The organism is Pseudoroseomonas ludipueritiae, assembly GCF_014490445.1.
Lineage (GTDB): Bacteria > Pseudomonadota > Alphaproteobacteria > Acetobacterales > Acetobacteraceae > Pseudoroseomonas > Pseudoroseomonas ludipueritiae.
In genome coordinates this window covers 56857-112165 of the sequence record NZ_JACTUZ010000002.1, presented here as the reverse complement: position 1 = coordinate 112165, position 55309 = coordinate 56857, and the positions used below count along the sequence as shown (strand labels likewise).

Annotated in this window: 57 protein-coding genes (2 of these 57 running past the window's edge); 34 read left to right on the top strand and 23 right to left on the bottom strand. The window is 68.2% G+C overall.

The features are described 5' to 3' along the window. A protein-coding gene (locus IBL25_RS01675; protein WP_238940137.1) for a DUF1835 domain-containing protein crosses the window boundary here: on the top strand, positions 1-18 show its final stretch. 1299 nt of this gene lie to the left of the window's left edge; 18 of the gene's 1317 nt are visible here — the last part of the coding sequence; its start codon lies off the left edge, out of view; the stop codon is at positions 16-18. Between the two features lie 117 nt (positions 19-135). Next, a complete protein-coding gene (locus IBL25_RS01670; RefSeq protein ID WP_187776815.1) occupies positions 136-417 on the top strand; it encodes a hypothetical protein in 282 nt (93 codons plus the stop codon). Here the strand turns inward: IBL25_RS01670 and IBL25_RS01665 are convergent. From IBL25_RS01665 to IBL25_RS26625, 10 genes are all read right to left on the bottom strand, one after another. Beyond that, positions 414-653 carry a hypothetical protein gene (locus IBL25_RS01665; protein ID WP_187776814.1) on the bottom strand — a complete coding sequence of 80 codons (240 nt, stop codon included), beginning with the start codon at positions 651-653 and terminating at the stop codon, positions 414-416. The genes IBL25_RS01670 and IBL25_RS01665 overlap by 4 nt on opposite strands. 26 nt (positions 654-679) lie before the next feature. After that, positions 680-1075: a response regulator gene (locus IBL25_RS01660; RefSeq protein ID WP_187776813.1), complete on the bottom strand. Its 396-nt coding sequence runs from the start codon at positions 1073-1075 to the stop codon at positions 680-682. Between the two features lie 65 nt (positions 1076-1140). Further along, positions 1141-1683 (bottom strand): Chromate resistance protein ChrB, encoded by a 543-nt coding sequence (locus IBL25_RS01655; protein WP_187776812.1) that lies wholly within the window; start codon positions 1681-1683, stop codon positions 1141-1143. 313 nt (positions 1684-1996) lie between these two features. Beyond that, positions 1997-2995, bottom strand: a complete 999-nt coding sequence (locus IBL25_RS01650; RefSeq protein WP_187776811.1) for a Bug family tripartite tricarboxylate transporter substrate binding protein — start codon at positions 2993-2995, stop codon at positions 1997-1999. A gap of 397 nt (positions 2996-3392) precedes the next feature. Continuing rightward, positions 3393-4538: an extracellular catalytic domain type 1 short-chain-length polyhydroxyalkanoate depolymerase gene (locus tag IBL25_RS01645; protein ID WP_187776810.1), complete on the bottom strand. Its 1146-nt coding sequence runs from the start codon at positions 4536-4538 to the stop codon at positions 3393-3395. Positions 4539-4848: 310 nt separating this feature from the next. Then, a complete protein-coding gene (locus IBL25_RS01640) occupies positions 4849-5649 on the bottom strand; it encodes an SDR family NAD(P)-dependent oxidoreductase (protein ID WP_187776809.1) in 801 nt (266 codons plus the stop codon). A 189-nt stretch (positions 5650-5838) separates the two neighbouring features. Next, positions 5839-6243: a cupin domain-containing protein gene (locus tag IBL25_RS01635; RefSeq protein ID WP_367615525.1), complete on the bottom strand. Its 405-nt coding sequence runs from the start codon at positions 6241-6243 to the stop codon at positions 5839-5841. A 683-nt stretch (positions 6244-6926) separates the two neighbouring features. Further along, positions 6927-7820 carry a phytanoyl-CoA dioxygenase family protein gene (locus tag IBL25_RS01630; protein WP_187776807.1) on the bottom strand — a complete coding sequence of 298 codons (894 nt, stop codon included), beginning with the start codon at positions 7818-7820 and terminating at the stop codon, positions 6927-6929. 128 nt (positions 7821-7948) lie between these two features. Then, on the bottom strand, positions 7949-8890 hold the full coding sequence (locus IBL25_RS01625; protein ID WP_187776806.1) for an acyltransferase family protein: 942 nt from the start codon (positions 8888-8890) through the stop codon (positions 7949-7951). A gap of 212 nt (positions 8891-9102) precedes the next feature. Then, positions 9103-9348 (bottom strand): sulfite exporter TauE/SafE family protein, encoded by a 246-nt coding sequence (locus IBL25_RS26625; RefSeq protein WP_202986635.1) that lies wholly within the window; start codon positions 9346-9348, stop codon positions 9103-9105. A 169-nt stretch (positions 9349-9517) separates the two neighbouring features. Between IBL25_RS26625 and IBL25_RS01615 the strand changes: the two genes are divergently transcribed. Together IBL25_RS01615 and IBL25_RS01610 are read left to right on the top strand one after the other, a co-directional pair. Next, positions 9518-9937: a hypothetical protein gene (locus IBL25_RS01615; protein ID WP_202986634.1), complete on the top strand. Its 420-nt coding sequence runs from the start codon at positions 9518-9520 to the stop codon at positions 9935-9937. Further along, the gene (locus IBL25_RS01610; protein WP_187776804.1) at positions 9938-11191 is read left to right on the top strand and encodes an MFS transporter; all 1254 of its coding nucleotides are present in this window, start codon (positions 9938-9940) and stop codon (positions 11189-11191) included. Between the two features lie 72 nt (positions 11192-11263). On the opposite strand, the gene IBL25_RS01605 is transcribed toward IBL25_RS01610, so the two are convergent. Next, complete coding sequence (locus IBL25_RS01605; protein ID WP_187776803.1) at positions 11264-11827, bottom strand: hypothetical protein; 564 nt, start codon at positions 11825-11827, stop codon at positions 11264-11266. 153 nt (positions 11828-11980) lie between these two features. Continuing rightward, positions 11981-12856 carry a glutathione-dependent disulfide-bond oxidoreductase gene (yghU, locus tag IBL25_RS01600; protein ID WP_187776802.1) on the bottom strand — a complete coding sequence of 292 codons (876 nt, stop codon included), beginning with the start codon at positions 12854-12856 and terminating at the stop codon, positions 11981-11983. Positions 12857-13016: 160 nt separating this feature from the next. Between yghU and IBL25_RS01595 the strand changes: the two genes are divergently transcribed. The 3 genes from IBL25_RS01595 to IBL25_RS01585 all read left to right on the top strand — a co-directional run bounded on the left by IBL25_RS01595 (position 13017) and on the right by IBL25_RS01585 (position 17189). Beyond that, on the top strand, positions 13017-13952 hold the full coding sequence (locus IBL25_RS01595; protein ID WP_187776801.1) for a glycine/sarcosine/betaine reductase selenoprotein B family protein: 936 nt from the start codon (positions 13017-13019) through the stop codon (positions 13950-13952). A gap of 114 nt (positions 13953-14066) precedes the next feature. Next, positions 14067-15674, top strand: a complete 1608-nt coding sequence (ggt, locus tag IBL25_RS01590) for a gamma-glutamyltransferase (protein ID WP_187776800.1) — start codon at positions 14067-14069, stop codon at positions 15672-15674. 300 nt (positions 15675-15974) lie between these two features. Beyond that, positions 15975-17189 (top strand): MFS transporter, encoded by a 1215-nt coding sequence (locus IBL25_RS01585; protein ID WP_187776799.1) that lies wholly within the window; start codon positions 15975-15977, stop codon positions 17187-17189. Positions 17190-17334: 145 nt separating this feature from the next. Here the strand turns inward: IBL25_RS01585 and IBL25_RS01580 are convergent, their stop codons facing one another. Both IBL25_RS01580 and IBL25_RS01575 read right to left on the bottom strand, forming a co-directional pair. Beyond that, positions 17335-18081, bottom strand: a complete 747-nt coding sequence (locus IBL25_RS01580; protein ID WP_187776798.1) for an SDR family NAD(P)-dependent oxidoreductase — start codon at positions 18079-18081, stop codon at positions 17335-17337. A 387-nt stretch (positions 18082-18468) separates the two neighbouring features. Next, positions 18469-19182, bottom strand: a complete 714-nt coding sequence (locus IBL25_RS01575) for a GntR family transcriptional regulator (RefSeq protein ID WP_187776797.1) — start codon at positions 19180-19182, stop codon at positions 18469-18471. Between the two features lie 249 nt (positions 19183-19431). On the opposite strand from IBL25_RS01575, the gene IBL25_RS01570 reads away from it, so the two are divergent. The 4 genes from IBL25_RS01570 to leuB all read left to right on the top strand — a co-directional run bounded on the left by IBL25_RS01570 (position 19432) and on the right by leuB (position 23587). Then, the gene (locus IBL25_RS01570; protein WP_187776796.1) at positions 19432-19941 is read left to right on the top strand and encodes a tripartite tricarboxylate transporter TctB family protein; all 510 of its coding nucleotides are present in this window, start codon (positions 19432-19434) and stop codon (positions 19939-19941) included. A 3-nt stretch (positions 19942-19944) separates the two neighbouring features. Next, on the top strand, positions 19945-21450 hold the full coding sequence (locus IBL25_RS01565) for a tripartite tricarboxylate transporter permease (protein WP_187776795.1): 1506 nt from the start codon (positions 19945-19947) through the stop codon (positions 21448-21450). Positions 21451-21590: 140 nt separating this feature from the next. Next, positions 21591-22517, top strand: a complete 927-nt coding sequence (locus tag IBL25_RS01560) for a tripartite tricarboxylate transporter substrate binding protein (protein WP_187776794.1) — start codon at positions 21591-21593, stop codon at positions 22515-22517. Beyond that, positions 22514-23587, top strand: coding sequence for a 3-isopropylmalate dehydrogenase (gene leuB, locus IBL25_RS01555; RefSeq protein ID WP_187776793.1), 1074 nt, complete (start codon positions 22514-22516; stop codon positions 23585-23587). Before IBL25_RS01560 ends, leuB begins: the two co-directional genes overlap by 4 nt. A gap of 69 nt (positions 23588-23656) precedes the next feature. Here leuB and IBL25_RS01550 read toward each other — a convergent pair whose 3' ends face one another. Further along, positions 23657-24580, bottom strand: a complete 924-nt coding sequence (locus IBL25_RS01550) for a LysR family transcriptional regulator (protein ID WP_187776792.1) — start codon at positions 24578-24580, stop codon at positions 23657-23659. A 160-nt stretch (positions 24581-24740) separates the two neighbouring features. On the opposite strand from IBL25_RS01550, the gene IBL25_RS01545 reads away from it, so the two are divergent. From IBL25_RS01545 to IBL25_RS01515, 8 genes are all read left to right on the top strand, one after another. Next, positions 24741-26321: an ABC transporter substrate-binding protein gene (locus IBL25_RS01545; protein WP_187776791.1), complete on the top strand. Its 1581-nt coding sequence runs from the start codon at positions 24741-24743 to the stop codon at positions 26319-26321. Between the two features lie 92 nt (positions 26322-26413). After that, a complete protein-coding gene (locus IBL25_RS01540; protein ID WP_187776790.1) occupies positions 26414-27871 on the top strand; it encodes a M81 family metallopeptidase in 1458 nt (485 codons plus the stop codon). 204 nt (positions 27872-28075) lie between these two features. Then, entirely contained in the window at positions 28076-28291 is a 216-nt protein-coding gene (locus tag IBL25_RS01535; RefSeq protein WP_187776789.1) for a hypothetical protein, read from the top strand. Positions 28292-28764: 473 nt separating this feature from the next. Continuing rightward, positions 28765-28890 (top strand): hypothetical protein, encoded by a 126-nt coding sequence (locus IBL25_RS27200; RefSeq protein ID WP_275295933.1) that lies wholly within the window; start codon positions 28765-28767, stop codon positions 28888-28890. Further along, a complete protein-coding gene (locus IBL25_RS01530) occupies positions 28883-29896 on the top strand; it encodes an aldo/keto reductase (protein ID WP_187776788.1) in 1014 nt (337 codons plus the stop codon). The genes IBL25_RS27200 and IBL25_RS01530 overlap by 8 nt, the downstream gene beginning before the upstream one ends. Then, entirely contained in the window at positions 29893-30768 is an 876-nt protein-coding gene (locus IBL25_RS01525) for an amidohydrolase family protein (RefSeq protein ID WP_187776787.1), read from the top strand. Before IBL25_RS01530 ends, IBL25_RS01525 begins: the two co-directional genes overlap by 4 nt. After that, complete coding sequence (locus IBL25_RS01520; protein ID WP_187776786.1) at positions 30762-31205, top strand: RbsD/FucU family protein; 444 nt, start codon at positions 30762-30764, stop codon at positions 31203-31205. The genes IBL25_RS01525 and IBL25_RS01520 overlap by 7 nt, the downstream gene beginning before the upstream one ends. Before the next feature lie 352 nt (positions 31206-31557). Next, positions 31558-32088, top strand: a complete 531-nt coding sequence (locus IBL25_RS01515; RefSeq protein WP_187776785.1) for a gamma carbonic anhydrase family protein — start codon at positions 31558-31560, stop codon at positions 32086-32088. Positions 32089-32141: 53 nt separating this feature from the next. Here IBL25_RS01515 and IBL25_RS01510 read toward each other — a convergent pair whose 3' ends face one another. Genes IBL25_RS01510 through hmgA form a run of 3 tightly spaced genes read right to left on the bottom strand, consistent with a single transcriptional unit; the run spans position 32142 to position 35877 of the window. Continuing rightward, positions 32142-33131: a Bug family tripartite tricarboxylate transporter substrate binding protein gene (locus IBL25_RS01510; RefSeq protein WP_187776784.1), complete on the bottom strand. Its 990-nt coding sequence runs from the start codon at positions 33129-33131 to the stop codon at positions 32142-32144. 43 nt (positions 33132-33174) lie between these two features. After that, positions 33175-34509, bottom strand: coding sequence for a fumarylacetoacetase (gene fahA, locus IBL25_RS01505; RefSeq protein ID WP_238940135.1), 1335 nt, complete (start codon positions 34507-34509; stop codon positions 33175-33177). 12 nt (positions 34510-34521) lie between these two features. Further along, the gene (hmgA, locus tag IBL25_RS01500; RefSeq protein WP_187776782.1) at positions 34522-35877 is read right to left on the bottom strand and encodes a homogentisate 1,2-dioxygenase; all 1356 of its coding nucleotides are present in this window, start codon (positions 35875-35877) and stop codon (positions 34522-34524) included. An 88-nt stretch (positions 35878-35965) separates the two neighbouring features. Here hmgA and IBL25_RS01495 point away from each other — a divergent pair, with 88 nt between their 5' ends. Further along, positions 35966-36439: a MarR family winged helix-turn-helix transcriptional regulator gene (locus IBL25_RS01495; protein ID WP_187776781.1), complete on the top strand. Its 474-nt coding sequence runs from the start codon at positions 35966-35968 to the stop codon at positions 36437-36439. A gap of 3 nt (positions 36440-36442) precedes the next feature. Here IBL25_RS01495 and hppD read toward each other — a convergent pair whose 3' ends face one another. Then, positions 36443-37573, bottom strand: a complete 1131-nt coding sequence (gene hppD / locus IBL25_RS01490) for a 4-hydroxyphenylpyruvate dioxygenase (RefSeq protein WP_187776780.1) — start codon at positions 37571-37573, stop codon at positions 36443-36445. 117 nt (positions 37574-37690) lie between these two features. On the opposite strand from hppD, the gene IBL25_RS01485 reads away from it, so the two are divergent. Further along, positions 37691-38173, top strand: coding sequence for an Lrp/AsnC family transcriptional regulator (locus IBL25_RS01485; RefSeq protein ID WP_202986633.1), 483 nt, complete (start codon positions 37691-37693; stop codon positions 38171-38173). A 13-nt stretch (positions 38174-38186) separates the two neighbouring features. Here IBL25_RS01485 and IBL25_RS27195 read toward each other — a convergent pair whose 3' ends face one another. Then, positions 38187-38510, bottom strand: a complete 324-nt coding sequence (locus tag IBL25_RS27195) for an SDR family NAD(P)-dependent oxidoreductase (protein WP_202986632.1) — start codon at positions 38508-38510, stop codon at positions 38187-38189. Positions 38511-38680: 170 nt separating this feature from the next. Between IBL25_RS27195 and IBL25_RS01475 the strand changes: the two genes are divergently transcribed. From IBL25_RS01475 to IBL25_RS01455, 5 genes are read left to right on the top strand one after another with little or no spacing between them, the layout of a single operon-like run. Continuing rightward, positions 38681-39448, top strand: a complete 768-nt coding sequence (locus IBL25_RS01475; protein ID WP_187776778.1) for an IclR family transcriptional regulator — start codon at positions 38681-38683, stop codon at positions 39446-39448. Between the two features lie 32 nt (positions 39449-39480). Next, positions 39481-40791 (top strand): MFS transporter, encoded by a 1311-nt coding sequence (locus tag IBL25_RS01470; protein WP_187776777.1) that lies wholly within the window; start codon positions 39481-39483, stop codon positions 40789-40791. Between the two features lie 13 nt (positions 40792-40804). Beyond that, positions 40805-41812: a ketopantoate reductase family protein gene (locus IBL25_RS01465; RefSeq protein WP_187776776.1), complete on the top strand. Its 1008-nt coding sequence runs from the start codon at positions 40805-40807 to the stop codon at positions 41810-41812. Further along, complete coding sequence (locus IBL25_RS01460; protein ID WP_367615523.1) at positions 41809-42564, top strand: SDR family NAD(P)-dependent oxidoreductase; 756 nt, start codon at positions 41809-41811, stop codon at positions 42562-42564. The genes IBL25_RS01465 and IBL25_RS01460 overlap by 4 nt, the downstream gene beginning before the upstream one ends. 32 nt (positions 42565-42596) lie before the next feature. Further along, positions 42597-43499: a polysaccharide deacetylase family protein gene (locus IBL25_RS01455; protein ID WP_187776775.1), complete on the top strand. Its 903-nt coding sequence runs from the start codon at positions 42597-42599 to the stop codon at positions 43497-43499. A gap of 160 nt (positions 43500-43659) precedes the next feature. On the opposite strand, the gene IBL25_RS01450 is transcribed toward IBL25_RS01455, so the two are convergent. Then, on the bottom strand, positions 43660-45279 hold the full coding sequence (locus IBL25_RS01450) for an ABC transporter substrate-binding protein (RefSeq protein ID WP_238940134.1): 1620 nt from the start codon (positions 45277-45279) through the stop codon (positions 43660-43662). Positions 45280-45624: 345 nt separating this feature from the next. Between IBL25_RS01450 and IBL25_RS01445 the strand changes: the two genes are divergently transcribed. The 6 genes from IBL25_RS01445 to IBL25_RS01425 all read left to right on the top strand — a co-directional run bounded on the left by IBL25_RS01445 (position 45625) and on the right by IBL25_RS01425 (position 51101). Next, positions 45625-46713 (top strand): ABC transporter substrate-binding protein, encoded by a 1089-nt coding sequence (locus IBL25_RS01445; RefSeq protein ID WP_187776774.1) that lies wholly within the window; start codon positions 45625-45627, stop codon positions 46711-46713. Continuing rightward, positions 46713-47711: an ABC transporter permease gene (locus IBL25_RS01440; protein WP_187776773.1), complete on the top strand. Its 999-nt coding sequence runs from the start codon at positions 46713-46715 to the stop codon at positions 47709-47711. Before IBL25_RS01445 ends, IBL25_RS01440 begins: the two co-directional genes overlap by 1 nt. Positions 47712-47746: 35 nt before the next feature. Continuing rightward, positions 47747-48490 carry an ABC transporter ATP-binding protein gene (locus IBL25_RS01435; RefSeq protein WP_187776824.1) on the top strand — a complete coding sequence of 248 codons (744 nt, stop codon included), beginning with the start codon at positions 47747-47749 and terminating at the stop codon, positions 48488-48490. After that, a complete protein-coding gene (locus IBL25_RS27190) occupies positions 48487-48615 on the top strand; it encodes a hypothetical protein (RefSeq protein WP_275295932.1) in 129 nt (42 codons plus the stop codon). Before IBL25_RS01435 ends, IBL25_RS27190 begins: the two co-directional genes overlap by 4 nt. 101 nt (positions 48616-48716) lie before the next feature. Then, the gene (locus IBL25_RS01430) at positions 48717-50030 is read left to right on the top strand and encodes an O-acetylhomoserine aminocarboxypropyltransferase/cysteine synthase family protein (protein ID WP_187776772.1); all 1314 of its coding nucleotides are present in this window, start codon (positions 48717-48719) and stop codon (positions 50028-50030) included. 42 nt (positions 50031-50072) lie between these two features. Continuing rightward, the gene (locus tag IBL25_RS01425; protein ID WP_187776771.1) at positions 50073-51101 is read left to right on the top strand and encodes an isopenicillin N synthase family dioxygenase; all 1029 of its coding nucleotides are present in this window, start codon (positions 50073-50075) and stop codon (positions 51099-51101) included. Positions 51102-51189: 88 nt separating this feature from the next. Here IBL25_RS01425 and IBL25_RS01420 read toward each other — a convergent pair whose 3' ends face one another. Continuing rightward, a complete protein-coding gene (locus tag IBL25_RS01420; RefSeq protein ID WP_187776770.1) occupies positions 51190-51648 on the bottom strand; it encodes a MarR family winged helix-turn-helix transcriptional regulator in 459 nt (152 codons plus the stop codon). A 71-nt stretch (positions 51649-51719) separates the two neighbouring features. Then, entirely contained in the window at positions 51720-53057 is a 1338-nt protein-coding gene (locus IBL25_RS01415; protein WP_187776769.1) for a Rieske 2Fe-2S domain-containing protein, read from the bottom strand. A gap of 270 nt (positions 53058-53327) precedes the next feature. Between IBL25_RS01415 and IBL25_RS01410 the strand changes: the two genes are divergently transcribed. Then, complete coding sequence (locus IBL25_RS01410) at positions 53328-54308, top strand: PDR/VanB family oxidoreductase (RefSeq protein WP_187776768.1); 981 nt, start codon at positions 53328-53330, stop codon at positions 54306-54308. Between the two features lie 2 nt (positions 54309-54310). Further along, on the top strand, positions 54311-55309 hold the 5' portion of the coding sequence (locus IBL25_RS01405) for a Gfo/Idh/MocA family protein (RefSeq protein WP_187776767.1). The gene runs 249 nt beyond the window's last position; only the first 999 of its 1248 coding nucleotides appear in the window; it begins with the start codon at positions 54311-54313; the stop codon falls past the right edge of the window.

Here is a 55309-nt window from a genome sequence, read left to right as displayed (position 1 = left end):
GCGGTGGCGCGCTGCTGATCCAAAGCAGCGGGCGGGAAGCTGCAACCGCTTTCCATCGATGATGCTGAAAAAATGGGTTGAGGCTTCAGAGCGGCGCTGATCCTGTCTTTCCAGACAGCGGAGAGCACAGCGGTGATGGCCGAACGGCAGGTCCGGCGAGAGGCATTGTTCTACGGCTTCAATCTGGAGGAGCATGTGTCCGCCGATGGCCTGCTGCGCCACTCGGCGCCGCTCTGCTGCCGCCGGAGAATGGCTGGGATGCCCGGCGCAGATCCGGCCTTTGATCTGGCGCTGGCGTTCGATGACCGCCTTCGCTTCCGGAGCCTTTCCTGCTTGGGCCAGAGCATGAGCAGATTGCCCGCTGGATGCAGCCATGATTTCCGGCATAGTCATCTTAGCGCCATCGGCCCGATCTAGCGCCGTCCTGCTCCTTTAGAGTTCGGGCCGAAGGCCTGCCACCAGGGCATGGGCGCAATCTTAGAGCCGAGCATGTCGGCCAGCCGATCTGCCTCATCGAGCGCAGCCTCGATGTGGTTCAGAAGCAGGATGGTGGGGCCGGCATCGGGGTGGCGGATCAGTGCTGCTGCCTGCAACCTGAGATTTTCAAGTTCTTCGCGCGCCACCAAGAGCGTGAATGTGTTGATCTGCTCCATGCCCACACCCTGAGATGGGTCCACCTCTACAATGGCTTCAAGCAGGCTTCTACCATCCGTAATAGATCTTCGAGACGGAAGGGCTTGACCAACACCCCATCGCCGGGGCCTGGATGCTTGGAAATCCTCGAAGCCGTCACGCAATCCCCTGTCATGAAGATGACCTTCAAGGCAGGAATGATGCTATAGGCTTTCGTCGCCAGCTGTTGCCCATTGAAGCTGCCCAGCAGATGCATATCGGTGATCAGAACATCGATGCCCGGGTCTGCATGCAGTAGATCCATCGCCACATCGGCATTCTCGGCCTCGATGGCAAAATGCCCCGCACCGTCCAAGGCTTCCGCGATCACTATGCGGATGAATGGCTCATCATCAACGACCAGAACGGTTGCTGCCGGTGGCTTAGAGAATAATGCAGACATGGCGTCCGTAAACTTTCAGGAACACCGCACGACAACCGCGGCCGCGTCATCCATGGTGGCAGCCTCTACCGGTTCTCGTCATGCGCATCGAAGACCTGCCGGGCATAGGCATCGAGCAGCGCCTCGCAGGCGCGCAGGCGCTCCGTCGCCTCGGCAGCGAGGGGAGCGCCGTAGAAGTCGAGCCTGGTGATCTTGGCAAGCCAGCCGCGAAGCTTCTTGAGGTCAACTTCGTTCTCCTCCAGCTCGGCGTAGCTGAACTTGTTCGCCGCCCTCTCCTTGGCGATCTCGGCTTCCATATCGCCGCACTTTTCGAGGAACTCGCGGTATGCCTCATTCCGATCGGCCCGGAAGCGGGCGAGCACCTTTTCCTCCTGCGTCCGGTCCAACGCGGTTGTTTCCAGGATCACTGCCTCGCCGCCTGCCTCGGAGACGTCGTTCTCCAGCATCTTCAGGCGCCGCACATGCTCCTCGGTCCTGGGCAACAGGCAAAGGCCGCTTTGCAGATAGACGGCGCCCATGCCCTTGAGCTTTCGCCATACCGCGATGCGCGGTGGGGCAGGCTCAGAGGGCACCTTGTAGGTGAAGAGCAGCCAGCCAGAAGCAACCATGGAACGTGTCTAGATGATACAGCCGTATCATATCAAGAGTTCATCCACGTTGAACCGTGCTGCACAGGAGCTGAGGAGGAGGTCCCTGGGGAGTTCGGCAGCAGCGCCAGCCATCCATCATTGGGACGAGGGGCGTGGCGACAGGGTGTGATCGCGCCAGTTGCTGGCCCGGGCCGCTGAGGCGGCTGGCTTGGCCGGAAAGAGGGCGTCTTCCGGGTGCCCGCCCCGTCCGGAGGCAGGCATGAAGGCGGTCCGCTTGGCTCATTCCCTGGGAGCGGTCTGGCCGGAAGCGGCCAGACCGCTTCGGGCCGTCCTAGTCCAGCTTGAGACCGATGCGCTGGACGATGTTCCGGTAGAGCGCGAATTCGCGGTCCAGGAAGGCGCTGGTGGAGGCGGGGGTGCTGTCCAGCACGGGGGTGGTGCCGGTGCTTTCCAGCCGCTCGCGCACGCGGGGCTCGGCAAGTGCCGCATTGGCGGCCTTGCTTAGCGCGCCGGCGATGTCGTCCGGCATGCCCTTAGGGCCGACCATCACCGTCCAGGTGGTCAGCTCGTAATCCGGCAGCACCGCTTCCGCGACGGTCGGCACGTCCGGGAAGTTGGGGTCGCGCTGGCGGGTGGTGACGGCCAGCAACCGCAGCGCGCCGTCGCGCACTTGGCCGACAACGGAGCCGAGCTGGTCCACGGCGTAGAGCGTCTCTCCCTTGATCAGGGACTCCGCGGTCTGTGAGCCGCCGCGATAAGGGATGTGCTGCGCGCTGGTGCCGGCAAGATTCGCCAGGTAGTCGGCGCCGAGATGAGCCACGCCCCCGACGCCGGAGCTGGCATAGGCGATCCGCCCCGGCTGGGCGCGCAGCCGGTCGACCAGCTGTTGCAGCGTGGTGATGCCGGAGTGAGCCGGCACCACGACGCCGAGCGGACTGGTGCCGACGACCGTGATCGGCGTGAAGTCCTCCGTGGGGTGGTAGCGCGCGGCGCTGGCGCCGGAGGCAGGCGCGACGGCAAGGGTGGAAGCGGAGCCCACCAGCAGCGTATAGCCGTCCGGACGGGAGCGGCGGACGTAATCCGCCCCGATCGCACTGCCGCCGCCCGGGCGGTTCTCCACCAGGGCACGCCCCTCGGCGGTGAGAAGCGGGCCGATGCGATCCGCCAGGAGGCGGCCGGCGAGGTCGTTCGCACCGCCGGGGGCGAAGGGAACAATGACGGTGATAGGCCGGTCCGGAAACGCGGCCAGCGCCGGGCGGGCAAGGGCAAGCCCGGTGGCGGTGAGGGCAAGGGTGGCGGTTCGGCTGCCAAAATGGCGTCGAGTCAGCATGGATACGTCTCCTCCCCGGCCTCTCGCGGGCCGATCCGGGAGACAGTCTGCCCAAACCAGGGCGCAGCGTCACCGCCGCAGTTCCCCTGTCCTCGCCCTACCGCGGTGATCGGCCCGGTGTCTGCGCGTTCTGGCCAGGGTCGGCGGTGCCAGAGCAGCCGCAGGAAGGGCGGGTGCTTTATGCAGTTTACGAAGCACCCGGCGTTCCCGATGCGGCGGGGTCGGAGAGGGGCCGTCCGGCATCGGGGTTCCTCCCCTGGCGCCGGAACTCTACATCACTGCGGCGGGCGGCTCTCCTTGTCAGAGCTGTTGGGGCGTGACGTGATCCTTGGCTTCCCGCGAAAGGTGCCGATGTTCGTGCAACATCATCAGGACTTGGCCACAGCGCCCGAAAGCATCAGCCTTTCATCAGCCCTGCCGCACGCAAAGCTTTTGTGATCACGGCTCCCGGGCCTTCGGCAGACACGAGGTCCGACCAATCCCGCGTCCCCGCCGGCGTGGCCTGCCTGGGAGGCTCTGGCGCGCCAGGCGGAATCACTTCCATGTCGGGCAAAGCAGGGCCCTCTGCTTCCAGCCCCCAGAACTCCAGGATGGCATGGGTGGACGACAGTCCTACATCCAGCAGATAGGGTCCGGCCCGTCCACAACATCCCGCTTCCCGTCCCGGGGCAAGCGGAACTCCATGGCCAAGGCCAGGCACACGGTGCAAAGCGACCTGTACCTGCCCATCATTCCTGGCCCAGCGCGTGATGGAATGTCCTGCCGCGCCCCGGCTCTGCTGAGGTGCCACTCCTGCCAGCCCGTGGAGGTCGAGCCACTGCTTCACACTTTCCTGTGCATTGTCAGGGTGGACCGTGCTGTCCGCATCTCCATGCCACACCGCGACGCGAGGCCAGGGCCCGGAATGCCGGCTCGCCGCGCGCACCGCGTCACCCCGTAGCTTCCCGGTCAGGTTGCCCGGCCGCGACATCGCCTTCAGCGCCTCGCCCACACCGTGTGCCACGCCGTAGGGCAGCCCCGCCACCAAAGCGCCTCCTGCGAAGACCTCGGGATAGGTCGCAAGCATGACTGCCGTCATGGCACCGCCGGCCGAAAGCCCGCTGATGAAGACGCGGGCCGGGTCCAGCCCGTCATCTTGCACCATTCGCGCGACCATCTGCTGGATGGAAAGCGCCTCACCCGCACCACGCCTGGTGTCGCCGGGCTCGAACCAGTTGAAGCAGAGATGCGCATTATTGGACCGGCGCTGCTCTGGCATCAGCAGGGCGAACCCGCAGCGATCCGCCATGTCGGACCAGCCACACCCGAGGTCATAGCCACCCGCGGTCTGCGTGCATCCGTGCAGGGCGACCACCAGAGGCGCGCCCTGCGGCAGACCCGGCGGCACATAGGCCAACATCCGCAACTCGCCTGGATTCGACCCGAAGCCGGTGATCTCAACCAGCCGGCCATCGCCGGAAGGCGCTGTGCCGGCCCTGCTTGACGCGCGCTGCCGCAGACGCTGGAAGCGGATGAGCGCGCTAAGGTCTAGCTTGGAAGTCATGGTTGCCCCTTTGGCAGCGCAGGCTGTGGGCCGTTGCGTTATGCCGCAATGCAACATGGTGTGGGGCAGAAGCTATTGCAGGGGCAGAGCACGATAATAACGCCGCGCCCGGCACGATGGGCGACGAGCTGCCACCAGGGGTGGTTCTGCGGCTGGAAAGACGCACCTCCTGGACGCCGCTCCATATCGGGAGCGGACATGACGGCTGTTTGCTTGACCGAAGAGCCAAGGTGCGGTCCAGCCGAAGGCTGCCAGTCCTTTCCAGGGCCCGTGGACAACAGGCGCCGGCTCTCCACCCGGAGTGCGGAACTCAGTAGTTGATGGCCCCGCGCAGGCCGCCACCCACATCGATCGCGACACCGTTGACCGTGACAGAGCGGGGAGAAGCCAGGAAGGCAATCACCTGGGCCACATCCTCCGCAGTGGGGAGGCGGCCCATCAGCACATTCGCTGCCAGGGAGGCTTCCACTTCGCCCAAGCTGCGGCCTTCCACCTGGGCGCGGGACTTGAGCATGGCGTCCACTTTCTCCGTACGGGTCAGGCCCGGGTGTACCGTGGTGACCGCGATGCCGGTGCCCGCCAGCTCATCGGCCAGGTTCTTCGCCAAGGCAACCACGGCGACGTTGCGGATGGCACCCACCACATCGCCGGTCCGGCGCGCGCCCAGCCCGCTGACATTGATGATGCGGCCCCATCCGGCCCGGCGCATCAAAGGCAGCAGGGCGCGGGCACACCGCAGGTAGCCCATGACCTTGGTGTCCATGTGCGACGCCAGGGAGGCCCATTCCGCCTCGGAGGGCGCGGGCACCGCTTTCTGCCCGGCTGGCTCGGCGGCGCAATTGACCAGGATGTGGGCGCCGCCCATTTCACGCTCCACGGCGACCGCCATGATAGCCACTGCCGCATCATCCGTGGTGTCCGCTGCCAAGCCCAGGGTGCGGCGGCCTGTCATGCGGGCGATGTCATCGGCCACCCGGGCGGCTTCGTCGGCATGGCGCGACACCAGGGCCACGTCGGCCCCCTCCCGCGCGAGCAGCCGCGCGGCCGCCAGCCCGATGCCGCGCGTCCCTCCGGTGATCACCGCCACCTTGCCCTCGAGTTCCAGATCCATGCATCGGGTTCCAACTGTTGGCGCGGGGAAGCTCACCGCCATGACGATGAGCCCTGGCGCGACAGGTTCGAAGATGCGGCAAGGGCCGGCGGCGGCGCTGGTGACCGGTTGCGGCACCTTCAGATCGGCAGACCAGCCACAGGCCTAGGATGAACAAGCCGATCTGAGTGCCTGGGCCCGCCTCGCCAACTATGGCACGGGATGCACATCGCCACTCTGCTGAGGCGGCAGCTTGATGGCCAGAGATCGGAAGCGGCCGGCCGAGGCCCTGGAACCAGCATGCGGAGTACCCTTGGGGATCACGATCAGATCCCCTGCCTTCACCTGTTGCTCCTTGTCGCCCAGCCAGAATGACCCCGCGCCAGCCAGGATGAGCTGGATCTCGTTGGCATCTGCGTGGAAGTGCTTCACCACATTGCCGCTCTGGACCGCGACTGTGCCCTCCGGCAGCGCCACCAGGGTCCGGGAGCGCAGATCGGCATTGGGAGCCAGCGGCCCTATCTCATCCTCGCTGAGCGTCAGAAGGTTCACGATCTGGGCGGTCAGTTGCGGTGGGGAGGACTGAGCCTCGGCCGAAGGGATGATGCGGGTCACCAGAACTCCAGCGGCGAAGGCTGCGGCAAGGCTGCCACACAGAACCGGAAGGCGCATGGGTTGTCCCCCAAGGATTATGCCGGAAGGATGAAGCTATGGACGAGGCAAGTGCAAGCAGGACATGAGTGCAAGTGCCCACACATCTGGTGCTCTGACTTTGTGCGGCGCACACCTAGCCTCGCCGAGATAAGCCAGCACCAGCGGATCGACGCCTGTTACCTTCGTCCGGCCGGTCTGGGTCTGCTTGTTCCCGCCCATGTCAGCCTTGGTCCGATCGGGTGTTGCCGCCGCCGTCGCGAGGACATGAGCGGAGCCTCCTTGAGCCCTAGATGAAGATCTGCTGGGTTATCTGGTTGTTTGGGCGAAGCTGCCTCAGCTCGGCAATGGTCACCTTGCGATGGACACGCCAGCGGCCGCGAAGATCCTCGCCAGAATTGTTGGCGAAGCCACACCAAGGGTCAGATCGATGGCCGGCATCTGCCGCACAGGCGTCGGGCACGAATGTAGCGCCCATTCAGCAGACCACCGAGCGCAATGGCCAAGACTTGTTGTGTGGACCGGGTGGCTCTGGATGCCTGCCTGGTATGTTGAACGCCCAGTTGCGGCTCTAACGGCCGGCCGAGCGTTAACAGGATCTGAGACGGGAAAGGAGTGAAGCGCGCTGCCACCGCTACAACGCGCGCTCAGGCAACAACCAAGCGGTTAACATACTTATCCAACTGTAGTCGGCCTGTGGGTTTGACGGGTTCGTACCGAAAGGCGAAGATCGGCAGCAGCGAATACTGCACCTGCAGAATCAGGCGCGGAGTTGCGCTGGGGGGCACGCCCATGTGGATGCCGTGCGTGTCCGCCATGAAGGTCGTGCCGGCTGGCCCGGTAACCATCTGGATCTTGTCCGCGCCATATGCCTGGACCAGGGCGTCTCGCTGGAACGGCTTGGCCCGCAAGGTCGCCGCCGTCCGATGAGAGCCGAGAACATAGGCGTGGGGACCTGATTCCGCGTCAACATCCGTGAGATAAACAAAAAGCTTCAGGAAACGCCAGTCATCGGGGTCACGATGGAAGAGCTGGGTTTCCGCAGGGCGTGCCGGAGAAGGGAAGGACCAGCGGACGCCGAGGCTCGAAAGTGTCGGCTTGCAACCGAGATACTCGGAAGCGATCTGCAGGACTGCCGGGTCGTTGATGGCGGCCATCAGCCCTGGGCAGGCGACGACCGAGGCAAGGGGATAGGAAGCCATCCGCGTGCCGGGTGGCAGATCTTCCAGCCGCACAAGGCGGCCGTCCGGTCCCACCACATTCTCGCCGCGCAGAAACTCCGTGATGCCTTTCACTCCGCCTGGAATGGCGAAGCGAGGCATCATCGCCAGTCCGTCGCGTTCCAGATCCTGGGCTGATCGGTGGGCGGCCGATGTGACCGGACCTTCGCTCCGCCCGTGCCGGAGCCTGATTGCGGCCGCGAGGCTGCGGCACACCAAGCGCCGGGGGCCACGCCAAGTCACAAGGCGCTGAGTGTAGTACATGGCCGCATTGCGGATGTTGAAGCCTGATCCGGGGCGGAGCTGGGCATATCCGATCATGATGGATCTCGCCTTCTCATTGAACGAACGGTGGATCGGTTGGGGGGATCTGGGTGAGGCACACTCGCTGAGAGGTAATGTGACGCATGAGATTACTGGGCCGGAGCAGCACTGATTCTGGGGTGCGATCAGTCGACATGGCGTTGTGCTCGCTTCCATCTGGGTGCCGGAGCCGGTGCTTCCAGAAACCGGTACATCAGCGCAGACACCACCAAGATCATCGTCATCACGAGAGGCAGCGCAATCAATGGTGCGCCGGCACCGAGGGCCACGATGAGGATGGGTAGGTGACCGAGATACAGGCTATAGGAGATCCGTCCCAGCCATCGCGGCAGCCGTGAATTGAGCGTGCGGGTGACCAGGTTGGACGAAAGGCAGAGGGAAACGACGAGGCATGCGCCGAGACCAACAGGGAAGTCGGCCCTCACTCGATCGAAGCTTGCAAGAAGAAATGCCGTGGCCTCGATGGCACCTGCCGCCTGACAAAGGACGAACAGGGCAGGAATGAACAATGCGACCCGCATCTCGTGAATCAATGTCCAAACCGCCAGATTCAGCGTCATGCCTTCAGGCTCGCCAGTCATCAGAAGGTGCGCTGGGAACGAGTAGGTCCCTGGCGTCAACAGCAGGCCGTTGAGCCAGTCGCTACTGACGGTTGACGGGACTGGATCTGCAGACTGGTAGGCCAATGCAGCCGCGCTGATGACCGCCGCGAAGGGCACATAGATGCGGTTGAAGCGCCTGAACAGGAAAGAGGTCCAGGAGATGCCGCCCCGGCCGTGCAAGCTCGCGAACAGCACAAAGCCGCTCAGCACGAAGAACATCATGACAGCTGCTTGGCCGCTGATCATCAGCCTGAGCGGCGTATAGCGCAGCCATTTCCATCGGCTGGTCCAGCCCTCCACATTGCCCAGGCCGGATACGCTCACGGCTTGCCGTATGGTTTCCGGAACCATCTGAACATAGTGGTTCAGCACCACGCAAAGTGCGGCCATTCCATGCGACGCATCCAGTTGCTCGGTTCGGAATGAAACGGAACGATTGCGATTTCTTTCACCGATGGTGGTCACATCAGTCCCCTCCGGAGAACTTACACCAGCCGCAATTTTCTTAATTATATGTTAAAGTATCTTTTTTGATCATAGCACCGTAGCGCGATATCTCGTTTTGTCAATGCAACGCATAGGTTTCTGGCTCTTGATCGGGGACTGGGGCCGGGAGGTTGCCAGGCGAATGGCGGGGCGGTGAAGCGTCCGTAAAGGTCAAGGGCAGACCAGCCGCTTCAGCCGATGTAGAGGCCGATCACCAGGATCGGCGCGGCCGAGACAGAGGGCGCCCGCCGCGCGACACGGTTGAACAGGCCGGACCAGCGGCGCTCTGCATGGCGGATGCCGATAGTCTCCGCGACGCCGATCGAGACCATCACCACAGCGAGGCCGACAACGATCACAGCTGAAGCGAGCTGGAAGTACGGCTCGGATGTCTCGACATCGGAGCTGTTGGCGTAGTGCAGGCCGGGAAGGGCCACCGCCCCCGCGACCAGCGCATGGCAACGCCGCCGAAAGGCCGAGCAAGATGGCCCTGGGGCACGCTGCCCCAAATGGCGACGATGAAGGCGGTCGTCATGGACCTGGAATGGTCCGGCTCCAGCCCCTGCACGGCGCCGAGCGGGGTGGCGGAGGGAATGAAGAGCAGGCATGGTCCGCCCCTGCTGGAGCAGCTCAGAGAAGGCCACGGGCCGGCCTTCACTTCAGGGAAGCGCGGACGAGGTCGGGCAGTTGTTCGGCCGCGTCTTGGTTGAGAACGCCACAGTGCTTCTCTGGGTCGACCAGGTGACGGAGGGCGTGGTCCTCGACCGCCTTGGCCATCAGCCGGCTGTGGCGCCGCGCGCGGCGGCGATGCGTCGCATCACCCGTTTGCAGCCTGCCTCGCTCTCCATGGCGCGCTCGATCGCCTCCTGGCGCATGGCCCGCCCGCGCTTGGCAAGCCTGGGACTGCCGCGTCGCCGGCCCCGGTTGCTGAGGGGCGGCATCGGGGGGATGCTGGCGGGCGAGGGAGATCGTCATGACCGGAACAACAGCACTCACATGCGGCCGCGCTCGGGCGGGGGCCGCTGAATGACCGCTGCGCGTTGCGCCCGGACGCGCTCACCTTTTGCGATCCGCAGCTATCGCTTCCAGTGGTCGGCCGACCTGATGACCTCTTGGGCCTTCGAGATGGAGACCCTGATCCTCGGCTGGTACATTGTGGTGCAGACCAATTCCGTGCTGCTGGTGACGCTGTTCGGCTCGCTGCAGTTCCTGGGGACGCTGATCGCGCCCTTCTTCGGCTTGGCGGGTGACGCCCTCGGGCACCGCAACGTGATGTGCCTGATGCGTGCGGCCTACGCGCTGCTGGCGGCCATCCTGGCGGCGCTGGTGCTGACGGACATGCTGACACCGGTGCTGGCACTGGTCATCGCCGGAATCGCGGGGCTGATCCGCCCTTCCGATATGGGAATCCGCAACGTGCTGATCGGCGAGACCATGCCGGAGGACCGGCTGACCAGCGCCATCGGGCTGTCACGCATCACGTCGGATCTGGCGCGTGTCTGCGGCGCCCTAGCCGGGGCGAGCATCGTGGCCCTGCTTGGCATGGGGCAGGCTTATATCATGGTGGTGATCTTCTATGTGCTGGGCATGCTGCTGACGCTGGGCGTCACGGCGACGCGGGCGGCAGAGCGGGGGCCCGGGGCGGCGGCATCGCCCTCGCCGCTGCGTGGCCTGTGGGAGGCGGCGCAGACGGTGTGGCAGGCGCCGCCGCAACTCGCTGCGATGCTGATGGCCTTCCTGATCAACCTCACCGCCTATCCCTTCACGCTGGGCCTGCTGCCCTATGTGGCACGGGACGTATACGGCACCACCCAGGCGGGGCTGGGCTACCTGGTCGCGGCCGTCGCGGGGGGCGGCATCCTGGGCTCGCTCATGCTCAGCCGGATGGGGAGGGCGGCGCAGCCCGCGCGCATGATGCTGGTCTTCAGCGTGGTCTGGCACGGGCTGGTGATCCTGTTCGGCCAGATCGACAGCCTGGCCGGCGGGCTGCTGCTCTTGCCGCTGATCGGCGTCATGCAGATGCTGTGCCTGCTCCCCATGGCGGTGCTGCTGCTGCGCGGTGCGCCTCCGGCCTTGCGCGGCCGGATCATGGGCATGCGCACGCTGGCGGTCTATGGGCTGCCGATCGGGCTGCTCTGCTCCGGGCCTCTGATCGACCATCTGGGCTTTCCGGCGACCACGGCCATCTACGGCACGGTGGGCATCCTTGCCACGCTGCTGGTGCTGGGCGCCTGGCGCAGCCACCTCTGGCCGAGGCATGCGTCGGGGAACATCGGGTGAGAGGCATGCGGGCGTGGCCGCCGCAGAGGATGGCCACGCCGCACGCGGCAGCCCCGCCGTGACGAGGCAGGCTCAGGTCGGCACCGAATCCGGCGATACCGCCACGGACAACCTGAAGCCGCGCAGGAAGCTGGCCTCCTGCCCGGATGCATCGGCGGGCATCAGCACGACGGGAGAACTCTCCCCCATCTGCCCCAGCATCTCCGGCAGGCTGATGGCGGTGACCAGCCCTCTCACGGAGCGGATCTCCTCGTCCTCCTCCTGCGCGCCCGGGCCGAATGGCACCGTCGCGGTCCCCTGCGTCTCAGGTATGGCCGTGGGGCCGGGAGCAAGGCTGAAGAACCGGACGGTGAGCCCGCCCCGCTTCTTCTCGATGACCCATCCGCTGGCCCCGCGCGCACCGGATTCCCCCTGCCGTGGCGCTTCGAGCCAGAACAGCGGCGGCAGGGCCTCCAGCACGGCGGGCGAGCGCGATACCTCGGACAAGGCCAGCCCGCGTGCCAGGGCAGCGATGTCGTCATCGACCGCCAGGGCGGGCGCGCCCTCCGCGCGCAGGCGCCGCGCGGCGCGCCGGATGTCCACCGGGGCCTGCTCGCCCAGCATGGCGGCCAGCAGGCTGCCCCCAGGGAAGCTCAACCTTGGAATCTCCTGCATCCTGCGCCTCCTCCATCAGGCCCAGTGATGCCCGAAAGCGCGGGGCGGCGCCAACTGGCTGCTGCGATCGGCGGCGGCTGGCCCGCCGTGAAGGAGCCTCACGCCAGCATGCCAGGAGCCCGCCGCCCCGCTCCTCTACTTCGGCGGCGCGCCGGCCGGGCCGGGGACTGCCGCGAAGTCGCTGGCATAGTGCCTTTCGCGGAGCTGGCGCGACGGGTCGCCGCTGACCCGGTTCACCATGGCGCCGCGTTGCACCGCGGGCCTGGACCCGACCTGCGCCGTCCAGCGCTGGAGGTTGCGGTAATCCTGCACCTGGAGGAACTCACCGGCGCCATAAAGTTCGCCGCGGGCGAGCAGGCCATACCAGGGCCAGATCGCCATGTCCGCGACGGTGAATTCCGGGCCCGCGACATATTCGCTGACCGCCAGGCGCTGGTCGAGAACATCGAGCTGCCGCTTGGCTTCCATGGCGAAGCGGTCGATCGGATATTCCAGCTTCTCGGGCGCATAGGCATAGAAATGCCCGAAGCCGCCGCCGAGAAACGGGCCGCTCCCCACCTGCCAGAACAACCAGGACAGGCATTCCGCCCGGGCCGCGCCCTCCCGCGGCAGAAAGGCGCCGAATTTCTCCGCGAGATAGACCAAGATGGCACCGGATTCGAAGACGCGCACCGGCTCCGGGCCGCTGCGGTCCATGAGGGCAGGGATCTTGGAATTGGGGTTCACCTCCACGAAGCCGCTGCCGAACTGGTCGCCCTTGCCGATCTCGATCAGCCAGGCGTCGTACTCCGCGCCGCTGTGGCCTGCCGCCAGCAGCTCTTCCAGCATGATGGTGACCTTCACACCGTTCGGGGTGCCCAGCGAGTAGAGCTGCAGCGGATGCCGCCCGACCGGCAGGACCTTCTCATGCCTCGCACCGGCCGTGGGGCGGTTGATGCTGGCGAAGGCCCCGCCGTTCTTTCCATCCCAGGTCCAGACCTTGGGTGGGGAGTAGCTGGAGGCGTTGTCCATCGTGTTTCTCCGATTGCCCTGCCGACCTATGTCAGATGCCAGGCCGGCTGGCACAACCCACCCGGCGGCGCGGCGGCCGCCGAATAAGCGACATCTCACCTGTGCAGCCTGGCCTCACCGGGTCATCCTGACCCTGGCGAGCCAGAAGGAGGAGGGAGGAATGTCCATGGAGATCGACGCGGTGCTGGGCTTCGCGCCTGACCATGACAGCCCGGTGCCCTATATGAAGCGCACGCGGGACTACTACCAGGCATTGGGCCATGCACCCTACCGCTGGGCGCATTATGCCGAGGTGCCGTTCCAGCCCCTCCGCAAGCCTCTGGCCCAGAGCCGCGTCGCGCTGATCACCACTGCCGCGCCCTACGATCCCTCCAGGGGAGAGCAGGGGCCGGGCGCGGCCTACAATGCTTCAGCCAAGTTCTACCAGGTGTATTCTGGCGCCAGCGCGGCGGACCATGACCTGCGGATCTCGCACATCGCCTACGACCGCAAGCACAGCCCCGCGACCGACCCGAATGCCTGGTTCCCGCTGCCCGCGCTCCGCCGCGCCGTCGCCGCAGGGCGGATCGGTGCCTTGACGCCGCGCTTCCATGGCGCGCCCACCAACCGCAGCCAGCGCCACACGGTGGAGGCCGATGCCCCGGAACTGCTGCGCCGGCTACAGGAGGATGCGGCGGAGGCGGCGATCCTCGTGCCCAACTGTCCCGTCTGTCATCAGACCTGCAGCCTCCTCGCACGGCATCTGGAGGCGCATGGCATCCCGACCGTGGTGATGGGCTGCGCCAAGGACATCGTCGAACATTGCGGCGTGCCGCGCTTCCTGTTCAGCGACTTTCCGCTCGGCAACGGCGCGGGCCTGCCACACGATGCCGCGAGCCAGGACGCCACGCTGGAACTGGCCCTGCGCGTGCTGGAGATGGCGCCCGCGCCGCGCACCACCGTGCAGTCGCCCCAACGCTGGCCGGCGGACCCGGATTGGAAGCTCGACTACTCCAATATCGAGCGCATCCCGCCCGCGGAGATAGCGCGGCTGCGGCAGGAATTCCTGCGTCAGAAGGAGATCGCCAAGAGCCTGCGCACTCAGACACCGGCCTGAGCATGGAAAGGACGAGTGGCGTCAGGAATGATGTGCACCGCCGGCGGCTGGAGGCCCGTGATCGAGGCATCTGGTATCGCACTGGCGTGATGACAGCAGCAGGGGAGCAAGCGGATGCGAGGCATCGTGGTGGCAGCCCAGCCGGAAGCGGCGGAAGCAGGCGTCGAAGTTCTTCGGCGGGGCGGCAATGCGGTGGATGCCGCCATCGCCTGTGCTTTCAGCCAGGGCGTGGTGGACCCGCAGATGTGTGGCCTCGGCGGCTTCGGCGCCATGCAGATCTGCATGCCCAGGCGGGGCGTTCACACGGTGCTGGAATTCTTCGCGCGCGCGCCGCTTTCCGCGAAGGCGGAGATGTGGGCGGACAGGTTCATCGGCCAGTCGCGCGACGGATTCGTCTTCCTGCTCAAGGACCAGTGCAACGATATCGGCTACGGTTCCATCGGCACGCCCGGCAATGTGGCGGGCTATGCCGAGGCACTCTCGCGCTTCGGCACCATGCCGCTGCGCGATGTGGTGGCGCCCGCCATCGCGCAATCCCGCCGCGGCGTCTTGGTGCGCCCTTATGTCCATTACTACTGGACTATCGACCATGGGAATGACGGGCAGGTCAATGTCGAGGACAAGCTGCGCTTCAGCGAAACCGGCCGTCAGGTGTACTTCCGCCCCGATGGCAGGTTGAAGCGCCCCGGCGACATCCTGCACAACCCGGAGATGACGCGCACGCTGGAGCGCATCGCCGAAGGCGGGGCCGAGGCTTTCTACCGGGGCGACATCGCGCGGGAGATGGCGGCCGACATGGAAGCGCGGGGCGGGGGCATCACCCTGGAGGATCTGGCCGCCTATCGCGTGCGGGAGAAGGCGCCGTGCTGGGGGCAGTATCGCGGGCTGCGCGTCGCATCCAACCCGCCGCCGGCGGGCGGAGGCTCGTTGATCGAGCTGTTGCATATCATGGAGCAGTTCGACCTTGGCACGCTGGAGCACAACGGCGTCGGGCATCTGCGCATCCTGGCGGAAGCCATGAAATGGATGACCATCGACAAGGACGCTCATATGGGCGACCCGGATTTCGTGGATGTGCCGCTGGATCGGCTGATCTCGGCCGCGCACGCCGCCAACCTGGCCGACCGCATCCGCGCCGGCGAGAAGGCTGCCGTGCCGCGCGCCGGGGAACCCAGGGACCCGCCCGACACCACCGTGGTCTGCGTCGTGGATGCCGAGGGCAACGCGGTTTCCATGACGCATACGCTGGGTATTCCCTCCGGCGTCATCACGCCGGGGTTGGGCTTCATGTATAATGGATGCATGAGCGGCTTCGATCCGCGCCCAGGCCGTGCCGCCTCCATTGCCCCCGGCAAGAGCCGGGGCAGCGCCATGGCACCAACCATCCTCTTCCGGGGCGAAGAGCCCTGCATGGTGCTGGCCGCGCCCGGCGGCACCTACATCGTCCCGGCTCTGGCGCAGGCCATCAGCAATGTGGTCGATTTCGGCATGAGCGTGGCAGAGGCTGTGGCCGCGCCGCGCATCGTCGCGCTCAGCGACACCATCGATGTCTCCAACCGCATTCCGCATGGCGTGACCGAGGCACTGGCGGCGCAGGGCTATCCGATCGCGCGCTCCTACCAGAGCTTCGCCTTCGGCGCGCCGCATGGCCTCGCCATCGGGAACGGCACCTGGCACGGCGGCGCCGATCCGCAACGGGATGGCATGGCGCTCCGGGCCTGAAGGCACGGCCGAGAGTGCCAGCGGTGGCTCCTTCGGCGGCACGAAGGCGCCTGTCCCCATACTGGTGCTGTGCGCTTCCTTACGCCAGACTGCCGCCTGCCTGTGAACGGGCGCTCATCTCTGCAGGGAGGCAGGCATGAAGATCCTCGGAACAAGAGCCAGAAGCGGCGGCCTGAAAGGCTTGCCTTCCGCAGCCTTGCCACGCCTCGCCGGGACGGTCCGGACCATTGCGGCGCCTGCATCGCCGGGCCGCGGAATTCCAGCCGGGAAGCTGCGGAGCCAGCGAAGCGTGATAACCGCATGACAGGCGAGCAGTTGCTGGATTCACGAACCGCCTGGATCCGCCTTTGCGCCATCGTCGCGCTCTCGACGCTGGGCGGGGCCGGCATGTGGTCCGTGGTCGTGGCGCTCCCCGATGTGCAGGCGGAGTTCGGCGCGACGCGCGGCGCGGCATCCTTGCCTTATACGCTGACCATGCTCGGCTTCGGGGCGGGCGGAATCCTGATGGGGCGGCTCACGGACCGGTTCGGCGCCATGAAGCCACTCCTGGGCGCTACGGTGGCCCTGTCCAGCGGCTATGTCCTCGCCGGGCTGGCGCCGAGCCTGACCTTCTATGCCCTGGCGCAGGGCGTGCTGATCGGCATGTTCGGCGCCTCCGCCGCCTTCGCGCCATTGATGGCCGATGCCTCCCTCTGGTTCCGCCGGCGGCGCGGCATCGCGGTGGCGCTCGCGGCCTCCGGCAATTACCTGGCGGGGGTCGTCTGGCCGCCTTTGCTGACCTGGCTGGTCGGGGCCTATGGGTGGCGCATGGCCCATGTGGCGGTCGGCCTCATCTGCCTGTCGACGATGCTGCCTCTTGCCCTGATGTTGCGCGCCCGGGCACCGGGATCGCAGGATGGCAGCTTCGCGAGGGGCGAGGGGCAGGCCAGGCCGCTCGGCTTATCGCGCAACGGGCTGACGGCGGTACTCTCCTGCGCCGGTGTCGCCTGCTGCGTCGCCATGGCCATGCCGCAGGTCCATATCGTCGCCTATTGCGGCGATCTCGGTTACGGCGTGGCGCGGGGGGCGGAGATGCTTTCCGTGATGCTGGCCTGCGGCATCGTCTCCCGGCTGGGGTCGGGCCTGCTGGCCGACCGGATCGGCGGGCTCCGCACGCTGATGCTGGGATCAGTGCTGCAGGGGGTGGCGCTGTCGTTGTTCCTGTTCTTTGACGGACTTGGCTCGCTCTTCATGCTGTCGGCGCTGTTCGGACTGTTCCAGGGCGGCATCGTGCCCTCCTACGCGGTGATTGTGCGGGAGAATTTTCCGGCTTCCGAGGTGGGCATGCGGGTAGGCATCGTGCTGATGTCCACCCTGGTCGGCATGGCGTTGGGCGGCTGGCTTTCCGGCGTCATCTTCGATCTGACGGGCAGCTATGCCGCCGCGTTCCTGAACGGCGTCGCCTGGAACGCGGTCAATGTGCTGATCGTGGCCACGCTGTTGCTGCGCGGCCGGGCGCGCCTTGCAACGGCATAGGCGCGCGGGGAAAGCCCGGCTCCGGCAGGGAGAAGGGAAAGAAGGGAGGCATGGCGCCTCCCTTTTTCTTTTCCGTCTGGCGCAGGAGAAACCTGCCGGTGATGGAGCAGGCCGGATGAGCCGCCAGACCCGAAGGCGCCCTGGTTCAGTAGGTCGCGCGACCGCCCGAGACGTCGAAGACCGCGCCAGTGCTGAAGGAGGCTTCCTCGCTCGCCAGCCAGCAGATCAGCGCCGCGACTTCGTCGATCGTGCCAAAGCGGCCCAGCGGAATCTTGGACAGCATGAAGTCAATATGCTGTTGCGTCATCTGCTCGAAGATGGCGGTGCGCACCGCGGCGGGCGTCACGCAGTTGACGCGGATCTCCGTGCCTGCCAGCTCCTTGCCCAGCGACTTGGTGAGCCCGATCACCCCCGCCTTGGAAGCACTATAGGCCGAAGCATTGGGATTGCCTTCCTTGCCGGCAATGGAAGCGACATTGACGATCCGGCCATAGCCGCCGCGCTGCATCACCGGAACGGCGGCACGGTTGCAGTAGAACAAGCCATTGAGGTTGACATCCATCACGCGCCGCCAGGCTTCGACCGGATAGTCGCTGACGGTGGTATTGGGACCGGTGATGCCGGCACTGCATACCAGGATATCCAGCCCGCCCATCGCGGCGGCGCTGCTGGCCATCGCGGCATCAACGGCTTCCGGGTCCGCGACATCGACCTGGCAGGTCTCCTTCGCGCCCATCTCGGCTGCGGCGGCCGTCAGGGCGGCCTTATCCATGTCCCAGAGGCACACGGTGGCGCCCTCGGCGGCGAGGCGCGCCGCGACCGCGCGGCCGATGCCCGCGCCTCCGCCAGTGACAACGGCCCTGCGGCCCGCGAAGCGGTTCGAGGCGGACATCCTCAGGCCAATCCCATCCAGCCGCAGCATGCGGGGACAGCTTGCCCGGGCCTCCTCGACTGGACCTGATCTTGGGCCATGATTGATCTCCTCCTTGGGCAGCGCCACGCGCGCCAATCCCGTTCACCGGGATTCCGTTTCCTCGCGGCAAGCATGGCTGAGCCCCGAAAGGGGGTCAACACAGGCGGGAAGCCGGAGCCCCCCTGTTCTGGCGTGCCCCCCGCTGGGGCCATCCGCCGGCGGCGGAGCATCGCATCGCTTGGCTGCTGCAGGTGCCCGATGAAGTCGCCCGGGCCGGCGCCTGATGCTTTGGCCGGCAACTGAGCAAGGAGGCCAAGGCGCGGCATCCGATGACCGTCAGGGGCAGAAGCCGGCCGGCGGGTCGCATCAGCCGCCGCGGCCGGAGCGCCCCGACCAAGGAGCCTCGGCCTCGGGCGTGGCGAGCAGGCGGTCCAGCACGGCGCCAAGGTGCTGGCGCATGGCCCGCTCCGCCGCCTCAGGATCGGCGGCCAGTATGGCATCCACGATGCGGGCATGCTCGGCGGCGGATTCCCGCCAATAGGCGGCGTGTTCGGGGCCGCGCAACTCCGCCCCCCAGAGCTGCGTGATCAGCTCCAGCAGCTGCGGATTCCCCGCTCCTTCGGCGATGGCCCGGTGAAGGCGGAAATTGGCGGCCCTGGGCGCTTCTGCCTCGGCCTTGCCGTCCGGAAGCTCCAGGGCCGCGCGGAAGCGCTCGCGCTGGTCCGTTCCCGTCATGCGGGAGGCGGTCAGCGACGCCGCCAGGCCTTCCAGCGACTGGCGGATGCGGAAGCGGTCGATGATGTCCTGGCGCGACAGGCGCCGCACCAGCGCGCCACGGTTCGGCACAAGCTCCACCACGCCCTCGGCGGCCAGACGGCGCATCGCTTCGCGCCAGGGGCCCCGGCTGATGCCGAATTCCTGTGTCATATCGGCTTCGATCAGGCGCTGGCCAAGCGCCAGGCGGCCTGACAGCAAAGCCTCGCGGATGCGTTCCACAACATAGTCGACCGTGCCTCCACGCCGCCGGCCGGCGGGGCGGGGCTTCTCGGCCAGATCAGGAGGGTGGCTCTGAGACGGCATGAGGGCGCAGCTTCCATCGCTTGACCAACAAGATTGTAGGACAATAATGTCGGAAAAACACCCTCCCCGCTGCGGCGGCGGCGGGAAAGCGCCCTGGCCGCTCGGGAGGCGGCCTCCGCTGCTTCCGCAGCGGGCTCCAGGAAGGAAGCGTCGCCTTGCACCGACACATTGCCCCATCACGGCACCTGCCGACGGACTCGGGCCCGATGGCCGCATTGATGTGGAACGGGCCTGTGGCGGAGGCGCGCCATGCCGGGACCTGAGGCGGCGAAGGCCGGGCCAGGACTGCTGCTATTCCGGCTGGTGGCGCTGGGCTTCGGCCTGCTGGGCGGCTGGGTGATCCTCACCGCGCTGGGTCTGGTGTATTACACGCCGGTCGGGCCGGGGCCGGGCTTCTTCCCGTTCTGGCTGGGTGCGCTGCTGGTGCTGCTCTGCGCCGCCATTTTCGGCGGGAGCTTCCTGCCCGGGACGGTGCCGGATTTCCCGGCGGATCTGCTGCCGCGTGGCGCGGCGCTGGCGCAGATGCTGGTCACCTTCGCCTGCATCGCCGCCTTTGCCCTGCTGGTGGAGCGGCTGGGCTTCGTGATCGTGATGTTCGCGGTCATGATGGTGCTGCTGCTGGCGAACCGCGTGCCGTTTGTCACCGCCCTGCTGGTGGCACTGGGGAGCAGCCTGGGCATCGGTTACGCCTTCGTGGAGTGGCTGGGGGTTTTCCTGCCCGCCGCGCCCTGGGGCCTGCTCGGCGCGGTGGGGCTCTAGGCCATGGGCAGCTTCCACGACTTCCTGATCGGCTTCACCATCGCGCTGACGCCGGAGAACCTGCTCTATGCCTTCATCGGCTGCCTGGTGGGCACGCTGGTGGGGGTGCTGCCAGGGATCGGCTCGGCGGGCGGGATGATCATCCTGCTGCCCCTGACCTATCAGCTCGACCCCACCGGCGCGATCATCATGCTCGCGGCCATCTTCTACGGGTCGTATTACGGGGGCACGATCTCCACCGTGCTGATGGCGGTGCCGGGGGAGGTGGCCTCGGTGGTCACCATGCTGGACGGCACGGAAATGGCCCGGCGCGGGCGGGCTGGCGTGGCGCTGAGCATCGCGGCGATCGGGTCCTGCATCGGCGGCACCGCCTCGGTGCTGGCGCTGGTGCTGATCGCGCCCTTTCTCACCGATGTGGCGCTGAAATTCGGGCCGCCGGAATTCTTCGCCCTGCTGGTCATCGGGCTGGCGACGCTGGCCTTGCTGGCGGGGGCCTCCATGCTGCGCGCGCTGGCCATGGCGGTCTTCGGGCTGCTGCTGGGCACGGTGGGGACGGACCCCACCATGGGCACGCCGCGCTTCGACCTGGGCTTCACCAACCTGCTGGGCGGGCTGGATTTCGTGCCGGTGGTCATGGGGCTGTTCGGGCTGTCGGAGATCCTGCTGTCCTACGGGCAACCGCCGCCGGTGGTGAACGCGAAGTCGATGAATTCACTCTATCCGACACGACAGGACCTGCGGGATTCGGCAGGGCCGGTGGGGCGCGGAACGGTGCTCGGCTTCTTGCTGGGGCTGGTGCCGGGGACGACGCAGGCGCTGGCCTCCTTCATTTCCTACGGGGTGGAGAAGGCCTTCGCGCGGCGGCCGGAGACCTTTGGCAAAGGCGCGATCCAGGGTGTGGCGGGGCCGGAGACGGCCAATAACGCGCATGCCAATGCGGCGCTGATCCCGCTGTTCACGCTGGGAATTCCGGGCTCGCCCAGCGTGGCGATCCTGCTGGGCGCCTTTATCATGAACGGGCTGGCGCCAGGGCCGCTGCTGTTCAGCGAAAGGCCGCAGGTCGTGTGGCCGATCATCGCCAGCATGATCATCGGCAACGTCATGCTGCTGGTGCTGAACGTGCCGCTGGTGGGGTGGTGGGTGCGGATCCTGCGGATTCCAGTCGGCATCCTGAACCCGCTGATCGTGCTGTTCATCTGCCTTGGCACCTACCTGGTGAACAACAGCGTCTTCGACGTGTGGGTGATGCTGCTCTTCGGCTTGCTGGGCGTGGTGCTGCGCAAGCTGGAATTCCCGCTGGCGCCGGTTGCCCTGACCCTGATCATCGGGCCGCTGATGGAGGGCGCGCTGCGCCAGTCGCTGAGCATCTCGCGCGGCAGCCTGGACATCCTGGTGCGCAGCCCGCTGGCCTGCGCGCTGCTGGTCTGCGCCGCAGTAGTGCTGACCGTGCCGCTGTGGAGCCGGCGGGCCAGGGCGCGGGGGCAACTGGGCAAGGATGCGACGGACTAGGCTCCGGCGCCGGATGGCTATGTGGAAACGCGGGGCTCCGCCACGGCGGGCCGGGAAAGGGAGAAAACACCATGTCTGGACATGCGGGATGTGATCGCCGGGCCGTTCTGTGGGCCGGAGCCTTCGGCGCGCTGGGTTTGATGGGGGCGACGCCGGCGCTGGCCCAGGCCAATGCGCATTTCGCGCGCGGCAGGCGGTTCCAGATCATTGTCGCGGGCTCCGCGGGCAGCGGGGTGGATATCACCGCGCGCTTCCTGGCCTCCGCGCTGGAGAAGGAGTTCCCCGGAACCTCCTTCCAGGTCGTGAACCGGCCGGGCGCCGGCATCCAGGTCGGGCTGCAGGCTTTGGCCGATGCGCCCAAGGACGGCTATACCTTCGGGCTGATCTCGCTGCCCACCGCCATCACCGTCGTGCTGGACACGGCGCGCCGGGCGGGCTTCACGCGCGACAGCTTCCTGGCCGTGGCCAATTTCTCCTATGACGCGGGCGCGATCGCGGTGCGGGCGGACAGCCCATACAAGTCGCTGACCGACCTGATCGAGGCGGCAAAGGCCAAGCCCAGGGAGCGGACCGTGGGCGTGGTGGGGCCGCGCGGGCGCGAGCATCTGGACGTGATCGCCATGGAGCAGGGCTCCGGCGCTTCCTTCACGCCGGTGTTCCACAATGACTCCAGCCTGGCGCTGAACACGCTGCTGGGCGGCAATATCGATGCTGTGCAGGGCAGCGTGGGCGACTTTGTCACGCAGGTGCGCGCCGGGCGGGCCCGGGTGCTGGCGGTGTTCGACAACCAGGAGAGCGTCTTCGCCCCGGGCGTGGCGACGGCCGAATCCCAGGGCTTCAAGATTTATACCGGAACCTCGCGTGGCTTCGCCTTCCCGGCGGGCGTGGACCCCGCGGTGGCCGCGACGCTCAGCGCCGCGATCGGCAGGGTGGCCAATGCGCCGGAGCAGAAGGCGAAGCTGCAGGAGATGAGCATCGAGCTCCGCTACATGGACCAGAACCAGTATGGCGCCTACTGGACCAACGAGACGCAGCGCGTGGCCGAGCTGATGGCGAAGATCCCGTGAAGATCGCCGTCCTGGCGGGCGATGGCATCGGCCGCGAGATCATTCCCCAGGCGCTGAAGGCGCTGCGGGCGGTGGAACCCCGCCCCGGCGCCTTCGAGTTCCGCGAAGCGCCCGTGGGCGGCGCTGGGCTGGATGCGGCGGGCGATGCCCTGCCGCCCGCCACGCTGGAACTGGCGCAATGGGCCGATGCGGTGCTGTTCGGGGCGGTTGGGGACCCACGCTACGATTCCCTGCCGCCGGGGCAGATGCCGGGCTCCGCGATCCGGCGGCTGCGCAAGGGCCTGAACTTCTATGCCAATCTGCGGCCGGTCAAACTCTATCCGGAGCTGCGCGACGCTTCCACGCTGAAGCCGGAGGTGATCGACGGGCTGGACCTGCTGATCGTGCGCGAGCTGTCGGGCGACGTGTATTACGGCACGCCGCGCGGGCCGGTGGAGAATGCGCGCGGCGAGCGGGAAGTCGTGAACACGATGCGCTACAGCGCCTCCGAGATCGAGCGCATCGGGCATGTGGCATTCCAGGCGGCGCGGGGGCGCGGCCGCAGGGTGTGCTCGGTGGACAAGGCCAATGTGCTGGAGGTGATGAAGCTCTGGCGCGAGGTGATGACCGAGGTCGGCCAGCAGTATCCGGACGTGCAGTTGACGCATCTCTACGTGGATGCGGCGGCGATGAACCTGATGCGCGACCCCCGGCAGTTCGACGTCATCGTGACCAGCAACCTCTTCGGCGACATCCTGTCGGACCAGGCCTCCATGCTGACCGGGTCGATCGGGCTGCTGCCCTCGGCCTCCTTTGGGCAGGAGCGGGGGGCGCTGTACGAGCCGATCCATGGCTCGGCGCCGGATATCGCCGGGCAGGACCGTGCCAATCCCATCGCCGCCATCCTGTCGGCGGCGATGATGCTGCGCCACAGCTTCCGGATGGCGGCGGAGGCGGAGCGGATCGAGGCGGCGGTCGGCAGGGTTCTGGCGAGCGGCATCGTCACCGCCGATCTGGGCGCAGTGGGCGGGCGCGTGGTCGGCACGGAAGCCTTCGGGGATGCCGTCGCCGCGGTGCTGCGGGCGGGCTGAGGAGGGCCCCGCCAAGCAGGCCGGCGGGACCCGGCAAGCCGCTGCGCGGCTCTTCGCCGCGAGCTTGCGTCAATGGGCCGGCACGAGGCTGGCCGCGTTCCTCCGCAAGTGGTGCGCCACGAGCTTCAGCAGGCGCTCCACGGCCGGCATCAGCCGGATGCCGTCCTGGGTGAAGAGGTGCACCTCGGACTTCTCGAAGAGGTCTTCCTTCAGCCGGGCGCAGCCGAGGATGCCGCTGGCGCATTCGCGCTGGACGCTGCTGCGGGCCAGGAAGGTGACGCCGCTGCCGGACAGCAGATAGCTCCGCAGCGCCGAAAGGGAGTTGGTCTCGAAGCTGGGCTCGATCTTGATGCCCTCCAGGTATTCGGCGCTTTGCACAAGCTTCCGCAGTCCGAAGCCGGGCAGCAGCAGCCCGACGGGATGGGCGATCACATCCCGGAGCGTCAGGCTGCGGGGCAGCCGGAGCAGGGGATGCCCGGCGGCCGCCACCAGCCCGACCGGCACCGGCCGGCGTGCCCAGAGCTTCAGCTTGGATGCGGGAGACGGATTATAGGCGAGGCCGATATCCAGCTGCCCCTCTGACAGGCCGGAGATGATCGCATCGACCGAAAGGGCTTCCACCTGCACGCGGACACCGGGATGGGCGGCCAGGAAGGCATGCACCGGGTGGGACACGAAATCGTTGAGGTAGCCCTCGCCCACCCCCATGCGGACCACTCCCGCCTGCAGGCCGCGGATCGCCCCGAGCCGGGTGGTGAGGGAGGCGGCGCTTTGCTGGCGTTCCTCGAAATAGTCCCTGATGGCCAAGGCGGCGGGGGTGGGGAACAGGGAGCGCCCGCGCCGTTCGAACAAAGGCAGGCCGACCTCGGCCGCCGCCTTGGCCAGGTAGCGGCTGATCACGGCGGGATCGACCTTCATGACCTCCGCCGCCGCCCGCACGCCGCCGCATCTGACCACGCAATGCACCGCCTCGGCGCGCCGCTCATCCAGCATCTCTGGCTACCGTCCGTTGACCATTCGGCAACAAACTAGGCTCGCCCTGCTGTTGATTCCACCGGCGGCGGGTCCTTAGCATGCCTGCAATCGCCGCAAGCGAAGAATGCACCGCCACGCCAGGCTGCCGGGTTTCACACCACTGATGAGCAGGTAGAGAATGCAACGTCGGTCTTTTCTCGCGGTCGCCGCGGGTTCGGTTGCCAGTCTGTCCCGCCCTTCCCTGGCGCAAGGGCAACAGAACACACTCCGCTTCGTGCCCCAGAGCGATCTGACGGTCATCGATCCGGTCTTCACCACGGCCTATGTCACGCGCAACCACGCCCTGATGATCTGGGACCAGCTTTATGGCCTGGACAGCGAGCTGCGCCCGCAGCCGCAGATGGTGCAAGGCCACAGCGTCGAGGAGGATGGCAGGCTCTGGACCTTCACGCTGCGGCCGGGCCTGAAGTTCCATGACGGCGAGCCCGTGCGGGGCCGGGACTGCGTCGCCTCGATCCGCCGCTGGGCCGAGCGCAATGCCGAGGGCGGCACGCTGATGTCCCGCGTCGCGGAGATCACCGCGCCCGCGGACAACCGCTTCGTCATCCGCCTCCACAAGCCTTATCCGGGCATCCTGAGCGCGCTCGCGCGCCTCGGCCCCCCGGCGCTGGTGATCATGCCGGAGCGGCTGGCCAGGACACCCTCCAACGAGCAGCTCAAGGAGCTGGTCGGCTCGGGCCCCTTCCGCTGGAAGGCGGATGAGCGGATCGTGGGCGCCCGGGTGGTCTATGAGCGGAACCGGGATTACGTGCCGCGCGCGGAGGGCACGCCGAGCTGGGCAGCCGGCCCCAAGGTCGCGCATGTGGACCGGGTCGAGTGGACGGTGATGCCGGACCCCGGCACCGCCCTGAGCGCGCTGCAGAATGGCGAGGTCGACTGGTGGGAGAACCCGCCGAACGACCTCCTGCCGCTGCTGGAAAGGTCCAGCCGCCTGAAGACGCGGCGCAGCAGCCCGCTCGGCATCGTCGGCACGGGTATCTTCAACCACCTCCACCCGCCCTTCAACAATCCCGAGATCCGGCGGGTGGTGCTGGAGGCCTTCTCGCAGGAGGATTGCATGGCGGCCGCGGCCGGGGAGCCCAGCATGTGGCGCGCCGGCGTCGGCGTCTTTCCGCCGGAAACCCCGATGGCCAATGATGCGGGGCTGGCGGCGATCACCGGGCCGCGCGACCTGGCGGCCTCCGCCAAGGCGCTGCAGGCCGCGGGCTACAAGGGCGAGCGGGTTGTCCTGATGGCCGCCAGCGACAACCCTGTGCTGGCCGCGCTGGGCGAGGTGGCCAATGACGTGCTGCGGCGCCTTGGGATGAATGTCGACTACGTGGTCTCGGACTGGGGCACCCTGGTGCAGCGCCGCTCCAGCAAGGCCGCGCCCGAGGCAGGCGGCTGGAACATGTTCCACACCACCTGGTACGGGCTGGACCTGGTCAATCCCGGTGTCAGCCAGATGCTGCGGGCCGCCGGGGGGCAGACCTATTTCGGCTGGCCCGACATCCCGGAGCTGGAGGCGCTGCGGAACGCCTGGATCGATGCCTCCGAGCCGGCGGAGCAGCTGCGGCTCGCGCGCGAGATCCAGGCCATGGCGCTGAAGCAGGCCGCCTATATCCCCACGGGGCAGTATTTCAACAAGACCGCCTATTCGGCGAAGCTGGCCGATGTGCCGGATGGCATCCACGCCTTCTGGGGCGCCCGCTTCACCTGACCGGCCGGGCGCCCCGCCTTGGGCGCCCTTTCTTCCCATTCTTCTGGCTTTCCAGGCACGGTGCCGCAGCGGCGGCACCGGAGGGAGTTCTCATGCGCATTGCCATCGCCCAGGTCTCGCACGAGACCAATACCTTCTCCAGCGAGCTGACCGACCAGGCCGCCTTCAGCATCCGCTCCTGGATCGAGGGCGAGGAGATCCTCCGCCGTCACCGCGGAGTGCGGGACTACATCGGCGGCATGATCGACGAGGCCGGGGCGCTGGGCGGCATAGAGCTTCTGCCGACCTTCGCAGCCATCACCAGCCCTTCCGGCTATATCCGCGCCGAAACCTGGGCCGAGATCAAGCGCAGGGTGCTGGAGGGCCTGAAGGCCGTCATGCCCTTCGACGCCATCTGCCTGGAACTGCACGGCGCCGGCGTCGCCGAGAGCACGGGCGACATCGAGGGCGACCTGTTGCGCGACCTCCGGCTGGAATTCGGCACCGCCATGCCGATCGCCGCGACACTCGACCTGCATGGCAACATCACCGAGCGGATGATCGACAATGCCGACATGCTCTTCGGCGTGAAGGAATATCCGCATATCGACATGTATGACCGGGGGCGGGACGCCATCCGCAACCTGGACCGGATGATGCGCGGCGCGTTGAAGCCCCGCATGGCCTTGACGCGGCTGCCGATGGTCATCCCGACCACCACCACCTTCCATGGGCCGCTGAAGGCGGTGAATGCCCGCTGCGCCCAATGGGAAGCGAAGCCCGGCATGGTCCACTGCGCCGCCTATCACGGCTTCCCTTATGCCGACTCACCCGCCACCTGTGTCTCGGTCATCGCCATCGCCGATGGGGACGAGAGCCTGGCGCGGCAGGCCACGCGCGACGTCGCCGATTTCATCTGGAACCAGCGGGAGGTCTTCACGATCTCCCTGCCGGGTGCCGCCGATGGTCTCGAGGTGGCGCTGGCCTGCCCGGAGGCGCCGGTTGTCGTCAACGAGACATCCGACAATCCAGGCGCCGGTGCCCCAGGTGACGGCACCTGGCTACTGGCCGAGATGCTGCGCCGGAACGCGCCCGGCACCTGCTTCGCCCATCTGGCGGATGCCGAGGCCGTTGCCGCCGCCCACCAGGCCGGCGAGGGCGCGCGGATCAGGGTCCGGCTCGGCGGCAAGATGGACGCGCTGCATGGCGAGCCGCTGGATGTCGAGGCCGAGGTGGTGATGAACACGCGCTGCCGCTTCATCGCCACCACGCCAATGGGGAAGGGCGGCGAGAAGGATTACGGGCTTTCCACGCGGCTGCGCATCGGCCAGGTCGACGTGATCGTCACGGAACTGAAGTCGCAGTTGCTGGACGACGAGATGCTCAAGCTGCATGGCATGCCGATGGAGCGGTACAAGGTGATCGGCATCAAGTCGAGCCAGCATTTCCGGGCATTCTTTGAAACCGCCGCCGCCCGTATTGTGACGGTCGACACGCCTGGAATCTCGACCTTCAATTTCCAGAACTTCGCCTTCCAGTCCTCCGTGAAGTATCTTTACCCGATCGCCTGAAGGTGCATTCGCCGGCCCGAACTGCATCATGCATTCCGCGGTCCTGATTGCACCCGAATCCTGCTGCCTGCGCATGACAGGAACTTCATGAAGCAATGGCAAAGGAGATAAGCGAAGCGGACCCCGACAAATTTTTCTGCACGGCTCTGGAATAGACCCTTGGGGCGCTCCGTAGATCCCGGACAAAGCGAGGATCGTCCCCTGATGAATGCCATAGCCGCGCCCTTCGTGCTGCCGTTCCGCCTGATGGCTCGCTATCCCTGGCCCTGCATCATCGCGTCAGCCCTTATCGCGGTTGCCTGCTACTTCCTGAACTACGGAAGCGGTCTGGCCTTCTTTGTGTGCATGGGCTGCGGCATCTTGATCTGGTATGACGAAGCAAACCGGCCTGCTGCTGCGGACCAGCCCGAAACCGCCTGATCCTGCATTCCGCCAGCGGCGTTGCCCAGCCAGCACAAGCACGAAGCTGGCATGCCAATGAACCGGCGCATGCTTCCGGGAGGTAGTCCTCTGCTGCCTCCCGGTATCAATACCATTGCAGCGCAGTGGTGAGGCCGGTGCGGATACTCAGATGCCGCGCTGTATTGTCGGAAGGTGAGGTTGCCACCGCCTCATCACGCTGCGGCCATGGCTGAAACTCCCTGGATGAACCGTCTGGGGCGCGGCCAGCCGCCCCGGCCACCCGGCCTGCTGTTGAAGATTCCCTTCGCCATTCTGGCGTTGCAGCGCCTGGGTCAAGCTGACACATAATGCAGGGGCGGCAGAGTCGTCTGCCGCATGCTTCAGCTTCCGAAGGTTGGCTGGGGAGCGCGAAGTCGGGGGTGCATGGCCCTCGTCGTGGCGGCGCGGCCAGCCGGCACCATGGCGACACAGGCGGGATGGCGGTCTACAGCATGCTATTCATCAAGCGGGTGACCCGGAAATTGTCGGCGATGTCGCTGCCGGCGCTGACCCCAGGCATCGTGGCGCGGCTACAGGGCGCCAATGGGCGCGTGGCCGGGGTGGCGGAACATGGCTGAGCCCGCAACCCGCCCGCTCGGCCGTACCGGCATCCCGGTTTCCTGCATCGGCCTGGGCACGGCGCCATTGGGGGATCTCTACGCCCGGATGGATGAGCGCGCGGCGGTCGATACCGTGGCCACCGCCATGGCGCTGGGCGTGACGCTGCTGGACACCTCCCCCTTTTATGGCCATGGCCTGTCGGAGCATCGCTGCGGCACCGCGCTGCGCATCGCCGGGCGGCAGGGGGTGGTGCTTTCCACCAAGGTCGGGCGCTGGATGGAGCCACAGCGGGGGAGCGGCCCTGCCGCCGGCTTCGTCGGGGGCCTGCCGCACCGGGCGGTGGTGGATTATTCCTTCGACGGCACGCTGCGCAGCGTCGAGCAGTCCCTGCTGCGCCTGGGCACCGACCGGATCGATGTGCTGCTGATCCACGACGTGGATGTCTGGACCCATGGGGACATGATGGAGCAGCGCTTCCGCGAGGCCATGGAAGGTGCCTACCCGGCCCTGCACCGCCTGCGCGAGGAGGGTGTGGTGAAGGCCATCGGCGTCGGCGTCAACGAAAGCGAAATGTGCCTGCGCTTTGCCCATGCCGGCGACTTCGACACCATGCTGCTGGCGGGCCGCTACAGCCTGCTGGAGCAGGCGGCGCTGGATGAGTTCCTGCCGCTGGCGCTAGAGAAGGGTATCGGCGTCATGCTGGGCGGCGTGTTCAATTCCGGCGTGCTGGCGACCGGCGCCATCCCTGGCGCGAAGTACAATTACCGCGACGCGCCGCCCGAGATCCTGGAGCGCGTGCGGCGGATGGAGGCGATCTGCGCCGCCCATGCCGTGCGGCTCGCCGATGCGGCGCTGCATTTCGGGCTGGCGCATCCGGCGGTGGCCTCCGTCGTGCTGGGGGCTGGCAGCGCGGAGGAGGTGCGGCGCAACCTTTCCGCCCTGGAGCGGCCGGCGCCCGCCGCCTTCTGGGCGGAGATGCGCGAAGCCGGCCTGCTGCGCGCCGATGCGCCGGTGCCGGCATGAGCACGGCCCATCCGCCGCGCATCGACGCGCATCAGCACTACTGGGCCCTGTCCCGCGGCGACTATGGCTGGCTGCGGCCGGAGATGGTGCCGATCCACCGCGATTTCGGACCCTCGGACCTGGACCCGCTGCTGCGCGATGCCGGCATCGTCGGCACCATCGCCGTGCAGGCCGCGCCGACGGAAGCGGAGACGCGCTACCTGCTGGATCTGGCGGCTGGTTGCGGCACCATTCTCGGCGTGGTCGGATGGAGCGACCTGGAGGCCGCCGATGCGCCGGCCCGCATCCGCGCCCTGGCGGCGGACCCGCTGCTGCTTGGGCTGCGGCCGATGGTGCATGACATCGCCGACGAGGACTGGCTGCTCCGCCCGTCGCTGGGCCCTGCCGTGGCGGAGATGCAATCCCAGGGGCTGGTTTTCGACGCGCTGGTGCGCCCGCAGCATCTGCCCCGGCTGATCCGCTTCGCGCAGGCCCATCCCGGCCTGCCGGTGGTGATCGACCATCTCGCCAAGCCCGACATCGCCGCGGGGCGGGGATGGCCGGGCTGGAGCGCCTGGACCCGGGACATGGCCGCCCTGGCCGCCATGCCGCAGGTCAGTTGCAAGCTTTCCGGCATGGTCACCGAGGCCGGGCCGGGCTGGGACCTGGAGCGGTTGCGCCCCTTCGCCAGCCTTGCCCTGGAGCTCTTCGGGCCGGAACGGCTGCTCTGGGGCAGCGACTGGCCCGTGCTGCGCCTGGCCGGCAGCTACCAGCAATGGTGGCATGCCACGGCGGGCCTGCTGGCATCGCAGCCGCGGGCGGCACGGGATGCCGTCCTCGGCGGCAATGCGGCGCGGATCTACCTGAACCGGCGCGGGCGCAGGCCGTGCTGAAATCCATCCACCCCATCCTCTCGCCGGACCTGCTCTGGGTGCTGGCCTCAATGGGACATGGCGACGACCTGGTGCTGGTGGATGCCAACCATCCGGCCACCGCCATCGCGCACTGCACCGCATCGGGCCGCCTGGTCACCCTGCCGGGCCTGCGCATGGCTGAGGTGGCGGCGGCCATCCTGACCCTGCTGCCGATCGACGATTTCGAGCCCGCCCCCGTGCGCCGCATGGAAGTGGTGGGCGCGCCGGAGGAACTGCCGCCGGTGCAGCGCGAGGTGCAGGCGGAACTGGCCCGGGCCGTGCCGGGGCTGGAGATGCAAGGCATGGAACGCTTCGCCTTCTATGCAGCCGCGCGGATGGGCTTCGCCGTGGTGCAGGTCGGCGATGCCCGGCCCTATGGCTGCTTCCTGCTGCGCAAGGGCATCATCGCCGGCTGAACATGGCGGCCGGTGAAGCGGATGCCGGATGCTCCGCCCGCCGCTGGCGCGCCAGGGAAGCCCTTTCCGGAACCATGGCCGCCACGCCCCTCCCGCGCGTGCCAGGCGGTATGTCGCTGCCTTCGAGGCAGGCTCGGCGCGCGGCGAGAGCGTTGCCTATGGGGACGGTGAATTCATCGCATGGGCCTGGTGCCGCGGATGAAGCGCGGCGCCGCGCATCATGGGGCCGCGTCTGCCGGATCTTCCGGCCTCCGCGTGCCGCGGCGGCCCTCTTCGCCAAAGGCAGGCGGGGCTTGCCCCGAGGGGCCATATCCGCGTCGAATAGCCGAACAGAACAACCGGAGATGCCCCCATGCCCCTTTATGCCCTGGACGAGCACCAACCGACCCTGCCGGCATCCGGCCGCTACTGGCTGGCGCCGGATGCGCATGTGGTCGGGCAGGTCGTGCTGGGGGAGGATGTGGGCTTCTGGTTTGGCGCCGTCGCCCGCGGCGACAACAGCACCATCCGCATCGGCGACCGCACCAATATCCAGGACGGCGCCATGCTGCATGCCGATCCGGGCGCGCCGCTGACCATCGGCGCCGATGTCACGGTGGGCCACCATGCCATCCTGCATGGCTGCACGGTGGGCGACACCACCTTGATCGGCATGGGCGCCACGGTGTTGAACCACGCCCGCATCGGCAACCACTGCATTGTCGGCGCCAATGCGCTGGTGACGGAAGGCAAGGAATTCCCGGATTTCTCCCTGATCGTGGGTGCGCCCGCCAGGGTGGTGCGGGTGCTGGACGCGGCCGCGGTGGAAAAGCTGCGCGCTTCCGCGGCGGGCTATGTCGCCAATGCCCGACGCTTCGCCGCCGGGCTGCGGCGGATCGACTGAGCCGCCCCGCCCCCGCGCCCGCCAAGTGGCGCGGAGGGCAGAGGCGAGCCGCCTCAATCCAGCGTGATGCCGAGGCTGCGGATCAGCGGCACCCAGATCTCGCGCTCGGCCGCCAGCAGGGCGCGGAACTCCTCCGGCCCGCCTTCCAGCAGCTCGAGGCCGATGGATTGCAGCCGCGCCCGCGCGGCCTGGTCGGCCAGGGCACGGGCCAGTTCCGCCGTCAGGCGCTGCACCACGGCATCCGGGGTGCGGGCCGGCACCACCAGCCCCTGCCAGGCGGCGGCCTGGAAGCCGCGCAGGCCGAAGGCTTCCTCCACCGTGGGGATCTCCGGCAGCTCCGGGTGGCGGGTGGTGCCGCAGACCGCGATGGCACGCGCGCCGCGCCCGGCCTTCAGGTATTCGCCACCTGAGGGGATATCGAGGACCGCCGCCTCGAAGCGCCCGGCCAGCAGGTCGTTCATGGCCGGTGCCATGCCCCGGTAGGGAATGTGGTTGAGCTGGATCTTGGTCTCCCGCGCCAGCCGTTCCATGGTCAGGTGATGCGGGGAGCCGACGCCGGGGGAGCCATAGTCGATGGCGCCCGGCGCGCGCCGCGCCGCCTCCACCAGTCCGGCGCCATCGCGGATGGCGGAATCCTGCTTCACCGCCAGCACCAGCGGGAAGCGCGCCATCAGGCCGACGGGGCGGAAGTCCTTCTCAGGGTTATAGGACAGCTTGGAGAAGAGCGCGGGGTTGAAGACCAGCGTGCCATTGTCGGCGCTGAACAGGGTCAGCCCATCCGGTGCCGCATGGGCGGCGGCATCGGCGCCGATATTGGTGGCGGCGCCGGGGCGGTTGTCGATCACCACGGGCTGGCCCAGGGCGCGGGAGAGCGCGGCGCCCAGCACGCGTGCCAGCGTGTCCGTGCCGCCGCCGGCCGGATAGGCGACGATCCACTTTATCGGCGCCTCCGGCCAGGCGGCGCGGGCGGCCAGGGGCAGCATCCCGGCGGCCAGGGCGCCGAGGGCCAGCCGGCGGCGGCCGAGGGGAAGGACATTCTTCATTGGACGTGTTGCTTTCTTGCTTGTGGCGGCGGGCACTGCCTGTTCAGGCGGCGGGCAGGATGCGGGCGCGGCACTCCCCGAAGCCGATGGGGGCGGCGCCCGGCCGCGTGGCCCGGGCGCGCAGAATGACCTCGTCGCCATCCTCCAGGAAGCGGCGCGTCTCGCCGGAAGGCAGGGCGACAGGGTCCTGGCCACCCCGTGTGGTCTCCAGCAGGCTGCCGAAGCCGCCGGCCTCGGGCGCCGAGAGGGTGCCGGAGCCCAGCAGGTCCCCAGGGTTCAGGTCGCAGCCATTGCTGGTGTGATGCGCCACCATCTGCGCCACGGTCCAGTACATGTGGCGCGTGCTGGAGAGCGCGAGGCGGTGCGGTGCCAGGCCCTGCTGCCGCATCGCCGGCGTCAGGATCAGCGCTTCCAGTTGCAGGTCGAAGGCACCTTCGCGCTGGTCCGCCGCATCCAGCAGATAGGGCAGGGGGGCGGGGTCGCCTTCCGGCCGCGCGGGCTGCGGGATGCGGAAAGGCGCCAGGGCCTCCGGCGTCACCACCCAGGCGGAGACCGTGCTGCCGAAATTCTTGGCCAGGAAGGGGCCGAGGGGCTGGTATTCCCAGGCCTGGATGTCGCGCGCCGACCAGTCGTTGAGCAGGCAATAGCCCGCCACATGCTCCGCCGCCTCAGCCACCGGCACCGGCTCGCCCAGTGCATTGCCGGGGCCGATCCATATGCCGAGTTCCAGCTCGTAATCCAGCCGCTCGCAGGGCGCGAAGCGGGGGGCATCGGCGCCCGCGGCCTTCAACTGTCCCCAGGGCCGGCGGAGATCCGTGCCGCTGACACGCACGGAGGAAGCACGGCCGTGATAGCCGATTGGCACGTATTTGTAGTTGGGCAGCAACGGGTTATCGGGGCGGAAGACGCGGCCGACATGGGTGGCGTGATGAATGCCGACATAGAAGTCGGTGTAGTCGCCGATGCGCGCGGGCAGGTGCAGGCTGCAATCCGCCGCCGGATGCAGGCAGGGCTCGGCCTTGTGCCGGTCCGCGCTGCCGGCCGCCAGGATCTCCGACAGGCGTGCCCGCAGCGCGCGGCGCGGCGCGGCGCCGAGCGCCAGGAAAGGATTCAGGTTCCCGCCCGAGGCAGCCTCCGCCGCCCGTTCCGCCGCACCGCTGAAGAGCCCCGCACGCCGCGCGGCGGCGAGGTCGAGGATGCTGTCGCCGATGGCGACGCCGCCGCGCGCCGCCTCCTCCCCGGCCGGGGTGAAGGTGCCGAAAGGCAGGTTCTGGATCGGGAAATCGGCATGCGCATCCGCCCCCGGAACCCAGGAGCGCAGCGCTGGGTCATGGGTGGCGTCGAGGGCGGCGCGGCGCGGCGCCAGGGTGTCGCTCAAGGCCATCCGTCCTCAGGGGCGCGAAGGATCGAAATGCTTGCGCAGTTCATGGCCATAGCCGGCGTAATCCTTCTGGAACTGCGGCGCCTCGGCGGCATAGCGGGTGACGCGCTGCGGGAGGCGGGTCTCGAGCATGAAGGCCAGCGTGCCTTCCAGCTTGTGCGGCTTCAGCTCGGCATGGCTGGCGCCCTCGAAGGCATTCATGTCCGGCCCATGCGGCAGCATGCAATTGTGCAGGGAAAAGCCGCCCGGCACGAAGCCGCCGCCCGTCTTGGCGTCGTAGACGCCGTAGATCAGGCCCATGAACTCGCTCATGACATTCATGTGGTACCAGGGCGGGCGGAAGGTGTTCTCGGCCACCAGCCAGCGGTCGGGGAAGATCACGAAGTCGATATTCGCCGTGCCCGGCGTCTCGGAAGGCGAGGTCAGCACGGTGAAGATGGAAGGGTCCGCGTGGTCGAAGAGCACCGGTCCCACCGGGGAATAGCGGCGCAGGTCGTATTTATAGGGCGCGTAGTTGCCATGCCAGGCCACCACATCCAGCGGCGATTGCGCGAGATCCGCCCGCCACAGGTTGCCGCCCCATTTCACCACCAAGGTGGAAGGAGCCTCGCGGTCCTCGTAGGCGGCGACGGGGGTGAGGAAGTCGCGTGGATTGGCCAGGCAATTGGCGCCGATCGGCCCGCGCTCGGGCAGGGTGAAGGCGCCGCCGTAATTCTCGCAGAGGTAGCCGCGCGCCGGCTGCTCGTCATGCAGTTCCACCCGCAGCTTCACGCCGCGCGGGATGACGGCGATCTCGCCCGGCGCGATGTCGATGATGCCGAATTCGGTCCAGAGCCGCAGCGCGCCCTGCTGCGGCACGAAGAGCATCTCGGCATCGGCATTGTAGAAATACTCGTCCCGCATGGAGCGGGTGGCGAGATAGATGTGCGAGCCCATGCCGGATTGCGATGCCACGTCGCCGGCGGTGGTGATGGTGCGGATGCCCTCAATGAAGCTCAGGCTTTCCTCCGGCAGCGGGATCGGGTCCCAGCGCAGCGGCGCGAGCGGCATGTCCACCTCGGCGCAGGGTGCGCTGCGCCACAGCCCGGCATCCATCTTCCGGAACTGACCCCAATGCGCCACGGTGGGGCGGATGCGGTAGAGCCAGCTCCGCTCGTTGGTCGCGCGCGGCGCGGTGAAGGGGGAGCCGCTGAGCTGTTCCGCGTAAAGGCCATAGGCGCATTTCTGCGGCGAGTTGCGCCCGACCGGCAGCGCGCCGGGCAGGGCCTCGGTCTCAAAGCCATTGCCGAAGCCTGAAAGGTAGCCGGGGCTGCCCGGCGCGGCCGCTTGCGCCCCGGCGGAGCCGGGCCTGATGGAGACGTTCATCTGTTGTCCTCCCAGACGCGCGGCAGCGGCATTCCCACGCCACCCCGCCCGTTCTATATCGTCTCATATGAGATGAAAAGCTGAAACGATGCCCCCGAGCCAGCCCGAGGACGATCCGCTGATCCTGCAGGATTTCCTGCCTTATCGCCTTTCCGTGGTGACGGAGGCGGTCAGCAGCCTCTTCGCCACCCGCTACCAGGAACGCTTCGGGATCAGCATCCCGGAATGGCGCGTGGTGGCGGTGGTGGGGCAGCATGGCAGCCTGTCCACGCAGCAGGTGATCGAGCATACCGGCATGGACCGCGTGCGCGTCAGCCGCGCCGTGATCCGCCTGGCCGACAAGGGCCTGCTGGACCGCCGCGCCCATCCGCAGGACCAGCGGGCGCAGATGCTGCGGCTCAGCCGCCAGGGGCGCGCCGTGTACCGGCAGATCGTGCCCCTGGCACGGGACCTGCAGGCCGCGCTGGCCGCCGCGCTGACGGAAGCGGAGCAGCGGCAGCTCGGCGCCATCCTGGAAAAGATCGGCCGGCGCACGCGGCAGCTCTCCGGCGCGCCGCAGTGAAGCCTACTCCGCCGCCGGGGCCGGTTGCCGGCTGCCGATGACGCCGCGGCGCACCTGGTCTTCCTCGATGCTCTCGAAGAGCGCGCGGAAATTGCCCTCGCCGAAGCCATCATCCCCCTTGCGCTCGATGAACTCGAAGAAGACGGGCCCGATGACATTGCCGGAGAAGATCTGCAGCAGCAGCCGCGCCTTCTTGTGCTCCACCACACCTTCGCCATCCACCAGGATGCCGTTCTTCTTCAGCCGCGCCAGGTCCTCGCCATGACCGGGCAGGCGGGCGTCGACGCGCTCGTAATAGGTGTCGGGCGGCGAGGGCATGAAGGTTAGCCCGCTTTCCCGCAGCCCCTCGATGGTCCCGTAGATGTCGTTGCAGCCGCAGGCGATGTGCTGGATGCCCTCGCCCTTGTATTCCCGCAGGTATTCCTCGATCTGGCTTTCGTCATCCGCGCTTTCGTTCAGCGGGATGCGGATGCGGCCGTCCGGGCTGGTCAGCGCGCGGGAGAAGAGGCCGGTGTATTCGCCCTTGATGTCGAAGTAGCGGATCTGCCGGAAGTTGAAGAGCTTGTTGTAGAAGGCGTACCAGACATCCATGCGGCCGCGATAGACGTTGTGCGTCAGGTGGTCGATGTAGAAGAGGCCGGCGCCCTGTGGGGCAGGTTCGCGCTCGCCCAGCCACTCGAACTCGGCGTCGTAGGTGGAGCCCTTGTCGCCGTAGCGGTCCACGAAATAAAGCAGGCTGCCGCCGATGCCCTTGATGGCGGGCAGGTCCATGGTCCTGTCGCCATCCGCCGGGTCCGCTGCCTCGGCACCCAGTTCCAGCGCCCGCTGATAGGCATGCTGCGCATCGACGACGCGGAAGGCCATGGAGGGCACACAAGGGCCATGCGCCTCGCTGAAGCGGAGGGCATGGCTGCCCGGCTCCTCATTCAGCAGGTAGTTGATGTCGCCCTGCCGGTAGAGCGTCACGGCCTTGCGGCGGTGCCGGGCAACGGCCGTGAAGCCCATCTGCCGGAACAGGGCGTGCAGCTTCTCCGGCTCGGGATGGGCGAATTCAACGAAGGCGAAGCCATCGGTGCCCATCGGGTTGTGGTCGCTGATGGTGGGACGCGGCGCGTCGTGCGGGAAGGGACCCATCCGCTGCTTCCTTTATCTTGGACCGGGAAAGCCTATCGGATACGCCGCGCAACAGGTGTGCAAAGCGGCTCAGCCTGCCTAGGATAACACATGATTTGTGCATGAAAGGCGCGATCCATGCATGCGATGGTTCATCTGGACAGCTTCGACCTACGCCTGCTCTTCGCCCTCCAGGATGACGCGCGGCTGACCAACCAGCAGCTTGGCGAGCGCGTCGGCCTGTCCGCCTCGCAATGCTCGCGCCGCCGCGCGGCGCTGGAGGCCGCCGGATTCATCCGTGGCTATCGCGCGGAACTGGCGGCGGAGGCGCTGGGGCTGCGGGTCCTGGCCTTTATCCAGGTGACGCTGACGGCCCATAGCGGCACCAATTCCCGCCGCTTCCGCGACCTGCTGGCGATGGTGGAGGAAATCCAGGAAGCCTATGCCATGACCGGTGATACCGACTACCTGCTGAAGGCTATCGTGCCGGACCTGAAGGGCCTGTCGCGGCTGGTGAATGAGACGCTGTTGGCCCATGACAGCGTGGCGCGCGTCCGCTCCTCCATCGTGCTGGAAAAGCTGAAGGACAGCGGGCGCCTGCCTCTGCAGCAGGAGGCTTAGCGCCGCTGGCGGCTCAGTCCTGCGCGGTGGAGCGGATCACGATGCTTCCACCTCCGGCGGCTGTTCGATCGCGCTCCCGGGCGGCCGCCTTCGCCGCTTCGCCGGTCATGGCTTCCGCGAAACCGGTGGCCGCCATGCCGGGCGATACCTCGGTGACGCGAAGCTGCGCGGCAGCTTCGCGTAGGGCTTCCGTGATGGTGCGAACCACGTTCTGGGTGGCGGCATAAGCGCCCACGGCCGGGAGGTTCCGCAGCCCCGCCATCGAGATAGCATTGACGGCATGGCCGCTCCCCCGCCGTTGGAAGACCTGCGGCGCGGCGGCGGATGGCTTCGTCACCCGGCGGGTGAAGCCAAAGCCAGAGCAGCATACAAGATCGCGGACAGCGGGCACCGGCCGGTCCATTCCCGCCAGTGCTGCCGGGACACTTGGCCAGAGGAAGGCGACTCTTGACAGAGTGGAGGGGCCTTTTCTAGCGTTGTTCGGATGAATGAACAGAGTTCAGGATTTTGAACGACACGGTACGCTCCGCGGCCCGGGTGCTCGACCTGCTGGAGCATCTGGCGGGCCGGGCCGAAGGCGTTTCGCTGAGCGAGCTGGCCGCGGCGCTCGCCCTGCCGAAAAGCAGCGCCCTGATGCTGCTGCGCACCCTGGCCGCGCGCGGCTATGTCACGCGGGACGCCGCGGACCGCTACGCCCTGAACGAGTTGTTCCGCCAGCATGGCTTCGGATGGGGCGGGCAGCACCATGCCCGGCTGATGGCCCATGCCAGGCCCATCATGGAGCAGCTCTGCGATGAGGTGGGCGAGACCGTGTTGCTCGGCGTGGCCGAGAACAACAGCGTCCGCTCCCTCTGCAAGGTCGTGTCGCAGCAGATGCTGCGCTATGACTTCGACATCGCGAACCGCTCGCCGCTTTACTGCACCGCCATGGGGCGGGTGCTGACGGCCTTCGCTCCCGCCGACCAGGCCGAGGCGATGCTCGGCGCCGCACCGCGCATCCAGCATACGCCGAGCACCGTCACCGACCTCGCCGCCCTGCGCCGCATCATCGCCCGAATCCGCGAGGAAGAGATCGCCGTTGTCGAGGAGGAATGGGTGCTGGGCGGCACCGGCGTCGCCGTGCCGGTCTTCCTGCCCCAGGGCGGCATCGCGGCGGCGCTGGATGTCGGCTGCGTCACCCAGCGCTTCCTGGCCAAGCGCGACCATCTCACCGCCCGGCTGCGCGCCGCGGGCCAGCGCCTGACCCAGGCGCTGGGCACGCCCGCTCCGGCCTGACACCCCAAACCTGACATTCGGGAGGAAACCACATGGCTAATGGCACCGCCGCCGTGCCCGCGCCGGAGGGAGGCAAGCTCTCCTTCGCGGAGCGCCGCCGGCAACTGGCCGCCGCCTGCATCGGCAATGTGCTCGAATACTATGACTTCGTCGTCTATGCCTATCTGGCCACCACCATCGGCCACAAGTTCTTCCCCAGCGACAATGAGACGGCCGGCCTGCTCGCCTCCTTCGCCGCCTTCGGCGTCGGCTTCCTGGCGCGGCCGCTCGGCGGCATCGTCATCGGCCGCCTCGGCGACAAGAAGGGCCGCAAGGCCGCGCTGCTGATCACCATCTTTGGCATGGCGCTGGGCACCGTCGGCATCGGCCTGCTGCCGACCTACGAGACTATCGGCCTGATGGCGCCGGTGCTGCTGGTGCTGATGCGGCTGATCCAGGGCCTGGCCGCGGGTGGCGAATGGGGCGGGGCCACCGCCTTTATCGTGGAATCCGCGCCCGAGGGCCGGCGCGGCCTCTTCGGCGGCATCGGCCAGGCTTCCATCGCCGCCTCCAACCTGCTCAGCAGCGTCGTTGTCGCCATTGTCGCCGGCATCTTCACGCCGGACGAGATGCGGGACTGGGCCTGGCGCGTGCCCTTCCTGCTGGGCGGCATCCTGCTGCCGGTCGGCATCTACATGCGGCGGAACCTGAAGGAAACGCCGGCCTTCGTGGAAGCGCAGCAGGCGCCGCAGAAGGCCCGCGAGCCCCATGACCTCGGCAGCCCGCTCGTGCTGCTGGGCAAGGCCTTCGGCTTCACCGTGGTCTGGACCGTCTCCTACTACATCATGCTCAGCTACATGCCGACCTTCCTGACCAAGGAAGCCGGCCTGACGCAGTCCCAGGCGCTCTGGGGCAATTCCATCGCCCTGGTGGTGCTGGTGGTGGCCACGCCCTTCTTCGGCTGGTGGTCGGACCGCATTGGGCGCAAGCCGCTGCTGCTGGCCTGCTGCGCCGCCTTCGCCGTCCTGCCCTACCCGCTGTTCAGCGTGATCCTGTCCTCGCCCTCGCTGGCGACGATCGTGGCCATCCAGATTGTCTTCAACCTGTTCATCGCCGCCTTCTCCGGCGCCGGGCCCTCCGCCCTGTCGGAACTCTTCCCCACCCATTCGCGCACCACGCTGATGTCCACCGGCTACAGTGTGGCCGTGGCCATCTTCGGCGGCTTCGCGCCCTTCATCGCCACCTGGCTGATCTCCAGCACCGGCTCCTCGATCTCGCCCACCTACTACCTGATCTTCTCGGGCGTCGTGTCGGGGCTGGTGATCTGGGGCTTCCGCGAAACCGCCCATGAAAAGCTGCGCTGAGGAAAACGAGACCATGAGCGAACCTGTTCTCATCTGGGGCGCCGGCGCCATCGGCGGCACTTTCGGGGCCGCGCTGGCCCGCGCCGGGCGCGACGTCACCTTTGTCGATGTGGTGCCGGAGCATGTGGCGGCGATCCGCGAGGGCCTGCGCATCACCGGCCCGGTGGACCCCATGACCGTCGCCGCCCCCGCCTTCTTGCCGCAGGAGCTAAAGGGCCAGTGGAAGCGCGTCTACCTGGCGGTGAAGGCGCACCACACCGAGGAAGCGGCGCGCGCCCTGGCGCCGCATCTGGCGCCGGACGGCCATGTCGTGTCCCTCCAGAACGGCCTTTGCGAGTCCATCATCGCGGGCGTCGTCGGCGCCGAGCGCACGGTGGGCGCCTTCATCAACTTCGGCGCCGACTGGATCGCGCCGGGCGAGATCCTCTACGGCAACCGCGCCGCCTTCGTGGTGGGCGAGCTGGACGGGCGGGTGACGGAACGCCTGAAGGACATCCTTGAGGAAGCCAAGCTTTTTGAGCCCGATGCCATCCTGACCCAGGACATCGCCGCCTATCTCTGGGGCAAGCTGGCCTATGGCTCGCTGCTCTTCGCGCAGGCGGTGGGGCAGCTCGGCATCGCCGATTGCCTCGCCCGGCCGGAGCTGCTGCCGCTGTGGCGCGCCCTGGCCGGCGAGGTGCTGCAGGTCGCGGCGGCGGAAGGCGTCTCGCCGCTCGGCTTCAACGGCTTCGACCCCGCCGCCTTCCGCCCCGGCGCCACCGAGGAACAGGCGCGGGCCAGCGTCGAGGCCATGGTTGCCTTCAACCGCCCCAATGCAAAGACCCACTCGGGCGTGTGGCGCGACCTCGCGGTGCGCAAGCGCCGCACGGAGGTGGATGTGCAGATCGCACCCGTGGCCGCGCTCGGCGCCAAGCACGGCATCCCCTGTCCGGCCCTGAACGGCCTGGTCCGTTGCATCCATGAGATCGAGGCCGGCAAGCGCCCGATGGACGACGCCAACCTGCTGGAGATCCTGCCGTGACCGCGCTGGACTTCACCGGCCGGACGGTGGCGGTCAGCGGCGCCGCCATCGGCTTCGGCCGCGCCATCGCCCGGATGTTCCGTGACCACGGCGCTACCGTGCATGGCTGCGACATCCGCCCGGAAACGCAGGAGGCGCTGGCCGCCGAGGGCATCCAGGGGCAGCGGGTGGACCTCACGGACCGCGCCGCCGCCGCCGCCTGGGTCCGCTCGGTGGAGGCCGCCGCTGGCGGGCCGGTCGATGTGCTGGTCTGCAATGCCGGCGGCGTCGCGGGCCAGGCCATGAAGCCACTGGAGAACGTGGCGGATGAGGAATTCGACCGCGTGGTCGCGATCAATCTCGGCGCCGCCTTCTCGCTCTGCCGCGCCGCGGTGCCGGGGATGAAGGCGGCCGGGCAGGGTGCCATCGTCACCATCACCTCGGGTGCCGCGCTGCAGGCCTCGCTGACGGGTGTGCAGGCCTACTGCGCCTCCAAGCACGCGCTGCTGGGGCTGACGCGGCAACTGGCGCATGAGCTGGGCCCGCATGGCATCCGGGTGAACAGCGTGGCGCCGGGCTTTGTCCGCACCAACGAGGCGACGGAGCGGCAATGGGCGTCCTACAGCCCGGAAAAGCAGCGCCAGATCGTCGAGAACGTGGCGCTCAAGCGCCTCGGCACGGCCGAGGAGATCGCCAAGGCGGTGCTCTTCCTGGCTTCCGACCTGGCCAGCTTCGTCAATGGGCAGGTGCTGTCCGTGGATGGCGGCAAGTGAGCGCGGGCGGTTCATCGAAAGGAGGAGGTATCATGCCGGATCATACCCAACTGGAACCCTGGCAGTGGCCGGAGCCGCATTGGCGCGGGCTGGTGGACCAGGTCCGCGCCGGCCGGCGCTACCGCCCGGCGCGCTGGAAGAACGGCGCCCGCGCCGCCTTCGCCCTCTCCTTCGACGCTGACCACGAGACCAACGAGCTGCGCGACGGCGGCAAGTCCATCGGCCGCCTGGCCTGGGGCCAGTACGGGCCCCGCGTCGGCATGCCGCGCATCCTCAAGCTGCTGCGCCAGCACGACGTGCCCGCCACCTTCTACGTGCCCGCCGTCGCCGCGCTGCTGCATGAGGAGGAGCAGCGCCAGGTGATCGCCGAGGGCCACGAGATCGGCATCCATGGCTGGATTCACGAGCTGAATTCCGTGCTGCCCTATGAGGCGGAGCGGGAGCTGATGCTGCGTTCGGCCGATACGCTGGAGAAGATCACCGGCAAGCGTCCCGTGGGGCTGCGTACACCGTCCTGGGACTTCAGCCCGAACACCCTGCGGATCGAGCGGGAGATGGGCCTGCTCTACGACTCATCCCTGATGGCGGATGAGGATTGCTACGAGCTTCTGCTGGAAGGCGAGGCCACCGGCATCGTCGAGCTGCCGGTGGAATGGGTGCGGGATGACGCGGTATATTTCATGATGCACCGCTTCCAGTCGCTGCGGCCTTACACGCCGCCGGAAGCCGTGTTCGACATCTTCCGCCGCGAATTTGACGCGGCCTATGAGGATGGCGGCCTGTTCCAGCTCACCACGCATCCGCATATCATCGGCTACCGCTCGCGCATCTGGATCATCGACGAGTTGATCCGCCACGCGAAGTCCAAGGGCGATGTGTGGTTCGCCACCCATGCCGATGTCGCGGCCTTTGCCAAGGAAAATGTCGCCGAGTGATGGCGGCCGGTGCCGCACCTTGCCGGAATGACTCCAGCGAGGTGCGGGCAGGAACGGTTTCACAGAACCAGGGCTGCCATGGCCGGCGGGCGATGAGGCGGAAGCGGAATGCCTTTGGCTGCCAGTCCCGCCCCCTGCCGCCGAACTTGCCCCCGGCACATCAGCGCCGCGCCGGCCGCACGGAGGCGGCGAGCGTCTGCTCATCAGCCCTTGCCTCATAGACGAGGTCCTGCCGCGTGGCCCAGGCATTCTTCAGCAGGAACAGCGGCAGGATGCCGAGGTCGCTGGCACCGATCTGCACCGCCTGCCGCAATGCCGCCTCCCGCGCATCGTCATTCATGATGGCGATGGCGCGGCTGGTGAGGGCGTCGAGCTCGGGATTGCTGTAGCGGCTGAAATTCGGCGAGCCCCAGCCCTTCTGCCGGTCATAGGTGCCGAGCACGTTGCGCAGCAGGTAGGAGGCCTCGCCGGTGGAACTGCCCCAGCCGCCCAGGCGGAAGCCGAATTCCTGCTTCGGGCCACGTGCGAGATAGGTGGCCCAGGGCAGCGCCTCCACCTCCGTCCGCACGCCGATACGCGTCCAGAACTGCGCCACGGCCTGGGCGGTCCTGGCATCGCCGGGATAGCGGTCATTGGGGGTGGAGAGGGTGACGCGGAAGCCCTGCGGGAACCCCGCCTCGGCCAGCAGCCGGCGCGCGGCCGCAGGATCGGCGCGCGTGGGCCGGACATCGGGATTATGGGAATAGGTGCCCTCCGGCAGCCACTGGCCGGTCGGGATGGCGGTGTTCTCCATCACCCGCTCGGCCAGCGCCGCGCGGTCGATGGCCAGGTCCAGCGCGCGGCGGACCCGCAGGTCCAGGAAGGGGTTGCGCTCCAGCGGCTCGCCCTCGGGGCCGCTGACGCCCGGCGGCTGCCCCTCGCGTGAGAAATCCGCCTGCAGATAGATCAGCCGCATGCCCGGGATCTCGCTGACACGCAGATGCGGGTCGCGCTTCAGGCGCGCGAGATCGTTGCCTGGCACCTGGTCGATCACATCGACGTCGCCGGAGAGGATGGCGGCGCTGCGGGCGCCGTTGTTGGGCAGGAAGCGGTAATCCACCTCGGCCCAATGCGGCCGGCCGCCCCAGTAGCTGTCGTTGCGCGCGAAGGCCGCGCCCTGCCCGGGCTGGTAACGGACGAAGCGATAGGGGCCGGTGCCGATGGCGGCCTTGCCGCTGTTGTAATCCTCCGGCGCCGCGCCGGTGCCGGCGTGGCGTGAGATGATCTGCACGCTGGCGAGGTCATTGGGCAGCAGCGGATGCGGCTGCGCGGTGTGGAGGCGGAGTGTGCGCTCGTCCACCACCTCGACGCGCATGATCGGCTTCACGGCGCCGGAAAAGCCGCCGCTGCTGCCGGGCACATTCGGCACGCGCCCAATCGTGAAGGCGATGTCCTCGGCCACCAGCGGCCGGCCGTCGTGCCAGAGCACGCCGGGGCGCAGGCGGAACTCCCAGACCGTGTCGCTGATGGCCCGCCAGCTTTCGGCTAGCCCCGGGCGTAGCCGAAGCTGCGCGTCGCGTGCCACCAGCGGCTCAAAGACATGCCCGGTCATCGCGAAGTTGGATGTGGTGTTGGAGATATGCGGATCGGCCGAGCTGACCGGACTGGCGGCGCCGATCCGCAGCGCCTGCCCCATGGCCGGCATAGTCTGCAAAGCGATACCCGCCAGCAGCAGCGCCCGGCAGCACTGGGGCATCCAACGGCGGAGGGCCGGAGATGCGGGCGGGATAGCATGCGGCATGTCTGAAAGCATCCAGTGAGGTTGGGACCTCAAGCGTGTGGGCTGATCGCCATTAATCAACTTCTTAAAGCAGGATAATTCCATAAGGAGCATTTAGAAAAGTTGATTTTGCCACGAAGTTCTCCGGTGGGGATGAAGGCCGGAAAATCATGCTCTTCTCCGGCGCCCTAGTGAATGGCGCATTCTCCGCACCCTGCTCCAAGACGCGCCCTAAGGCTCATTCCACAGCAATTATGGCCTGCAGATGCCAGGGGACGGTGGCTCTTCCAGATTGACTCATGATCCATAGTGGAATTCTGTAATAGCGAGAAATAACCGTTTAACCACTGCCGCTCAGGAGACACCATGTCACGCCCGTCTGAACCACCGCTTCGCCGCCGCCGTCTTCTCACTGCCCTGGGCAGCCTCGGCCTCGCCGCGCCGCTGGCCGGTTTCGCGCCGCTCGGCGCCGAGCGCCGTGCCTTCGAGGCCATGTTGGAAGGCACGCCGCGCTGCTTGGTGCCCACCAACGCCGCCACTCCGGCCGTTGCGCCGCGCAAGCTGACGCTGGCCTGGAACGCCACCTCCATCTGCACATCCCCAGCCGAGGTCGCGCGCCGCAGCGGCATCCTCGCCAAGCACGGGCTGGAGGTGGAACTGGTGAATTTCGGCGGCTCCACGGAGGCGCTGCTGGAAGCCATCGCCACCCGCAAGGCCGATGCCGGCGTCGGCATGGCGCTGCGCTGGCTGAAGCCGCTGGAAATGGGCTTCGACGTCAAGATCACCGCCGGCACGCATGGCGGCTGCATGCGGTTGGCCGGCCCGGCTTCGGCGGGGTTGACGGAGAATGTCGAATCCCTACGCGGCAAGACTATCGCCGTCAGCGACATGGCCGGTGCCGACAAGAACTTCTTCTCCATGCTGCTGAAGCGGCGCGGCATCGATCCGGACAAGGACGTGACCTGGCGCGTCTTTCCGCCGCATGTCTTCAGCCTGGCGCTGGAGCGCGGGGAAGCGCATGCCTTCGCCGCCGGCGACCCGGTGGCCTGGACGCTGGTGCGCGACAAGCAGTTGGTGGAGGTCGCCACCAATCTTTCCGGTGAATGGGCCGATCGCGCCTGCTGCATCATCGGCGTCTCCGGCGCGCTGGTGAAGAACGAGCCGCAGGTGGCCGCCCGCCTGACGCGCGCGCTGATCGAGGCGCAGCACCTGGCGGCGCATGACATCGGCCTCGCCGCCGATGCCTTCATGGACTACGCGCCGGGACGCGTGAACCGTGACGACCTGATCGCCATGCTGAAGAGCCACACGCATGGCCATAGCCCGGCGGGCGCCGATATCCGGCGCGAGATCGAACTCTATGCGGAGGAGCTGAAGTCGGTCGGCGTGATGCGCGCCAATACCGACCCGCGGCGCTTCGCCGCCCGTGTCACCGCCGATGTGCTGAGCGTGTGATGAGCGGCGCCGTGATCACCGAGGGGCTCGGCCCCTCCGCTTCCACCGCCCGCGGCGGCTTCTGGCTGGGCGGGCTGCTGGCCGGCGCCGTCTGGGTCGGTGCCGCGCTGGTCGTGTCCTGGCTGCCGGATGCCATCGAGGTCGGCCGCACACGGGAGCTCGGCCTCGCCGCGCTGGCGCTGGGCGTGGCGCTGCTGCTGGCCGGCCTGGCCGCGCCGCTGCTGGGCGCCACCGGCCTGCGGCTGCGCAAGGCTGGACCATGGCTCACCGTGCTCGGCTTCGCCATGCTGGCCTGGGAACTGCTGACGGCGAAATGGGCGCTGCTGCCGCTGCCCTTCTTCGCTTCCCCGCAGGGGCTGCTGGAAGTCTATCTGGAGGACTGGCCGCGCCTCGGGGAAAGCGTGCTGCGTTCCCTCTGGCTGCTGCTGACAGGCTATGCCATCGGCGCGGCGGCGGGGTTCGTCGCCGGCGTGGCCCTGGGCTGGTCCCGGGCCATTGGCTACTGGGTGCACCCGGTGCTGCGGCTGGTCGGCCCGCTACCGGCCACCGCCTGGCTGCCTGTCGCCTTCTTTGTCTTTCCCTCCAGCGGCAGTGCCAGCACCTTCCTGGTGGCACTGGCCACCTGGTTCCCGGTGACGGTGCTGACCTGGTCCGGCGTCGCCGGCGTCAACAAGGCCTATTACGACATCGCCCGCACCCTGGGCGCCAGCCAGCGCTTCCTGGTGCTGAAGGTCGCCGTGCCGGCCGCGCTGCCGCAGGTCTTCGTGGGCCTCTTCATGGGGCTCGGCGCTTCCTTCTCCGTGCTGGTGGTGGCGGAGATGCTGGGCGTAAAAGCCGGGCTCGGCTGGTACCTGCAATGGGCCCAGGGCTGGGCCGCCTACGGCAACATGTATGCGGCGCTGCTGGTGATGGCGCTGATGTGCTCCGGCCTTGTCACGCTGCTGTTCAAGGGGCGGGACCGGCTGCTGGCCTGGCAGAAGGGGACGGTGCGGTGGTGAGCGCGGCAATCCAACAGCAGGCCTCCGCCGCCGGCATGGCGCTGGCGGTCCGCGAGGCCTCCCAGGCCTTCCAGCTTGAAGGCAAGCCCTTGCCGGTGCTGGACAAGGTGTCCCTGGATGTGCAGCCGGGCGAATTCGTGGCGCTGCTCGGCCCCTCCGGCTGCGGCAAGTCCACGCTGCTGCGGCTGCTGGCCGGGTTGGACCGGCCCACGGGCGGCACGGTGGCAGGCGATGGCGCGCCGATCACCGCGCCGGACCCTTCCCGCGTGCTGGTCTTCCAAGACCCCACGCTCTACCCCTGGCGCACGGTGCGCGCCAATGTGGCGCTCGGGCTGGAAGCACGCGGGCTGCTGAAGAGCCATGGCCGCCGCGTGCAGGAAGCCATCGACCTCGTGGGTCTCACGGGTTTCGAGACGGCCTATCCGCACCAGCTCTCGGGCGGCATGTCGCAGCGCGTGGCGCTGGCCCGGGCGCTGGTGAACGACCCGCGCCTGCTGCTGCTGGATGAGCCGCTGGGCAAGCTGGACAGCCTGACCCGCCTCTCCATGCAGGCGGAACTGGTGCGGCTGTGGCAGCGCTCCGGCCTGACGGCGCTGCTGGTGACGCATGACGTGGAGGAAGCGCTGATCCTGGCGCAGCGCGTCATTGTCTTCTCGCCGCGCCCGGCACGCATCACGGCCGAGCTGGTGGTGGACCGGCCTTACCCGCGCCACCGGGACGACCCGCATCTGGTGGCCCTGCGCCGCCAGGCGCTGGGCCTGCTCGGGCTCGCGGATTGAGGGGGCTGGCGCTCCGGGTCGTGCTGGCGCTGGGCCTCGTGCTGCTGGCTGTCCGGCAGCTCGGCCTCGTCGCGTCCCCGGTGCCGGAGCGCCTCCTTTCCCTGGTCTCGGTGAAGGCGCCGTGACGCCTCTGTCCCGGCCCCTGCGCGGCGTGATGGCGGGGCGATGTCGGCCGCCGCCCCGCCTGCCCCTCCATCACCTGAATCCCTCGCGAGGAATCGCTGACATGTCCGACGAAAGCCTGCACCCGGAAACCCTGGCCCTGCATGCCGGCTGGCGTGCCGACCCGACTCATGGCGCGGTCGCCGTGCCGATCTACCAGACCACCTCCTTCCGGTTCGAAAGCAGCGAGCAGGCGCGCAGCCTCTTCGCGCTGGAGCAACTGGGCTTCATCTATTCCCGCACCGGCAATCCCACGGTGGATGTGCTGGAACAGCGCCTGGCCGCGCTGGAAGGCGGGGCGGGCGCGCTGGCGCTGGGTTCGGGCCAGGCGGCCTCGGCCTTCGCGGTGCTGGCCCTGGCGCGGGCGGGGGACAATATCGTCTCCTCCACCGACCTTTACGGCGGCACCTGGAATCTTTTCAGCAATACGCTGAAGCGCCAGGGCATCGAGGTCCGCTTCGTCGATCCCGCCGACCCTGACAATTTCCGCCGCGCCACCGATGACCGTACCCGCGCCTATTATGGCGAGACGCTGCCCAACCCGAAGCTGGTGGCCTTCCCCATCGCCGAGGTGGCGGCCATCGGGCGGCCCCTCGGCATCCCGCTGATCCTGGACAACACGGCGGCGCCGCTGCTGGCGCGGCCCTTCGAGCATGGCGCGGCCATCGTGGTGTATTCCGCCACCAAGTATCTGGGCGGCCATGGCACCAGCATCGCCGGCGCGGTGATCGACAGCGGCCGTTTCGACTGGACCGCCGTGCCCGCGCGGCAGCCCGCCCTGAACGAGCCGGACCCGAGCTACCACGGCGCCGTCTGGACGGAGGCGGCGCCGAAGCTGGGCGTGGCGCCCTATATCGCCGCCGTGCGCTCCTCCGTGCAGCGGGACCTGGGCGCGCCGCTCTCGCCCTTCAATGCCTTCCAGATCCTGCAGGGGATCGAGACCCTGCCGCTGCGCATCCGGCGCCATAGCGAGACGGCCGCGACCGTCGCCGCCTGGCTGAGCCGCCAGCCCGGCGTGGCGCGGGTGATCCATCCTTCCCTGCAGGCCGGTGAGGCGCGGGAGCGCGCCAGGCGCTACCTCGCCGGCGGCTTCGGCGGGCTGGTAGGCCTGGAGCTGGCGGGCGGGCGGGAGGCCGGGCAGCGCTTCATCGATGCGCTGCGGCTGCTCTACCACGTCGCCAATATCGGCGACGCGCGCAGCCTCGCCATCCATCCGGCCAGCACCACGCATAGCCAGCTCTCGCCCGCCGAACAGGCCCAGACAGGCGTGACGCCCGGCTATGTGCGGCTGTCGATCGGGCTGGAGCATCCGGACGACATCCTGGCCGACCTGGCACGCGGCCTGGCTGCGGTCGGCGGCCTCGCCGCGGCGGCCTGAGCGGCCCGGCCTTCACCTGATTCCAGAGAGGAACCCAGCACCATGTCCGCCAGCATCGACCTTGCCGCCAGGGCCTGCCTGCCGCTGCTCGACATCAGCCGTCTCGACGGCGCGCCGGAAGACCGCGCCGCCTTCCTGGAGGAACTGCGTCAGGCCGCCCGTGAGGTCGGCTTCTTCTACCTCGCCGGTCACGGCGTGCCGGCCGGGCTGGAGGCGCGGGTGCGCGATGTCTCCCGCCGCTTCTTCGCCCTGCCGGAGGCGGAGAAGCTGAGGGTGCAGATGATCCATTCCCCGCATTTCCGCGGCTACAACCGCGCCGGGCTGGAACTGACGCGGGGCAAGCCCGACTGGCGCGAGCAGTTCGACGTGCATGCCGAGCGCGAGGCCCTGCCGATCGGCCCCGATACGCCGCCCTGGGCGCGGCTGCAGGGCCCCAATCTCTGGCCAGACGAGGCGCTGCCGGAACTGCGGCCCACGCTGCTGGAATGGCAGGCGCGGCTGACGGAGGTCGCCATCCGCCTTGTGCGTGCCTTCGCCGAGGCGCTGGTGGGCGACCCGGAGGCGCTGGAGGAGATCTATGCCGGCTCTCCCAACCAGACCATGAAGATCATCCGCTATCCCGGCCGCGTGACGGAGGATGCGGACCAGGGTGTGGGCGCGCACAAGGACAGTGGGCTGCTGACCTTCGTGCTGCAGGACGATGCCGGCGGGTTGCAGGCGGAAACGGCGGAAGGCTGGGTGGATGCCGTGCCGCTGCCCGGCACCTTCGTGGTGAATATCGGGGAGTTGCTGGAACTGGCCTCCAACGGCTACTTGAAGGCCACCGTGCACCGCGTGGTCAGCCCCCCTTCGGGGCGTGACCGGTCTTCCATCGCTTTTTTCCTGGGCGCGCGGCTGGATGCCGAGGTGCCGCTGCTGGCGCTGCCGCCGGCCCTGGCCGCCGAGGCACAGGGCCCCGCCAGCGACCCGGAGAACCCGCTCTTCCGCAATGTGGGCGCGAACTACCTGAAGGGCCGCCTGCGCTCGCATCCCGACGTGGCGCGGCGCTACCACGCCGATCTCCTGGGCTAAGCGGCAGGCCCTCCGCAGCCGCCCGGCCTCGGGCGGCATGGCGAGGCGCCAGGGGCAAGCCCCTGCGCGGGCTGCCCGCGGCAAGGGCTCAGGATGGAAAGTTGGCCCTGGCCCGCCGGAGGAGGGCGCGGAACATCCGCGCCTCGTCCTCGGTCATGTTCCCGACGGCCGCCAGATTGACGGCATGCGCCTCGGGCACCAGCCGCTCCCGCAGCTCGTGGCCCGCCTGGGTGAGAAACAGGAAGACCTTGCGCTTATCCGTCTCGGACCGCACCCGGCGGATCCAGCCCTGGGTCTCCATGCCGCGCAGGGCGGCCACGGCGGTGGGCTCCATCATGCCGACCCGGCGCGCGAGGTCGCGCTGCGTCAGGCCGTCCTCCTCCCACAGCACGCGCAGGAAGTACCAGGCGCCGAGCGCCACGTCATATTCCTGCAGCCTGGCCTGCAGGTGCCGCTGGATCGCGCGGTTCAGGTCCCGCACCAGGAAGCCGACGCTCTGATCGAAGGGGAGGGAATCCGTCAGGGTGGTATCCTGCGTGGTTGGCATGGCGCAGGTTACACCGAAACGGGCCCGGCCGGTATCCGGCCGGGCGGTGAGGGGCGCCACCGGCCCCGCGCTCAGAGAGCGGCCTGGGCCATGGCCTTCTCGTCTTCCTCCTCCTCCATGCCGCTGAGATAGGCCACTTCCTCCTCGGACGCGCCGAGGGTGCGCCAGTTCTCCGTCTTCGGCACCACGCCCTGGTAGGAGCGCAGCTTGGCCTGCGGCAGGTGCGGCGCCTCCAGCCCGATGGGGGCGGCGCCGGCGCTATGGCGCGCCACGGCATCCAGCATGATGCGGCGGAACTGGATCACCGCGATGTCGCTGGCGCCCAGCCGTTCGGAGGTGCGGTCCGCGATCGGGCCCATGGACTCCCACATGGCGATGTCCTGGTTGGGAATGCCGGGGATGCCGGTGAAGGAATTCCCCGTCTTCATCAGCGCGCGGTCCTGCAGGTAGTCGTTGGAGGCATGCCGCTTCATGGGGCGGAAGTCCTCGTCGACATCGACGCCCACCTCCGCCACGCAGAACTTGCGCCAGGCGGCGGTGCTGATGGCCTCCCGGCTCTCGTGCCAGGCGATAAAGTGGAAATAGCTGCTGGTGTCGTCGCGCGGCACGATGACGCTGGCGACGTTGTAGGTGGAATTGGGCGGGATCAGCGCCGTGAAGGGCGCGACGAAGGTGGTGATCCGCACATAATCCTGCGTCGCCGCGTTCATGATGGGGCGGCGGATGGCGGCATAGCGCATGCCGTAATTCGTGACCTGCACCTGGATGCGCGGGTTCTTGTCCGTGGAAGGCCGCACCCAGTGCGTGTCCAGCGCCGTCGCTTCCCCGCGGGCGGGGCGCATGTCGGAGGAATGCAGGGAGGAGGAATGGGCGCTGTCGATCTGCCCTTCCATGATCTGCGCCCAGTTGCAGGGCAGCTGGATGCGCACGATGGCGGCCTGCGCTTCCGGCGTCGGCGCCCAGGGCGGCGGCTCGAATTCCGGCATGGCATCGGCGGGGCCCATATAGACCCAGACGAAGCCGCCGGCTTCCCGCGCCGGATAGGACTTGTGCTTCACCCGCTCGGCGAAGCCGCTTTCCTTGGGCTCGGAAGGCATGTCCACGACATTGCCTTCCACGTCGAACTTCCAGCCATGATACAGGCAGCGCAGCCCGCAGTTCTCGTTGCGCCCGAAGGCGAGGGACGCCTTGCGGTGCGGGCACATCTCGCCCAGCACGCCCAGCCGCCCTTCGCTGTCGCGGAAGGCGACCAGCTTCTCGCCGAACAAGGTCAGGCGCACCGGCTTGCCATCGGGCTCGGCCAGTTGCTCGGACAGCAGGGCGGGCACCCAGTGGCGGCGCATCAGCTGGCCCATGGGGGCATCGCCCTCCACGCGGCACAGGGTTTCGTTCTCCTCGGCGGTCAGCATGCTTGGCGCGTCCTTCCCATGGGCCGGGTGCTGGGATGGTCATGGCACCGGCAGAAAGCTTAGGTCTCTAATGTTCTTAGCGGCGGCATTCTCGTCAAGAGGTTTATGTTTTAGCCAGAGGTAACTTTAAAACCAATGAGAATGCCTCTCATTATCGCAAATAATGCTGTTGAACCAGCCCAGCGTCACAAAGCCCTTGCGCTTATAAACTTAGGTATCTAACTATAACCGCAGGCGGCAATCGGAAGACCGTCTGAGGAAACCTGTTCCATGCTCCACGCACCGGAAGCGGATGCGGAGCTGATGACCCTGCGCGTGGCCCGGGCCGAGCCCGCCGCCGATGGCATCCAGCTCTTCGAACTGCGCCACCCGCAGGGGGCGGACCTGCCGCCCTTCACGCCGGGCGCGCATCTCTCGGTCCGCGTGCCCTCCGGGGCCATGCGCAATTATTCCCTTTGCAACGACCCGCATGAGCGGGACCGCTACGTCATCGCCGTGAAGCGGGAGGAAGGCGGCAGGGGCGGCTCCACCGGCCTGATCGACGGTACCCAGGTGGGCGGCAGCCTCGATGTCTCGGCCCCGCGCAATCTCTTCGAGCTGGACCTGCGCGCGCCGGAATACATCTTCGTCGCCGGCGGCATCGGCATCACGCCCATCCTGGCCATGATCCGCTACCTGCAGGCCGAGGGCGGCAAGCCCTTCCGCCTCTTCTATCTCACCCGCGCCGCCGGCGGCACCGCCTTCCGAGCCGAGATCGCCGCCCCGGAATTCGCCGGCACGAATGCCGTGGTGCTGCACCACGACGAGGGCGACCCGGAAAAGGCCTATGACCTCTGGCCGGTCTTCGAGGAACCGACCGGCGCTCACATCTATTGCTGCGGCCCGCGCCCGCTGATGGATGCGGTGCGCGACATGACCGGCCATTGGCCGGAAGAGGCCGTGCATTTCGAGGATTTCGGCTCGGACCTCGTCCGCCCGCGTGCCGATGACAAGCCTTTCTCCGTGAAGCTCGGCCCGGATGGCGCGCCGCTAGAGGTGCCGGTGGGCACCACCATCCTGGAGGTGCTGCGCGCCCATGGCCGCAAGCTGCCGTCCTCCTGCGAAAGCGGCACCTGCGGCACCTGCCGCACCCGCTACCTGTCCGGCGAGGTGGACCACCGCGACCTGGTGCTGACGCCGGCGGAGCGGAAATCGGCGCTGATGATCTGCGTCTCCCGCGCCAGGTCCGATACGCTGGTGCTGGACCTCTGAGCGTGGCGGAAGCGCCGATCCGGCTGGGCGTGGCGGGCCTGGGGCGGGCCTTCATGCTGATGCTGCCCACCCTGGCGCGGGACCCGCGCATCCGCATGGTGGCCGCCGCCGATCCCAGGCCCGAGGCGCGCGCGCGCTTCGAAGCGGATTTCGAGGCCCGCGGCTACGAGACGGTGGAGGCGCTCTGCGCCCATCCCGGCCTGGACGCGGTCTATGTTGCCTCGCCGCACCAGTTCCATGTCGAGCATGTGCGCCTCGCCGCCGGTGCCGGAAAGCATGTGCTGGTGGAAAAGCCCATGGCGCTCGCACTCGCGGATTGCCTGGCCATGGTGGAGGCCGCACGGCAGGCCGGCGTGCACCTGATCGTCGGCCATAGCCATTCCTTTGACGCGCCTTACCTCCGCACGCGCGCCATGATCCGCTCGGGCGCATTCGGCGCGGTGCGCATGGTGACGGCGCTGAACTTCACCGACTACCTCTACCGCCCCCGCCGCCCGGAGGAACTGGACACGGCGCAGGGCGGCGGCGCCATCTTCTCCCAGGCGCCGCATCAGGTGGAGGTGGTGCGCCTGCTGGCCGGCCGCCCGGCCCGCGCCATCCGCGCCACGGCCTCGGTCTGGGACCCGGCGCGGGGCACGGAGGGTGCCTATAACGCGCTGCTGGATTTCGGCGAGGGCCTTTCCGCCACGCTGACCTACAACGGCCATGGCCATTTCGACACCGACGAGTTGCAGGACTGGACAGGGGAGATGGGCATGCCCCGCGACCCTGCCGCCTATGGCACCGCCCGCGCGGCCCTGCGCCGCATGGCCTCCCCGGCGGAGGAAGCGGCGCTGAAGGAACAGCGGGCCTATGGCCGGGGCAGCGGCGCCGCCGAGGCCCGCCAGGCGCCGCCGCCACCGGCCTATAACCATTTCGGCCTGGTCATCGCCTCCTGCGAGAGGGCCGACCTGCGGCCCACCGCCCGGGGCGTGCTGGTCTATGGCGACGACGAGCGCCGC

Bases quoted from the DNA above. Each gene is read 5' to 3' on its own strand.
- IBL25_RS01445 (WP_187776774.1), top strand. From the start codon at position 45,625: ATGTCACGCCCGTCTGAACCACCGCTTCGCCGCCGCCGTCTTCTCACT.
- IBL25_RS01455 (WP_187776775.1), top strand. From the start codon at position 42,597: ATGCCGGATCATACCCAACTGGAACCCTGGCAGTGGCCGGAGCCGCAT.
- IBL25_RS01535 (WP_187776789.1), top strand. From the start codon at position 28,076: ATGAATGCCATAGCCGCGCCCTTCGTGCTGCCGTTCCGCCTGATGGCT.
- IBL25_RS01415 (WP_187776769.1), bottom strand. From the start codon at position 53,057: ATGCTGACCGCCGAGGAGAACGAAACCCTGTGCCGCGTGGAGGGCGAT.
- IBL25_RS01645 (WP_187776810.1), bottom strand. From the start codon at position 4,538: ATGACTTCCAAGCTAGACCTTAGCGCGCTCATCCGCTTCCAGCGTCTG.
- IBL25_RS01560 (WP_187776794.1), top strand. From the start codon at position 21,591: ATGGGGGCGACGCCGGCGCTGGCCCAGGCCAATGCGCATTTCGCGCGC.
- IBL25_RS01655 (WP_187776812.1), bottom strand. From the start codon at position 1,683: ATGGTTGCTTCTGGCTGGCTGCTCTTCACCTACAAGGTGCCCTCTGAG.
- IBL25_RS01465 (WP_187776776.1), top strand. From the start codon at position 40,805: ATGAGCGAACCTGTTCTCATCTGGGGCGCCGGCGCCATCGGCGGCACT.
- IBL25_RS01440 (WP_187776773.1), top strand. From the start codon at position 46,713: ATGAGCGGCGCCGTGATCACCGAGGGGCTCGGCCCCTCCGCTTCCACC.
- IBL25_RS01515 (WP_187776785.1), top strand. From the start codon at position 31,558: ATGCCCCTTTATGCCCTGGACGAGCACCAACCGACCCTGCCGGCATCC.
- hppD (WP_187776780.1), bottom strand. From the start codon at position 37,573: ATGGGTCCCTTCCCGCACGACGCGCCGCGTCCCACCATCAGCGACCAC.
- IBL25_RS01430 (WP_187776772.1), top strand. From the start codon at position 48,717: ATGTCCGACGAAAGCCTGCACCCGGAAACCCTGGCCCTGCATGCCGGC.
- IBL25_RS01575 (WP_187776797.1), bottom strand. From the start codon at position 19,182: ATGCCGTCTCAGAGCCACCCTCCTGATCTGGCCGAGAAGCCCCGCCCC.
- IBL25_RS01450 (WP_238940134.1), bottom strand. From the start codon at position 45,279: ATGCCGCATGCTATCCCGCCCGCATCTCCGGCCCTCCGCCGTTGGATG.
- yghU (WP_187776802.1), bottom strand. From the start codon at position 12,856: ATGGACAACGCCTCCAGCTACTCCCCACCCAAGGTCTGGACCTGGGAT.
- IBL25_RS01550 (WP_187776792.1), bottom strand. From the start codon at position 24,580: ATGCTGGATGAGCGGCGCGCCGAGGCGGTGCATTGCGTGGTCAGATGC.
- IBL25_RS01565 (WP_187776795.1), top strand. From the start codon at position 19,945: ATGGGCAGCTTCCACGACTTCCTGATCGGCTTCACCATCGCGCTGACG.
- IBL25_RS01610 (WP_187776804.1), top strand. From the start codon at position 9,938: ATGACCGCTGCGCGTTGCGCCCGGACGCGCTCACCTTTTGCGATCCGC.
- IBL25_RS01665 (WP_187776814.1), bottom strand. From the start codon at position 653: ATGGAGCAGATCAACACATTCACGCTCTTGGTGGCGCGCGAAGAACTT.
- IBL25_RS01485 (WP_202986633.1), top strand. From the start codon at position 37,691: ATGCATGCGATGGTTCATCTGGACAGCTTCGACCTACGCCTGCTCTTC.
- IBL25_RS01410 (WP_187776768.1), top strand. From the start codon at position 53,328: ATGCTCCACGCACCGGAAGCGGATGCGGAGCTGATGACCCTGCGCGTG.
- IBL25_RS01585 (WP_187776799.1), top strand. From the start codon at position 15,975: ATGACAGGCGAGCAGTTGCTGGATTCACGAACCGCCTGGATCCGCCTT.
- IBL25_RS01660 (WP_187776813.1), bottom strand. From the start codon at position 1,075: ATGTCTGCATTATTCTCTAAGCCACCGGCAGCAACCGTTCTGGTCGTT.
- IBL25_RS01640 (WP_187776809.1), bottom strand. From the start codon at position 5,649: ATGGATCTGGAACTCGAGGGCAAGGTGGCGGTGATCACCGGAGGGACG.
- hmgA (WP_187776782.1), bottom strand. From the start codon at position 35,877: ATGAACGTCTCCATCAGGCCCGGCTCCGCCGGGGCGCAAGCGGCCGCG.
- IBL25_RS01650 (WP_187776811.1), bottom strand. From the start codon at position 2,995: ATGCTGACTCGACGCCATTTTGGCAGCCGAACCGCCACCCTTGCCCTC.
- IBL25_RS01615 (WP_202986634.1), top strand. From the start codon at position 9,518: ATGGTCCGCCCCTGCTGGAGCAGCTCAGAGAAGGCCACGGGCCGGCCT.
- IBL25_RS01495 (WP_187776781.1), top strand. From the start codon at position 35,966: ATGCCCCCGAGCCAGCCCGAGGACGATCCGCTGATCCTGCAGGATTTC.
- IBL25_RS01435 (WP_187776824.1), top strand. From the start codon at position 47,747: ATGGCGCTGGCGGTCCGCGAGGCCTCCCAGGCCTTCCAGCTTGAAGGC.
- IBL25_RS01540 (WP_187776790.1), top strand. From the start codon at position 26,414: ATGCGCATTGCCATCGCCCAGGTCTCGCACGAGACCAATACCTTCTCC.
- IBL25_RS01630 (WP_187776807.1), bottom strand. From the start codon at position 7,820: ATGATCGGATATGCCCAGCTCCGCCCCGGATCAGGCTTCAACATCCGC.
- IBL25_RS01420 (WP_187776770.1), bottom strand. From the start codon at position 51,648: ATGCCAACCACGCAGGATACCACCCTGACGGATTCCCTCCCCTTCGAT.
- IBL25_RS01595 (WP_187776801.1), top strand. From the start codon at position 13,017: ATGTCCATGGAGATCGACGCGGTGCTGGGCTTCGCGCCTGACCATGAC.
- IBL25_RS01510 (WP_187776784.1), bottom strand. From the start codon at position 33,131: ATGAAGAATGTCCTTCCCCTCGGCCGCCGCCGGCTGGCCCTCGGCGCC.
- IBL25_RS01425 (WP_187776771.1), top strand. From the start codon at position 50,073: ATGTCCGCCAGCATCGACCTTGCCGCCAGGGCCTGCCTGCCGCTGCTC.
- ggt (WP_187776800.1), top strand. From the start codon at position 14,067: ATGCGAGGCATCGTGGTGGCAGCCCAGCCGGAAGCGGCGGAAGCAGGC.
- IBL25_RS01525 (WP_187776787.1), top strand. From the start codon at position 29,893: ATGAGCACGGCCCATCCGCCGCGCATCGACGCGCATCAGCACTACTGG.
- IBL25_RS01670 (WP_187776815.1), top strand. From the start codon at position 136: ATGGCCGAACGGCAGGTCCGGCGAGAGGCATTGTTCTACGGCTTCAAT.
- IBL25_RS01470 (WP_187776777.1), top strand. From the start codon at position 39,481: ATGGCTAATGGCACCGCCGCCGTGCCCGCGCCGGAGGGAGGCAAGCTC.
- IBL25_RS01580 (WP_187776798.1), bottom strand. From the start codon at position 18,081: ATGTCCGCCTCGAACCGCTTCGCGGGCCGCAGGGCCGTTGTCACTGGC.
- IBL25_RS01570 (WP_187776796.1), top strand. From the start codon at position 19,432: ATGCCGGGACCTGAGGCGGCGAAGGCCGGGCCAGGACTGCTGCTATTC.
- IBL25_RS27200 (WP_275295933.1), top strand. From the start codon at position 28,765: ATGCTATTCATCAAGCGGGTGACCCGGAAATTGTCGGCGATGTCGCTG.
- IBL25_RS01545 (WP_187776791.1), top strand. From the start codon at position 24,741: ATGCAACGTCGGTCTTTTCTCGCGGTCGCCGCGGGTTCGGTTGCCAGT.
- IBL25_RS01530 (WP_187776788.1), top strand. From the start codon at position 28,883: ATGGCTGAGCCCGCAACCCGCCCGCTCGGCCGTACCGGCATCCCGGTT.